The sequence below is a fragment of the Paenibacillus diazotrophicus genome (assembly GCF_042610465.1).
Genome location: NZ_JBGJZN010000003.1, coordinates 1 through 57671, shown reverse-complemented (window position 1 = coordinate 57671; position 57671 = coordinate 1). Strand labels below are relative to the sequence as shown.

Genomic DNA, 57671 nt, shown 5'->3' with positions numbered 1-57671 from the left:
TGTACAGCCGGATACGCATCTTGGAGAGAATCCGCAAAATTGTATCATGAGAGACCAGGCGCTCCACATAGTGAATCACCGCCCGGCTTGTTCCAAAGGTACGCACACCAACGATAGGCACATAGATCATCAGAATATTTTCCGGTGGGATGGATGCCTTGGAGATCAGAAACCCGGAAGTGTACATCAGGGAGGAGGCTGAGAAAATCGTCAGCGCACCTAGGACTATAATCAGCAGAAACCGCCAGAAATAGGTATTAAAATAGGGAGCAAACCATCCTTCACGTTTCAATGGATTCCCTCCAATTGACTTTGAATAAGCTCATAATAGGCACCCCTGCGGGCGACAAGCTCTTGATGTGTGCCAACCTCGGCCACCTGTCCCTGCTTCATGACAACAATGATATCCATATCGATCATCCAGTGCAGCCGGTGGGTGGCCAGAAAGACCAGCTTTCCTTCAAAAAGCGGCAGCATCGTTTCCTTCAGCTCATACTCCGTCTCAATATCCAGATGAGCAGTCGGCTCATCCAGCAGCATAACCGGACGACTGCTTAGGAGTGCGCGGGCCAATGCTACACGCTGCTCCTGTCCACCGCTAAGCGAACGCCCTCCGCCGCCAATCATCTCATCCAGTCCGCCCGGAAGTGACGCAACCAGCTTCGCTAATCCAGCGGCGGCGACCACTCCCGCAACCGCCTCATTTGTAGCCTCAGGATAATAGAACCGGACGTTATCCGCTAGTGTGCCGCTAAAAATATAAGGCCGCTGCGGAATATAGACGGTCTGCTGGCGCCATCCCTCATCCGTTAGTGCACTCACCTGGTTACCATTCACTTTAATCGTACCGGACGTAGGATGCAGGAATCCTCCCAGAATATCTACCAGCGTAGATTTCCCAGCACCACTTTCACCAATAATGCCGATTTTGGCATTCCCTCTGAACTCCAGATCCACACCGGAGAGCGAAGCGATCCCGTCAGCTTCATATTTCACGCCTACTCGATGTAGTTCAAGAACGCTGTCCTTCTGCCAGGCGAAGACATCCCTGAATGGTGCAGTTCTGCCGGAAGCCGGAGTCCCTTTACCATCACCTGTTACCGTTCCAGCTGTGCCTCCAGTTCCAGCTACTATTATGTCACCAGCCGGATTCAACAGCTTAGCTTCTACTGTCTCCCGATCAATAATACTCTTCATGGCTTCTCCGGCTTCTTTGCCGTCAAGAGTAGCATGGAAGTCCGCTCCGACCAGCCGGACCGGCAGGAAATATTCTGGTGCCAGAATCAGAATAGTGAGTCCGGTGACCAGCGTCATCTGTTCATTCACCAGGCGGAGGCCGAGACTTACCGCCACAGAAGCCACAGACAGCATCGTGAAGAAATCCATGGCGAACGAAGACAGAAAAGCTACGCGAAGCGTGCGCATGGTCGCAGAACGGTAGCGGTCACTTACTGCCGCAATACTCGCACTGTGGCTGCGGCTGCGCCCGAGAAATTTTAATGTTTCGAGTCCGCGCAGTGAATCCACAAAGTGATTGGACAGGGTGCGGTATGACTTCAATTGACGGTCCATCTGCTTACGGGCCGTCATCCCGATTAGAATCATAAAGACAATAATGATCGGCATCGTCAACGTAAGAATAACACCACTGGAGGTATCCAAGGTGTAGACGTACACCAGCAGCATGGCCGGCGTGACCGCCATCCCTACCATTCGCGGAATAATCAGTTCCAGATAAGTCCGGAACTTCGTGACTCCTTCAAGTACTAGCGTAACCAGATCTCCGGTCCCCCGGTCGCCCGCCAGCCTCGGTCCCAGCTGGAACAGCTTCTCCATCATTTGTCTCCGCATACTGCTGCCCGTCGCTTCCGCGAAGCGGTAAGACACACGGCTCATCAGCAGGGCACTCGCATGACGCACCAGAAACGCAAGAAGGAACAAGAGCGATTTCGCCCCTTGTTCCTTCAGCGGTTCTCCCGCAAATAGCGCAGAGACAACTTCCGCCAGCGATTTCGCCAGCAAAAGTATGGATAGGCTTTGCACCAGGGTAAGGAAGCCCACGATCAGAAAGACCGGCTTAACTCCTTTGTACCCAAGCAAATTTTTATCCATTAGTATTCAAGATGCTCCTTCTCGTGAACCCGTTTATGAAAGACGAAATAGCTCCAGATCTGATAACCCAGCACGAACGGAAGCAGCGACAGCGCCACAATCGTCATTACTTTCAAGGAATAATGGCCGGAAGCAGCATTCGTGATCGTCAGATTAAAAGCTTGATCCAGTGAGCTGATCATAACCCGCGGGAACAATCCAACAAAGATAGAGATTACCGATAAGGCCATCACTGCACCTGTCATTCCGAAGGCTAGCCCATCTTTCTTCTTGCTCATGAAATAGCCGGACAGCACATAAGCAGCAACACCTAAGATTACAATTACAAACAGCAGTGCTCCGCGTTTCTCGAATATATCTGTCATGTAATAAGTCATGACCACAAAAGCGAGCAACAGCGCAGCCAGCGGGAACAGCAGCTTTTGTGCCATCTTACGGGCCCGTTCCTGCAGATCACCTACCGTGCGAAGCGTAGTGAACATCAGTCCGTGCACCAGGCACAGCAGCACTACAGTAATTCCAGCTACTACAGTATAACCATTTACAATATCGAAGAATCCGGCATACATCTGCATATCCCCGTCGATCGGCAGCCCCTTAATGAAGCTGGCGAACACTACGGCAAGCAGGAATGGTGGCAAGAAGCTTCCGAAGAAAATGCAGACATCCCATGTTCTTTTCCAAGCCAGCGAGTCCCGTTTACCTCTGAATTCAAAGGCGACACCACGGGCAATCAGCGCCAGCAGCGCGAACACGAACGGAATGTAGAATCCACTGAATAGTGTTGCATACCAGTGCGGGAAGGCGGCGAACATGGCGCCTGCGCCAGTAATCAGCCACACTTCATTCGCATCCCAGAACGGTCCGATTGAGTTAATCAGTACCCGGCGCTCCGTATCATTCTTCGCTAATATCTGGGTTTCCATCCCTACACCGAAGTCAAATCCCTCCAGGAAGAAAAAGCCGACAAACAGCACAGCAATCAGCACAAACCATAATTCATTAAGAGAAAGCATGGGATCCCTCCTTGTTATACGGATCATGGGATTCGCCGTGATCGTTATCCATGGCGTAAGGGCCTTTCTTGATCACCTTGATGAACAAGCCAACCAGTACCAAACCAAGAATGGCATAGATTGCTGTAAAAGAAATTACTGAGAACAACACCTGTCCGCTCGTAATATTAGGGGATACACTATCCTCTGTAGTCATTAACCCAAATACCGTCCATGGCTGACGACCCATCTCGGTCATAATCCAGCCCGAAGTATTAGCAATTGGCGGAAGCAGCAGCCCCCAGAGCATAAAACGCATGAACCAGGTGTTCGGGCGTTCCATCTTCTTGCGCCACATCAGGTAGACGGCGTATACTCCCAGCAGAATCATAAGCGAGCCTGCAGCAACCATGATCCGGAAGCTCCAGAAGGTTGTGCGAACCGGTGGAATATAATCCCCAGGACCATAGGCCTGTTCATATTCAGCCTGCAGTGTGTTCATCCCTTTGACAGATCCCGAAAACTTACTGTAAGAGAGAAAACTCAGCATATATGGGATTTTCACTTCATGAGAGCTTATTTTATTCTCTGGATCAATCGTTGCAAAAACCGTCCATGCAGCAGGGTCACCACTGTCATCCCATAGTCCCTCGGAAGCGGCCATCTTCATAGGTTGGGTATCTACCAGATACTGCGCCTGGGCATGTCCCGCAATGGCTACACCGAACGATGAAATAATGCCGACAATCGCAGCAATTTCAAAAGATTTGCGGAAAAAGGAAACATCCTGCTTCTTCAGCAATTTATATGCACTAATTCCCGTAACCAGGAAGGCGCCTGTCGCGTACGCGGCAAGAACCGTATGTGGGAACTCGACCAGCAATTGTCCATTGGTAATTAATGCCCAAATGTCATTCATCTCAGCCCGTCCATTATTGACAGCAAATCCTACCGGATGCTGCATGAATGAGTTAGCGAGCAGAATCCAGAAAGCCGAGAACATAGTTCCAAGCGCTACCAGCCAAATCGAGAGCAGGTGAACACGTTTGGATACTTTATCCCAGCCAAAAATCCAGATTCCAATAAACGTAGACTCCAGAAAGAAGGCTAGCAGCGCTTCAATCGCGAGTGGAGCTCCAAATACATCACCGACAAAACGCGAATAGTCCGACCAGTTCATTCCGAACTGAAATTCCTGCAGAATTCCTGTTACTACGCCCACAGCGAAGTTAATCAGGAAAAGCTTCCCCCAGAACTGGGCCATCCTTTTGTACTCATCATTTCCTTTTCTTACATACATCGTCTCCATGATTGCAATTAAAAGCGCGAGTCCAATTGACACTGGTACAAAGAAATAATGAAAAATTGTCGTCGACGCAAATTGTAATCGCGACAGCATCACTGTATCCATATTTCTCCCCTTCCTTCTCCCCATTCGATATGTCTATTTTGTCAAAAATCCAAAGGGTTAAGTGTGATAATAATCACATTATACACCCTGTTTGGGCTTAAAATTCAATAAATTTGTGACAAATATCACAATATTGCGTTTGGAAAGCAAAAAAAATAAGACGGTTTCACCGTCTTGAATGTGTTCATTATTCTATAGAAGCTTGACTCATAAAGGCATTGGTTAGGTAATGGAAATACCCTTCTTCAGCGATTTCAAATCGCCATTGGAATTGAGCAGCTGCGGCAGCATCTTCATACTGCGCTCCATAGGGGAGTGACAGAGACGGCAAGAAGGCGCATGTTCAAATGCGAAATTATCCCTCATCCATCCATTACATCCATCATTGGTACAGGCCCAAATTGCGGTATTTTCTTCCGGTACTTCCTCCAAAGGCTTCTTCCGGTAGTTCATTGCCGTTCCTCCCTTCCTTTATGTCACAAGTTGAGAATCCAGACAAGTAGAAACGACATTGCCGTCCTTGATGTTAAGGACGGCAACCGTTTCACGAGTAATATAAGGGACCGATATTGCATGAAGCATATAATTCCTTATATTTGAAAAAAAGACCGTCCCAACTTTCACAAGCGGGGACGGACCTTCTATTATTACAGTTTTACAACGTTTTCGGCTTGTGGTCCACGGTTGCCTTGAACAACGTTGAATTCAACGCGTTGGCCTTCGTCCAAAGTTTTGAAGCCGTCGCCAGTGATTGCGCTGAAGTGAACGAATACGTCGCTTCCGCCTTCAACTTCGATGAAACCGAATCCTTTTTCTGCGTTGAACCATTTAACTGTACCTGTTTGCATGTGTGTTACCTCCACAAATTTAAATTAATATGTTCTTTTTATCTTCAAACAAAGAAAAAATTCACACATTGAGAAAGGCTGTAATTCATGTGACAACCCTTTTCAATACGAAAATTAGGTATCATTTGTATGAATAATTTTATGTTACCACACCTTTATAACAAAGGCAAGCTATCACATCCGAATTTCTCCTTATTTTCACTAATTAGGCTAACTTTCCAATGTAAGGGCTACCAGTTAGGTTAAGTTATATATTTTATAACCCCTGCTCTATCCTTTACCCCATTTTCCAAGCTTAGAAACGGCTGCCACCCAAAAATTATTAATAATTTTCAGGGTGGCATCGCTTCTCATGTGACTGCCTCTATATTATATACTGCCCCTAAGATTTTTATTCCTCCGGCTTCTCAAGAAGTTTTACGGTAACTTGCTTCATAGCTCCATTGCGGTAAAAGGTGATTTTGAGGTCATCTCCGATCTTGGTATGATCGTACAGATACTTCCGTAGTGACAACGTGGATGTAATGGCTTGATCGTCGAACTTCGTAATCACATCATTGAACTGCAGGCCCGCATCTTTCGCAGGTCCAACCGCATCCAGAACAACAACCCCATCCGTCACGCTGGTGGGCAGGTTCAGCTGCTTACGCTGGTCTTCTGCCAGAGGCACATAAGGATTGTTGAGATCCACTGAATATACACCTAAGTACGAACGGGCAATTTTACCTTTGGATGCGAGTTCATCGGCTGTTTCCATCACATGGTTGGCCGGAATCGCGAAGCCGAGTCCCTCCACGCCTGTGTCAGAGATCTTCATCGTGTTGATACCGATCACCTTTCCATCCAGATCCACCAGCGCCCCGCCGCTGTTACCCTCGTTGATGGCGGCATCTGTCTGAATAACTTCCTGTTCCCAGTCATACACACCATCCTGGTTCAGGGATACCGGAATGGTCCGCTCTGTATAGCTGACGATCCCAGAGGTTAGTGTATCTCCAAGTCCCAGGGGATTGCCGATAGCAATAACGGTCTCTCCCAGCCGAAGCTTCGAGGAATCACCGATTTGGGCGATCGTATTAATACCTTTGCCATCTATGGAGAGTACGGCTATATCACTAACCTTGTCTGCGCCAACAAGTGTTGCTTTATGGGTCTTCCCGTCAACCGTAACAACCTCCAGCTTGCTTGCACCTTCAATAACATGATTGTTCGAAATAATAAATGCTTTGCCGTCGTCCTTCTTATAGATAACTCCCGATCCGAGTGCAGACTCATCGAGAATATTAAGTTCCTTGTTATCTTCCTTATGATTAATTATGCTCACTACCGCCGGGCGTACAAGAGCGGCAGCCTGAATAATCCGGTCATAGGGATCCCCACTGCTTACAGCAACCTTATCGATTACTGCTGGTGATTCGGCTTTCTCATGGGTCAGCTGTCCGGTCACCAGACTGAACAGAAGCACCGCTGTTACAGCGCTAACTACGGAGCAGATGATGGCTACCTGCCATGTAGTCAGGCTCCTCCGCGATCTGCGGGGCCACTTGTACCCGCCCGCTCCGCTTGAGGCATCACTCTTTCTGCTGCTGCGCCGTGACACTTTCGTTGAATAGAAATCATCGTCAAACAGTCCCACCGTTCATCCTCTCCCCTCTATTGCTACTGGTATTCAAGACCTGAACGCCAAGCAACCACGCCCGGATATACCTCATCTTCTCTTAGACTCCAGGAAGCACTAAAAGGTTTCATGATACTAATTCACCCTATAAGTACGGAGCAAAGCACATAGGACGTCTACAATTCTTGCAAGCTAGCGTTACTCTGTCACTTTTCAGGAATATTTTGCAGCTTAAAAGACTACAATAATAGAAGACTATTGAGTCAATCTCTGTCTTGCTCTTCCTGCTTAATTGTATCACACACAGATGTTACACCGTGTTTTTTCTGCTGTAAAAAACATGTAAATTATTACAGGAAAGGAGGGTATAAGTTGGAATCTTTTTCGGCTAATATGGATCTCGTGCACTTTATCGGTAAATTGGGTGACCTTAAGGATGAACACTATCATTTGGTTCTGGTTCAGAGCGCCCTGATCGAACTCATGATTGACAAGGGATTCTTCTCGCGCCAAGAGCTGGAACGCAAGATTACAGAAATGGACCAGCTTATGACTGGCTCACCTTATCCCATGGCGTAGGGCGGTCATAGTAGGTATCGCAGAGCCTGAATTCATTGTCTTTGTAAAAACAGCCCCGGTCTTCCATCGCACCGCGCACAGACATTTTAGCCAAGTCCATCATGTTGTGATCCCGGCTCAGATGTGCCAGATACGTGCGTTTGGTCCGCCCGGTCAGAATTTCACTCAGCGCCGCGCCTGCCGCCTCATTCGACAAATGGCCCAGGTCACCAAGGATCCGCCGCTTTGTGTTCCAAGGATAACGTCCCATTCTCAGCATTTCGATATCATGATTAGCTTCCAGTACAAGCACATCGGCATCAGAGATCGCAGCGCGCACTTTATCGCTGACATAACCCAGGTCTGTCGCCACACACAGCTTCTCTTTGCCATCATAAAAGTTATATCCCACCGGCTCAGCCGCATCATGCGAGATCGCAAATGACTCCACCCGCAGACTGCCGAAATCCCTATGCTGCCCCGTCTCCAGAATGACCCGATTCTGCTCGGCAATCGTGCCGATACCCTTCTCAATCGCTCCCCATGTGTTCGTGTTGGCATAGATCGGAAGATCATATTTGCGCGCCATCGCTCCAAGTCCCTTAATATGATCGGAATGCTCATGCGTCACTAGAATTCCATCGATATCCTGTCCAGTCAACTCGCGCATAGCGAGCAGTTCATCAATCCGTTTTGCGCTTAGTCCAGCGTCAATCATCAGTGTCGTTTCCCCGTTGCGTACCACCGTCACATTACCGGTAGAACCGCTGGACAGCACTGTAAATGATATTCCCATTCTCTCTCCTGCTCCTTCTACTCTGTTGTCTTGGGACTGATTATGTCCGCACTTATGGCATCCACATAATAGGCGTTGCCATTCTCCAGCATGAACCGCCACATGGGCGAGGCTACCTGGCTCTCGGAATTAAATAACTCTCCGTAATATCCCAGCTCAATCTCCTTAACCACCGAATTCGCCGGAAAATACTTCTCTATCAGGCTGCTGAGCGCCTGTGATGCCGGAAGCACCTTCTGATCCCTATCCCTTCCGGTGGTTACCATCTCAATCTTCGGCCACCGGAAGGCGACAATCTTCTGATCACTGTTGATCAGCTCCAGTCTAACCCTGAACAATGACCACTTCTTGTCTACCAGCGGATGAAGCACGAACTTGCCAACCTCGCTTTCCTGTGAATCAAAACGGTAGTTAGCAATATCCGGAATCTGCCCCTTCAGCGCAGTACTGAGCTCGGTAAACGAAGAATAGATCAGCTTGCTGTCTATCGGTTCCTTAAGCTCTACGGGAGGCTCATTCTGCTCCTCCCCCGAATAATGGTACGTAAGATCCGGCAACTGGGGCGTTGCAGCAGGAATTGGACACAGAATACGGATATTCTTCTCTTCCATGACAGCCTGCGTCTCCTGCGACAAGGAGGTGAAGTCCAGGTTGGCGCTGGCCTGATCACGCAGATCCATCCAGAGCTGATAGCATAGCAACAGATTCAATACCAGAAAGGCGTATATCAGCACATTTTTTGCTCTTCCCCAGTCCATACCTTCCCTCCTATAAATATAGCTTCTTCATCTAGCAGCAGAAACACTAATTCAGTGTAAGCACGGTGCCGTCAACGAGCGTAGCCCGCCATACCGGAATCAGCTGAAGCTTCTCCCCTTTGACAGAGGGTACATACACCGGAGTCAAGTCCTTCACCGCGGAGGACAGGCTAATCTGCGCTAATTGGCTCTCCAGCTTTTGGCCGAACGATAAATCCACAACCCTCTTGACCGCCTTGTCCTCCTCAACAAACATCAGAGAACGTTCATAGGAAGATACGGTTCCTTGCTGCAGCTCCAGATTAATTACTCCGTATTGCAGCTTCGGCTGGCTGATAATCGGATAGGAACCATAGGGAGAAGAACCATAGAACTGCTGAAAAGAAACCTTGCGCTCCTGTCTTCCCTCTTCTGTTGCCGCCAACCGGTAGGTTCCATTCCATCCCCCGTGCTCATTGACAAAATCAACAGCCTCCAGCGCATCCTTGGCCGGTGTACTCTCTCCTGCGGGTAGCGCAGCCGGATCACTATAGCTCATCCAGTTCTGTTCCTGATCCACCTGAAGACTGCGTTTGCTGTCTGTATAGATTTCGGACCCGTCTTTTTCCGGAATATATCGGGTACTGCCTGCATCGAAAAAGAGGTTGCTCTGCATCTGTTGAATCGTATACATGCCCGAGGGCATTTCGACTTCAACCATTGGTACTTTGGCAACCGGTACATAATAATCACCATTTACCGCCTTGTAATTGGTCAGATTGTTGCCGAAGTCAACATGCTGCTGCACATCCTGCACGGTAAGGTCAGCCTTGGCCGCTTCATAGACAATGTCGCCACGAGTACTGAAGAAAACAGCATGGGCTTTGGAATCATTCTTCATATTGTAAATCCAAATCCTGTCAATACTCTCCCCTTCAAACAGGGAATCAGGTGACAACTGCATGACCCTCTGAAGCAGGGTTACGGGGATGCCTGCTCCAAATGACAGCTCAATGCCCGGATTGTCATTCCGGATTTTATCCCAGTCGAAATCTTGCACGGACCGCCTTTGAAAGCTCTCAAAGTTCCGGCCTTTCAAACGGTTAAGGATGAGATTGTAAAAAGTGGTATTGGGGTAAAAGAGCGTATGCTTGCCCTCTCCCCTATGAATGATCATTTTATCTGGATAGAGCAAGTTTTCGACCTTCTCCTCCGGCCCCATATTGTCTGTCTTCACATATAAATTCTCCGACATGACTGCTGAATCGCTGCCAGGCAGCCGGTAGATCAGATAATAGCTCTCTACAAGACTCCCGAATACTAGGAGTGCGAGAATCCATGATTTCACTTTTTCCTTCATCACTCACTCCACCTATCCTGCTTCAATGGCAGTGTAAAGGTAACCAGGGAGCCCTCATTCAGCTCGGATTGAAGAGATATCGAGCCGCCGTGCGCCTTGACAATTTCCCGGGCAATGGACAGTCCCAGACCTGTTCCACCCATATTGCGGGAACGTGCCTTGTCCACTCTATAGAAACGCTCAAAGATGCGTTCAATGTCCTTCTTGGGTATGCCGATCCCGGAATCCCGGACCGATACGGCCAGCATTCCCTCTTCATTCTTCAGGGCTTCCAGTTGAATCGTCCCGCCCTCCGGCGTATATTTCAGCGCATTGGAGACCAGATTGCCCAGCACCTGATCAATTTGATCACGGTCCAGCCAGGCGCTCTCGACCTCTTTGCGGACTCTGGTGCTAATGTGAATCCGTTTTTGACGGATTTGAAAAGAGAAGCGGTCCGCTACATCCTCCAGCATCTCAGAAATATCGGTCTGCTGAATGCGCAGGCTGGATTCCTTCGAATCCAGACGTGAGAGATGCAGCAGATCCGTAACCAGGCGGATCATGCGTTCTGTCTCATTGCGGATGACCCCGACGAACCGCACAGCAAGCTGCGGATCTTCAAGCGCACCGTCATCCAAAGCCTCGACATAGCTTTTGATAGTCGTTAGCGGCGTCCGCAGCTCGTGCGACACATTCGCTACGAATTCACGGCGCGACTCTTCCAGGTTCTCCTGCTCGGTGACATCCTGCAGGACTGCTATCGTACCCACGATGCCTCTGCCTTCCCGCCGGTGTATCGGTGTGAAGGTCACCCGCACAATATTGGGATCTCCTCCTCCCATTGGGAAGAGATGAAGCATGGCGGATTGTGCATTTCCCTGAGCAAGTGAACCTGACTGCTCATGATCCAGGCCGAGCAGCTCATCCAAAGGTGCGCCCTCTGGGAGCGGACCTTCCGAACCCAGCATATGTGCGGCCCGGGTATTCATCAGAATGACCCCGCCGCTCTCATCGGTGGCGACCACACCGTCACTCATATTCGCGAGAATAGAGGCCAGCTTCTCCTTCTCTTCTTCATTCTGAGACAGAGCTTCTCGTAACCGGCCTGTCATATAATTAAAGGCCTGGCTTAGCTGGCCAATCTCATCATTGCCGAATACCGGCATTTTACGGTTGAAGCGGCCTTCAGCCACTGCCGTCGCATGCCGAGTCATTTCCTTGATCGGATGCGTGATCGTATGCGCCAGAATAACACCCAGAACGGCTGTAAGCGCCAGAGCCAGGAGCAGTCCTGAGAGGAATACACTGTTAATCCGGCTCATAGTGGCATACAGATCTTTCATATCAGCAGCAATATAGATTGCCCCTACCACCTTGTCCCCGGAAAGTACAGGCTTAGCGACTACCTTCTTGCGCACATTATCATCCGCAATAATATACTCCTCATTGTCGCTAATCCCCTGGAGAGCGCGGCTGACCACGGTCTGGGTATTGCGCTGCCCGACATAGTCATTTTGCGAAGGGACGGAAGTGGTGATAATCTTTCCGCTTGCATCCAGCACCTGAATCTCGGCTCCATTGATATAGAGATTGTTGACCATCCCCCGCAGACTTTCTACGGCGGTCTCTTCATCTGCTGTTCCAGCCTCACTGCCGAATTTATCGGCGGTCAGAATCGATAGCATCTCTGCCCGCGCCTTCAGATCCTTAGTAAAATTATCAGTCAGTGAATTCTTCATCGAGCTGACAAAGTACACACCAATGAGCTGCATGGCGATCAGAATCAGCAGCACATAAATAATAATCAGTCTGGCCTGTATCGTCCGGAAAAAGGACAGTCCCTTCATCACAACCCTCCGCTTTTGGGGCTATGCATCAAATAACCAAGTCCGCGCCGGGTGAAAATGTATTCCGGCTTACTGGGATTCTCCTCAATTTTCTCTCTCAGACGGCGGATCGTTACATCAACGGTCCGCACATCCCCGAAATATTCGAAGCCCCATACGGCCTGCAGCAAATGCTCCCGGGTCATCACCTTACCCGCGTGCCGAATCATATAATAGAGTAGTTCATATTCACGATGCGTCAGATCAAGCGGTTCGCCTTCCTTATAAACCATGTACATGTCCGTATCTACAAACAGGCCAAAATGCTGTACTCCCTGCTTGCTTTCCAGGGGTTCACTCAAAGCTTCCGAAGGCGCTGGTTTATGCTGGCGGCGCATCTGTGCTTTAACTCTCGCCAGCAGCTCCCGTGTACTAAATGGCTTGGTTACATAATCGTCTGCTCCAAGCTCCAGACCCAGCACCTTATCAATTTCCCCATCTTTGGCGGTAAGCATAATAATCGGGATATCCAGATGAGCTGAGCGCACCTCACGGCAGACATCCATGCCATCCTTGCCGGGAAGCATAAGATCGAGCAGCATCAGGTCAGGCCGTTTAGACAAGGCAAGCTCTACTGCACTGTTTCCGTCAAAAGCACAGATTACCTCATAGCCCTCTTTTTCCAAATTGAATTTCAATATATCAGCAATAGGCTGTTCATCGTCTACTACCAGAATCGTCCCCATCTGCATATGCTCCGCTTCACCTTTCTAACCTTACTTATCATTGATTCTCTTATTTTAGCATACCTGTCCTGGTGTCACATCCTACGATGCGCATTCTTGGAATTAAAAAGCCGCCCGAAATCAAATCGGACGGCTGGTTAAGATATGAATTATTGCAGATACTTCATAGGGTTGATCGCTACCCCGTTCTTGCGGATTTCAAAATGCAGATGAGTGCCGGTTGAACGTCCAGTATTGCCCATGACTCCGATTGGTGCACCTTGTTCTAGCCTTTGCCCTAGAGAGACTGTAATTCTGCTCAAATGCCCGTAATACGTAACGTATCCGTTATGATGATCCACGATAACCACATTGCCATATCCATTCTGTACACCTGCGAAGCTGACTGTTCCGGCATCGGCTGCTCTGATCGTACGGTTGCCGGATACCAGGTCAACCCCTTTATGTACGCGGCCCCAACGTTCGCCGTAGCTGCTGGAAATTGACGCGCCCACCACTGGCCAGGCGAACATTCCTGTTCCTTCTCCGGAAGACTTGGTTTCCTTGTACGTTCTTGCCCCGACCACCTTGGTCCCCCGATACACCACTTCCGGCAACGATGCTTTGACTACCGTCTGTCCCAGCCATTCTTCCTTGACGACCAGACCATTTTCTTTGGTTAGCCGGTACTGCATCGTTTTGAGACCAGTCTGTCCTGGACGGACTACCTTGCTCTTACCTGCTGCGAGCTGATCACTGGTACGCACTATCACATCCGGCTCCGTAACAACCTCTTCGTTAACCTGTTCTACAGTAACTACCGTAAGCGCAGGCTGGGGCACTGTCAATTGCAGGGTGTCTCCAATCTGCAGCGTCAATTCTTTGACCGTAGGATTGTTCTTGAAAATCTCAGCCTGTGTGGTCTCGTACAGTTTGGCGATCCCCGAAATCGTGTCGCCTTCCTGCACCGTGTACGTCAACGGTTCCTCTTTGCCTTCAGTAAGCGCATTGACGGCTTGCTCCACACTTAAGACTTTGTTCGGATCAGCTTTGACTGGTACAATCGACACCTGCTCGCGTATATCAGCCGATTCCACACTATCTTTAGCGGTGGTTGACCCTTTGGCTGAACTGGAAGCGGCCGTTTTCTTGAACTTAGCCCCTGTAGTAGCCTCGGCCTGCGGCATGTAATGCTCCTTGACACCTTTCAACACGGCAGCTGCTGTCTCCTGATCCTTGACAATGCCGAGCACCTCGCCGTCCACCGTCAATTGCACCCCTACCGCATAAGCTTTTAGCATGTCATCCAACTTGTCCAATGTCGCCCCGCTGTCGATCTCAGGCTTAAAGGCCTTCTCGGCTTCGGTAGAAATACCATCTGTTTGCAGCACCATCACAGAATCAGGATACTTTTCTTGATACTCCTGACGTTTCTGTTTGAACAGCTGTTCCAGCTCGGATTTTTGGCTAAGCTTACCGATTTCTTCGCCCTTCACCAGAACCTTATAGTAAGTTACCGTATTGGCAGCCACATACCTTTTCTCGGCTCCGACCAAAAACGCACCAAGCAGCAACAGACCAGCCGAAGCCGCGATCCAGGAACGCCGCCGTAATCTCCGGGGTTTGTTCTCCGGATGAAAGACATTCTCACTGGCAGCGTCGCTGCCCTCTTGACTTGCTGCACCGGACTCTGCGGAATGTCCGTCATCGTTCCGCAGCTTCCCCGTCCGGCGCATGAACTTAAATCCCTTCATGAAACTCTCCCTTTCAGTCCGCCCATTCATACCGCATAGAGCGGCCAAGCTTGTTGTACGTCCCCTTATTTATATGCTGCAGCATCTATTTATCTATTTGCATTACTACGTATAGTCATGTTGTCAGGTACCCAGAAAAGGTTACAAAAAATTAACCCCTTTTAGTCCTTTTTTACTGTACCACAGCCGGTAGAAAAATTTCAACTTTCTATACACAACAAAACCCGCGAAATTCGCGGGTTTTTTCCAAAAATATGACGTAAAAACAGCTTTACCGTGTCCGAAAAGTGACGATTTTTAATTCTGCGGGCTGTCCTTTCCGATTGGTGTAAGCATTTTCATTAAGGTCTCATATTCCTCTGGATCTACATATTTTCCTATAACCTGCTGCAGTTCCTGGACTTCACTCTCTGTTAACCCATCCTCCATGGCCTTGGATATTTTTTGCATTTCCTCTTGGGGCAACTTAGCCATCAAAATATTGAAAATATTGGTCTTGTCATCAGCAGGCAGATTCTCCTTCAAATTCAGCATGGCTTCTGGTGTCATGACCAATTCCTGTTCACTGGAAGCCTCCCCCATTACAGGCAGAGCATCCTTAGGGGCATCTTCCTCCACCGTTTTCTCTCCACTTTTACTGTCATCTTTATCCGTTTTATTGCTGTTTGGCGCTGAAGTTCCTTCATCCTCTGCTGTATCTGATTCCGCAGGCTTGGCGTTCATACCGGTCAGACTCTTCATGAATCCGCCGATCCCCGGCTCCGGTCCATCCAGCTTAATGTCGAAGCTTGCCAGCACTGATTGAATATACGTATTCACAACATACGCTGTAGTCAGAATAGACAGTGCGCTCGCCAGCACCACAATTAGACAGACAGCCAGTGTGCGCTTTACCATTTTCATCTTCATCTCTCCCTTGCATCTGTTCATTTGCAATCTCAGGAATATCAGGCCTCGGGTCCTTCTATCCTTTCAGTATTGACTAGAACGCTGCCAGAGAAACGTATACGCAAAAACAGTGGTGCCTCGATTATCGCCATAAAATATAAAAAGGAGCCTCCATTGAGGCCCCTTAGAGGGTAAATCCATATAATTGGGCTTAGATATAGATTGGCAGTACTTGATTGGTCTGCTCACGGTTACGACCCACGGAGAAAATCGAGATCGGAATGCCTGTAAGCTCCGACACCCGTTCAACATACTTCCGTGTGTTCGCAGGCAGATCATCCAGTGTCTTCGCCGAAGTGATATCCTCACTCCAGCCTGGCAGCTCTTCATAGACTGCTTCGCATTCCGCCAGCATCTTCAGAGAGGCCGGATAATGAGTGATGACTTCTCCACGGTATTTATAGCCTGTGCAGATTTTCACGGTTTCCAGGCCACTGAGTACGTCAAGCGAGTTCAGGGACAGACCGGTAATTCCGCTGACACGCCGGGCATGACGCACCACTACACTGTCAAACCATCCTACGCGGCGTGCACGTCCCGTTACAGTACCATATTCATGGCCAGTCTCACGGATATAGTCACCGATGGAATCGTTCAACTCGGTTGGGAACGGTCCGTCACCAACACGAGTAGTATAAGACTTGGCTACACCAATAACCTGCTTAATCTTCGACGGTCCTACACCGGAACCGATGCAGACGCCGCCTGCCGACGGATTGGACGAAGTAACAAATGGATACGTGCCTTGATCAATATCAAGCATTACACCCTGTGCACCTTCGAACAGTACACGGGAATCAGCATCAATGGCTTCGTTCAGTACCACAGAAGTATCGGTAACATAACCGCGGAGCACTTCTGCATATTCCAGGTATTTAGTCAGGATTTCTTCTACGTCCAGCGCCTCTGCTCCATAGACCTGAGTGATTACCTGGTTCTTTTCTTCCATTAAGTGGCGCAGTCTCTGCTCGAACTCCTCTGCATCCATCAGATCAGCAATGCGGATACCGTTGCGGGCAGCCTTATCCATATAAGCCGGGCCAATCCCTTTGCGGGTAGTGCCGATTTTGTTAGGGCCTTTACGGTCCTCTTCCAGGGCATCCAGCAGCATATGATATGGCATAATGACATGGGCACGGTCACTGATGACCAGATTTTTGGTGTCAAAGCCGTTCTCATGAATATAATTAATTTCTTGAATCAGCGCTTCAGGGTTGATGACCATTCCGTTGCCGATGACACAAGTTTTTTCTTTGTAAAATACACCTGATGGAATCAAGCTCAGCTTGAACTTCTTCCCGTCAATCAGAATCGTGTGACCGGCATTGTTACCCCCTTGATACCGGGCGACCACATCTGCGCTCTCTGCCAGAAAATCCGTGATCTTGCCTTTGCCTTCGTCTCCCCATTGTGTTCCCACGACGACTACCGTTGACATGTTCATTCCTCCGTAGGTGCTCGCTTAGCACCATTATTTTTCAAAATAGAAGAATCTATATGATTAAGCTATAAATTATCCTTCTATTTCCCGCTGAAACCCGCCGTCCCTTTAGGACAGCGAAGCCGTTTCCACTTGTAATATGGGCTCTGTACGCGCTTCTTATGTACGCAGCCCTCCGGACGCCCTGCGGTTTAACCCGCTAAAGCACAATAACCAGTGTAACAGCGGTACTTTTCAAAGTCAAATAAAAACGAACGATCTCACAAGAAAATGTGTGATCGTTCGGATATTGTGCGTAAACTGCCTAACCTGCAAATGGTTCGTTATGAGCACGCTCGTAGTTGACGAACTTGTTGAAATTTTTCAGGAACACTAGCTCTACGGTACCAACGGGGCCATTACGCTGTTTGGCAATAATAATTTCAATGATATTTTTCTTTTCAGTATCCTGATTATAATAATCATCACGATAGAGGAAGGCTACGATATCGGCATCCTGCTCAATTGAACCGGATTCACGAAGGTCACTCATCATCGGACGTTTATCCTGACGCTGCTCAACACCACGGCTGAGCTGAGACAGTGCAATCACCGGGACATCCAGCTCACGGGCAATCTGCTTCAAGGTACGGGAGATCTCAGAGACCTCCTGTTGGCGGTTCTCGCCGCCCTTGCCGCGTCCCTGAATGAGCTGCAAATAGTCAATGACAATCATGCCCAGACCCTTTTCCTTCTTCAGCCTTCTGCATTTGGCACGGATATCGGTAACCGTAATACCAGGAGTGTCATCTATATAGATTTCTGCCTCTGACAAGGATTGAATGCCCATCGTCAGCTTTGACCAGTCATCATCACTTTTGAAGTCACCGGTACGCATAATATTGGCATCCAGGTTCGCCTCAGCACAGATCATACGTTGAACCAGCTGGGGCGCCGACATTTCCAGACTGAAAATAGCGACGGTCTCTTTGGCCCTAACTGCTACATTCTGGGCAATATTCAGGGCGAACGCTGTTTTCCCTACGGAAGGCCGGGCAGCCACAATGATCAGGTCGTTACGCTGAAAGCCATTAGTCATATGGTCGAGGTCCACGAAGCCGGTAGGAATCCCAGAAGTCCCCCCCTTGTTCTGATGAAGCAGCTCTACCCGGTCAAACACCTGCATGAGAACATCACGGATGGCAATAAATCCGCTGCCGCTGCGCCGGTTGGAGATTTCCAGAATCCGCCGCTCGGCATCGCTCAGCATACCGCCTACATCTTCTCCGCCAGTGTAGCCTTCACTGACAATCTGCGTCGCGGTACGGATCAGGCGGCGCAGCATCGCCTTCTCTTCAATGATTTGGGCATAGTATTCGACGTTGGCTGCAGTCGGCACCGCATGCGCCAGCTTCGCCAGATAGCTGACACCGCCGATATCCTCAAGCTGTCCCTTGTCCTGTAGTCTGGACGTCAGTGTAACGAGATCAATCGGCTGGCTCTCTTCTCCGAGCTGCACCATCGCTTCAAATATCATCTGATGCGGTTTATCGTAGAAGTCTTCGGTATTCACCCGCTCCATCGCAGTAATCAGCGCTTCATCCTGCAGGAGTACTGCACCGATTACAGCCTGCTCTGCCTCCAGGTTCTGCGGGGGAATCCGATCGAAAAAGAGATCTCCACCCATCTTACTCCTCCGTTACCTGAACCGTGAGGTTAGCCTTTACTTCAGTATGCAGCTTCACCGTCACCTGAAATGTACCCACATGGCGGATCGGATCATTCAGTTCAATCTTGCGCTTATCGATCGAGATGCCCTGCGTAGCGGCCAGAACTTCACCAATTTGCTTGCTTGTAATGGCACCGAACAGACGGCCGCCTTCGCCAGCTTTGGCTTTCAGAGTCAGCGTCAGCTCGTCCAGCTTCTTGCCCAGCTGAACGGCTTCCTCTTTCTCCTGATCCTTGCGCCGCTGTTCGGCAGCTGCCTGATTCTCCAAAGTCTTTACATTACCATCTGTAGCCGGGCGAACCAATCCTCGCGGCAGCAGGAAGTTGGCTGCATAACCCTCTGATACCTCTTTGACTTGCCCCTTCTTGCCCTGACCCTTAACATCTTTTATGAAAATGACCTTCATTCGAACAGCCCCTCTTTCGCTTCAATTTCAGCCAGTACTGCAAGCAGTCTGGCTTCTGCTTCTTTACTTGTTCCTTCAAGCTGTACGGCAGCATTGGACAAATGTCCGCCGCCCCCCAGCTTCTCCATAACAACTTGCACGTTCATCCGCCCGAGTGACCGGGCGCTGATGCCGATGAGGCCATCTGGCCGCTCGCTGATGACGAATGATGCCACCACGTTCGTCATCCCCAGCAGCGTATCTGCCGTCTGGGCAATCAGAAGCTGTGGGATCTTCATCCCCGGTGCCGTTACAACCAGTGCTATATGATCATACACCATCCGGGCATGTTTGATAATTTCCGCTTTTGAAATGTACTCCTGCAGATCCTCCTTCAGCATACGCTGAATCAGAATCGTATCTGCGCCAACCCGCCGTAGAAATCCTGCTGCTTCAAATGTACGAGATCCGGTGTGCAGCGCAAAATGCTTGGTGTCCACCGTAATACCTGCCAGCAGCATCGTGGCTTCCAGCGGGCTGAGCTTGATCTTGTCATGAATATACTGCAGCAGCTCTGTAACCAGCTCGCATGTAGATGAAGCATACGGCTCCAGATAGACCAGTACAGCATCATTGATGAATTCCTCACCTCTGCGGTGATGGTCCACGACCACAATCCGGCTGGCATACTGCACCAGGCGCGGCTCCATAGTCATCGATGCCTTATGGGTATCTACCACGATCAGGAGGGTATGTTCCGTCATGACTTGCAGTGCTTGTTCTGTAGAAATAAAAGATTTGTTCAATTCCTCATCCCTGCGGATTTGCTCCATCATCCGGGTAATCGAAGGGTTCGGAGTCTCCATCACAATGTTTGCTTCCACATTGTACATCTGAGCTGCTTTGAGCAGGCCAATCGCAGCACCTACAGCATCAATGTCCGGCGTCCGGTGGCCCATAATCAGCACCCGGTCACTTTCCTGCATCAGATCACGTAGGGCGTGGGCAATAACGCGGGCCCGCACTCTCGTGCGCTTCTCGGCAGCATTACTCTTACCGCCATAGAAAGACAGACGCTGACCGGCCTTCACGGCTGCCTGATCCCCGCCCCGGCCAAGTGCCATATCAAGACTGGACTGCGCTAGTGCTCCCAGCTCACTGGCTGATTCAGAGCCATAGGCCAGCCCGATACTAAGCGTCATCGGCACCTTGAGGTCAGCGGTCATTTCCCGCACCTCGTCCAGAATCACGAATCGGCTCTCTTCGAGCGCCTGCAGACTGCGGTGATTAAGCAGCATCAGATACCTCTCCGAAGATAACCGGCGCAGATATACTTCAAATTGCTTGCTCCACTCGGTAATCTCGCTGGCCACCTTGGCGATCAGCGAGGTGCGCTGCTGATCGTCCATCCCTTGGGCGGCTTCATCGAGATTATCCATCATCACAATGCCGATCGCGAGCTTCTCTTCTTCGTAACGTTCGCGCAGCACCACAAGCTCAGTAATATCATACAAATACAGCATCCGCTCACTAGGGATTACCACTACCTGATAATACCGTTCGTCAACGGCGATTTCTTGACGAATGTCCTTCAGACTGCTATCTTTGGAGGCTTCCTTCTTAAGCGGAACATGGCTGGCAAGGGAAGGCATGACCTCCGGCAGCAATTCCTCCATTTCATCCCCAACCAAAGACTTGCGGGAGAAAATATCACCGGCGCTGCGGTTGTTCCATTCCACCTTACGGTCCTCGCTGTACAGAATAATACCGAGCGGAAGCATACCAACCGCTTCCCCTTCCACCCGTTTGATGCGAAAAGATAGCCCGTTAATATATTCCACCAAATTCCGGCGGAACGAAAGTTCTGCCTGCAGCATGGAAAAGCAGAGGGTCCCGGCTAAAAACAGACTGGCGACACCAATAACCCAATTATAGACACTGACTGCTATAATCAGCAGCAGCAACAGCATAAACGCCCATACGGTATGATAGCCGTGCCAGCGTTTTTGCAGAAATTTTGGCATGAGCCCTCACCCTATCGTTTCGATTTCGTCACAAGCTCTCGCAGCGGAAACGCCAGGTCGACTATACCAATGATCCATAACCCCGGCATGAGAATAACAGGAATCGACAGCAGGAGCGCTACTACCTTGCTCCATTTTCGCTCATAGACCAGGAAAAACAAGAAACCGATGGTCTGAATGATAAAACCTATCCGCAGCAGCGGCAGCAGATTGTCCGAAATCATCGGCATGAATCCGCTGTCTGATCCCCCAAACACAATGCTAAGCACAACACCCAGAAGATAATACCAGATGAACGATCTGGGAAGTCTCCATTCACGGGCAGGCTTCATTCGAGGCACCGCATATTCCATGCTGTTCAGAATGGGACGGACAATGGAATGCGTGATCGCAGCTATCATGAAAGAGCTAATGATTAGCGTCATTGGAATAATCTGAACGGTCATATGACTAATCGTACTTACATCCTCCGAGGAGAGCTTTAATTCCGAAACCAGAGGATTACTGGCCCCCAGCTCCGACAGCGGTGAATTGACCATCTGCAACACATCATTCACATAGGTGGTAAGATCGAAATTGAATAAGGCGGTTCCTACCAGCAACAGCAACAGAAATTCACCCAGAATGGTAATCATTCCGGCGAGCAGAGTGGACATCGCTGAGGAACGTTTCTTGTACCAGCGTCCCATCACTAGTGCGGGTATCAAGAAATAGGCCGCTATCAAGACATAGACGGGTGTGATCAGACCGACAATCAGCAGCACAGGCAGAATATGTAGAATAAACTGCTTCGTGTTCAGTGTCGTGAACAGTACAACTGCCGGGATAATCATAAATAATGTAGTGATAATGAGCAGTGGGGTTGATAGTGAGAGCAGCAGCAGCAGATACGCTATGCTCCATGCCACCGATGTCCAGCGAAATTTCAACAGTATTCACCTCTTACGCATATGTTCTTCTAACGCAGATATATCCTGGTACCATTCTTCCAATTGATGCCCTTCCTGCCTGTGCTTTCTAAGCTTTTCAATCAACAGGTCATCGAGTTCGCGATAAGGGATTCCAAGTCTGCGCCCTAGAATATAGGAGCTCATAATCAGGCTTGCCAGACTGTCTCCTACACGTGCGGTGCTGCCTTCCCAGAGTGCTTTGAACAACCGTGAGACTTGATCAATAACTTCGGTCTTCAACCATTCAATTACCTTGGCGCGTTTGGCTACATCCAAATCCTTCGGCACATTGGGCACAGTCTCTCTACCTCCGGCAAAAAGCATTATTCTCCATTATAGCATAAATAATTCCCAGCTACACGGGACGTCCGGCGTCCCGGAGATACTCGCTGCATTTTCAAAAAAAGGCCCGCATTCCGTGCTCGCCGGAAATACAGGCCTTGATCCCTACCTCAGATTGCAAAAAAGAAGGCTTACACCGATTCCTGTGACTGGCGTGAAACAACCTTCTCACAATACTCAATAATTTGACTACGGCGGACGATACCAATGAATCGGTTCATGTCATCCACAACGGGCACAAAGTTCTGCACCTTGGCCAGATTGATTAAATCCTCCATATCCGCTTCAATGGATACCGGCAGATTGTTCATCCTGAGCGGAACATCCTTCAGCAGAAATTTGGAAGCATTTTCGAATGTCACCGCTCCACCCGAATCCTTCATATACCAGAGCAGGTCACCTTCCGTTACTGTTCCTGCATACTCCCCATTCCGGTTCAGAATCGGTACAGCTGTATAGCGGTGAAACTCCATCCGTTCCAGAGTCTGGCGGAGCGTTGAATCTAGGGTCACGCACGCCACTTCCTGTTTCGGAAGTAAAAAAAACGCAATATTCATCTCTTGATCCTCCTCAAAGAGTTCCGAAGGAATTATTATGCCTTACCCTTAACGTGAAGCAAGGGCCATCCGTAATAATACGTCTTTAGCCAATCATCCGTTCCATTTTATTATAACATGAGAACAGTAAGCAGCAGCCATTAAGATTGCATATGGCTGCTGCTGTCATTACTTATTCGTTTTTGGAGGGATTACTGTGCTGCGGCTGTAGCCGCAGGCTCCAGTGCATTTTGCGCTTTACCCGGTTCAATTAATTGATCCACCGGTGTACTGGCATTCATCCAGTTGTCGATCATCGCTTTGGCTTCCGTCAGGTCTTCTTCATCAACGATATCATAATACACTCCGCCGATGCGTTCACCCTCACCCATTACGGTAAAGCTGGAAATATCCATATCTTTTCCGCCCATGAACTTCTTGGCCAGGCTAATAATTGTGGAAGGTGCAATATCCGTCTTGAAGTTATCGCCCATGATATCCAGCAGCTCGGGGATGTTGCCGATTTGACTAATGGACAGCATCTTGTTTGCAACTACATCAATGAATACTTGCTGCCGTTTCGTGCGGTTGAAGTCACTATCTTCACGGTAGCGGGTATAGTTAAGGGCCTCTTCACCATTATAGTTGGACTTTCCGCCTTCAATAGTGAACTTCTCATGATCCCTGCCTTTGTTCACAATATCTTTTTTGATCGGCAGCGGGACACCACCAATAGCGTCCACAGCATCCTTTAAGCCTTGGAAATTAATAGTGGCGTAATATTGAATGTCATGCCCCAGCAGGTTCTCCAGTGTATCCTTGGCCATCTGCTGGCCTCCAAATGCATAGGCATGCGTAATTTTATCCTTTTTATTGTCATCGTGTCCGATGATCTCCGTGTAGGTGTCACGCGGAATAGAGATCAGCAGAATTTTGTAATCCTCCGGGCGAATAACTGCATAGATCATCGTATCGGAACGGGCCGTTTCATTTTCACGCTGGTCCGTACCCAGCAGCATCAGAGAAAACGGGTCGCTTTTATACACGACAGGTTCAGGTTTTACTGCAGTGTTGCCATCATTCACCAGAGGCTGGTACGATTCCTGAGACAGCTTGTTCTCGACCCGGTCCGACAGGAAAAGATCAAAGGCCAGTACCGCCAGCGGCTTTTGGAAAAGTACACCTCCACCGATAATCACTACAAGTGCAGCAATGATCACGATATATCTCGTCTTCACTTTTTTGAATTTTTTCATGATTTTGATTCCTTCTTTATGGTGGAATAGTTATATAATTGCTTACAATCTATTTACAATGCTTGCCTGGAGCGCACCAAGCAGTCATGGTTGTGCTTTTCTTAGCTGTTAGGGATTCGCCCGATTCGGTGTTATTATGTTCCCCCCTATCTGGAATTCGGATCATTCTAATTGTAGAATAAACATGGAAAACGGCTTTGACGCATGAACAATATTTCTATTGTAATCACTTGCCGATAAAAAAGAAACAACAAATAACGACAATTTCAGTGCTCGCATTAATTACCATCCATGATGTATATGACGAAAGAAACTTCATTTTGATTCAAAAATAATACAAAAAAAAGCAAAACTGCAGAGTCAGCCTTCCCGGGCAACGGCTCCAACAGCTTTGCTTCCATTACTCTTTTTCCTTAATCCACCATGTTTGCGGTTCGATAATTATACTCATGGAGTTAACCCGAACGTTCTGCAGACGTTTGTTCACGGCTGTAATATTTGTGCGCTCGGCAAAAAAGATCATCGGTACTTCTTCATTGATTAATTTTTGCCATTCATAGTAGACCTGCTTGCGGTGCTCTTTATCATAGGATTTGATTCCTACGCCTTCTCGGATCAAATCTTCACTGCGCTTTGAACTGTACCGTGTATAATTCCACAGATCTGTCGCCCTCCATAGACCGGAGGGATCAGGATCGCTGGCCAAACCCCATACTCCATTAAATAGCTCAACGGAGGGATCGTCATTTTCTACGGCTTCATAGAACTCATTAAGCTCCTTTAGCCGGCCCCCATTAAGCCGGACATCCAGTCCAACCTCCCGCCAATTCTGAAGGATAGCCTGCGTTCTTGCTTCAGCGGTTGTAGTACCCGTCATTGCATCATAGTTTATTACAAAAGTATTCCCTTTGGGATCCTCACGCATTCCATCCCCGTCTCTATCTACATAACCGGCTTCATCGAGGAGTGCCTTTGCTGTATCCGGATTATAGGCATAAGTATTGATATCAGCATCGGGGATCTTCGCCCAGCTTGTGCTTGGAACAGGAGTTTCAATAAGGTTTCCAAGACCATAGGAGTATTGGTCAATAATTCCTTTGCGGTCAAGTGCATAATACATTGCCTGCCGTAGACGCTTATCAGCGAACTTGGGATTATTCATAACAATATGTTGGTTTTCCTGATCCCAATACCCGAGTTTGAATCCTATGTATTCGTAAGACAGCTCTGGAGACTCCAACACCTCCACCTGATCGAGACCCTTCAGCGAGGCATATGCATCACGCGGGACTGAAGCCATGTCCACCTGATTCTCATAGAGAAGATTCAGGATTTCCTTATCATCAAACACTTTATACTGCACACCATCCAGGAGCGCTTTTCCTTGATAATAATCATCAAATCGCTTCATCTCCACAAGCTCCCCGGGCTTTATATTCGTTACCTCAAAGGGGCCAATTCCAACCGGATGTTTCCTCACCGGATCACTGTCCGGCATATCCTTAACAGCGATACCGCTAAAAACCTTTTTATTCATAGGGTAAGACCACAGGTTGTCCAGAGCATTCACACGAACACCATTCATGGTTATTCTCAGTGTATATGGATCAATTACTTTAATCCCGCTGATTGCTTTGGCTTCCCCCTTGTGATAGGCTTCTACGCCTTTAATCATTTCTACACTATAGTATCGTGACCCCGAATACTCCGGGCTTGCAATTGTCTCCAGCGCAAATTTCCAATCTTCTACAGTTAGTTCATCCCCATTATGCCAATGGATCCCCGCCTTTATTTTGAATGTGAACACAGTGTGATCTTCTGATTCCTGCCAGGAGGCAATACCTGGAACTGTGGTCAGATCATCATTCAGCTTAAACATGGGTTCAGTAATGAACTCCAGTACCTGGGAATCATCCTCACCTTCATAAAAAGCAGGATCAAACAACCCTTGGAATGGAGAGGAGTAGCCGTAAGTGATGGTTCCTCCTGCTACAGGAACTTCTGCTGTATTCTTCGAAAGAATTCCATAGGAAAGACGCTCGGAGCTAATACCACTGCAAGCGGACAGCATCATAGCCATCCCCAGCACCAGCGCGCCATATCTGCGTTTAATCATATCATTCTTCCCTTCCTGACAATGTAAGCGCTATCCAAATGAAATTTTATTCAATATTTATATCTTTTTTCTTTGTACCTTTAATAACCTACAATATTGAGGATATACAATATTCAGCCTAAAGTGAAGCAATTAATTCAACTTCGTACCTTTTTGGGCCATTATAAAGACTATTTTCCTTTGAAAAAAGCCTGCCCTTTTGGGCAGACTTCAGCATTTCCTGCAACGGTTAATGGTCCTTCTCCTCATGAACAATTGTAAGACCTTCAACATGTCTTTTCCACATCAGTTTGCGTTTTTTTCGGGTTTCCTTGCTTTCAAAAATAATATCAAAATCATAATCATCAGGGTACAGCTCCTCTTTGCTCAGGTATGGTTTTAAGCGTTTATGATTAAATTTCATTTTTTGCTTTTGAATCATTACACCAACCATTCCCATTTCATCCCTTGTCTCATAGACGATCCCCGTCCTACCCATCGAGTTCACATACACTGCATCTCCAATTTCAAAACCCTTCTTTTGTTTCTGGCCATGACCTGTCTGAGCATACTTTTCTCCTTCCGACGGCTCTTCTAGCTGTTCGGATCCATGTGTGGCTGATTTACCCTTTCCTGAACCGTCATAATTGTTCCGATACCTCTTATCTCCGTCCACTTCAAGTTGCTGCTCCACAAGCTGCTGTGAGCGCTGGATAACGGACTGGGGGATACCTAGTTTTTCTGCAATCTGCAGGGCATAACTTTCCCCAGCTTCACCAATAGTAAGCCGGTATAGCGGCTGCAGGGTATCCTTGTCAAACTCCATTCGCGCATTTTGGAAGCCGCTTGTGGAAGCTGCAAAGACCTTCAGTTCATTAAAATGGGTAGTAACCATCAGGTTAGCACCTTTACGGTTCAGTTCCTCGAGAATTGCAATCGATAGTGCGAAGCCTTCTCCGGGGTCCGTGCCTGCAGCCAGCTCATCAATCAGCAGCAGCACTCCTTTGCCTGCATCTCTCAGCATCCCTTCAATACTCTTCATCTGTGCTGAAAAGGTGCTTAGGGACTGGGTCAGACTCTGTCCGTCGCCAATCACGCAGATCACATCTGAGAACACAGTGAAGTCGCTGCCAGGCTCTACAGGAATTAGCAGCCCTGATTGGACCATTAAAGTTAGCAGCCCCAGCGTTTTGAGCACTACGGTTTTACCGCCAGTATTGGGTCCGGTGACGATAAGGGACTTATATCCATTGCCGAATTCCAGGCTGACTGGAATCATTCCTTCCAGCTTGGGGTGTCTGCCCCCATTCATTCTCAAGTAACCTCGGTCATTCAGGGCAACAGTTCTTGCATCCATTGTCCTCGCATATTTAGCCTTGGCGAAAATAAAATCGTAATTGCCTGTAATTTCAATATTCAAGCGTAGTGTTCCCTGCTCCTGTTCCAAAAGGCCAGTCAACATACTTAGAATCTGCATCTCTTCCCTTGCCTCTTCAGCCCCCAGCAATTCAAGTTCCCCTTGCAACGAGGCAATCTCATAGGGCTCAACAAACACTGTCTGCCCACTGGTCGACTGATCCAGGACCGCCCCCTTCACCTGTTTATGATACTCACGCTTTACAGGGATCACATACCGCCCACCGCGCATACTAACGAGGTTCTCCTGCAGAATCCCCTGATGCCTCGCCATGACAGCTTCAATCTTTCTCTGGAGGCGATCCTTAGCCACTGCTAACTTTTTCCTGACCCGCTCCAGTCCCTTGCTGGCGTGATCATCAATCGTACCTAGACGTATACAGCGTTCAATCTCCTCCCTTACCTCGCTAAGCTCCACTAGGGATGCCGCATAAGAAGCAATCCGGGGGGCACTCTGTTCTTTGGCCTTCATGTATTTGCGAAGCTGGCTGCAGCTCTGCAGAAACACCGATACTGCCATAAAATCCTTCTCATTATACAGATAACCTGTTCCTAAAAGTGACATTAGCCACTCCATTCCCTCCAGCGAAGGAATCGGTACACTTGCCCCTTTTTCCAAAAGCTCCTTCGCCTCTGCAGTTTCATCTAGCGCCCTGTGAATGGCTGGCAGATAGGTCATTGGCGCAAGCCCACTTACTGCCTTTTTCCCTTCATAAGATACAGCATGTCGTCCCAGCTCTTCTTTTATTTCCTCATACTGCAAGGTAATCTGACTTTGTGTATTCATTTTCTTAATTCTCCTCCTCTAGTCCTGCCTGAACTTTCAGATAGGCTTCTGATCTGCCCGTAACGCAAAAAGAGGGCAAAGACTGCCACTACGGCTGTCCTTGCCCTCATTCGCTGCTGCTATCCTCTTGTGCTTCAGCCCATTTCCCCCTGTGGAAAATCCCGCCTGAAGACAGAAAAAACCGTGCTGCAAGAGCACGGTTTAATCACAAAGAGAACATTAGCCGTAAAGAGGCCATATGACGCTTCGCATGTGTCCTTAACTAATTCATTCATCCCTCCAGAAGCACAAGCATATCCCTGCTGGACATACTTAAACACAGTCCGCTTTAAGCTATTCAGCGGCCTTGTGCGGCTTATTGGTCAGATGATATGAAGTTGCTTAGTTAAGAACGCTCACCAACATCAAAATTTCCCCTTTAGTTATAGGATACCTGTAATTTACTACATTCCCTTGTCTTCGTCAATCGCCTGCTGAGGAAACAGGGTATTCCTGACATAACAAAAAGCAGCCGGTTACCCGGCTGCTTCATAAAACGTCCTATTCCGTTGTGTAAGGCAGCAGCGCGATTTGACGCGAGCGTTTTACAGCAATGGTCAGAGCGCGTTGGTATTTTGCACTTGTACCAGTTACACGACGCGGCAAGATCTTTCCGCGTTCACTGATGAACTTCTTCAGAAGCTCAGTGTCTTTATAGTCAATGTGAGTAATCTTGTTCACAGTGAAGTAGCACACTTTTTTGCGCTTGTTGCGTCCACCACGACGAGCCGGTCTTTTGTCGTTGTCTCCGCCTTCTCTTTGTTTAAAAGCCATGTCAGTTCAGTCCTTCCTTATTAAAATGGCAAATCATCGTCCGATATATCGATCGGTTTTCCATCGCCCGAAAAAGGATCTTGATTATTGTTGTTACGCGAGGAATTATTGTTATTCCCACGTGTACTGTTACCGCCGCCACCATAGGATGGTTCTTCTGGTACATTTCCGCCACTTGGCGCATTGCCACCTTCACGATTCTGCGAGGATTCCAGGAAACGGACATTATCGGCAATAACTTCAGTAACGTATACACGTTTACCTTCGTTATTCTCGTAATTCCGTACTTGGATGCGGCCTTCTACGGCTGCCAGACGCCCTTTGCGCAAATAATTGGCACAGGTCTCAGCCAGCTGTCTCCAGGTTACTACCGGGATGAAGTCCGCTTCGCGTTCACCGTTCTGGCCTGTAAAGTTGCGGTCTACGGCAAGCGTAAACTGCGTTACGGCAACACCAGCGGGAGTATAACGAAGTTCCGGGTCACGGGTCAACCGACCGATCAGAATGATACGGTTCAACAATTCATTCCCCTCCTTTTAAGCGATTCGTTACAAAGCTTGTCAAGATCTTAGGCAACGTCGTTCGTAATGAGATAACGAATGACTTCGTCGGAAATCTTCATGAGACGTTCCAATTCGGTAACAACTGCAGGTTCTGCAGTAAAGTTAACCAAAACATAAACGCCATCACGGAATTTCTTGATCTCATACGCAAGACGGCGTTTACCTTGCACATCGTGCTTTGTAATTTCTCCGCCGTTGGAGATGACGCCTTGGAATTTTTCGACTGCTGCTTGAACGGCTTCTTGTTCAATGTCAGGACGAATAATGTACATGACTTCATATTTGCGCATAATTTTCACCTCCTTATGGTCTGAGGCCCCTAATCACGTCAGGAGCAAGGAACGAGCACAAACATAGACTCGCACCAAATTAATATACCAAATTGATCTAAAGAGTGCAAGTAATATTTATCAAGAATGATGATTGGATACTTTTTGGTTACATGAAGAGACATCGATACGAGCACAATAACACTGCAATTACTCACTCTATACAAGGAGGAATGGTCCAATGGGCGAGCAAACCGAATACGAAAAGGGCGATAAGGCCCCAAATCCGGGCATCTACACAGAGGTTGGTGAAGCAAGAAGCTTCCATACCCAAATTCAGAATCCAAAACGAATAGAAATGAAGAGGGGCGACACCTTCCCGGAAACCTCTAATAAAGACCGCAAGTGGAAAAAGGTTGAAAAAGCTCGGGTTCATTAATTTGAAGACCGAAAGTATAAAAAAAATATCATGAGACATACTATTCTCAGGCAGTACAAAAGAGAGGTGTGGTTCCGTTGGACGTCGTAGACGAACACAATCACAAGGATTCTGAATCAGCATCTATGGTAAGTCGGGGAGAGTAAAGGCTTCCCCTTAAAAAAGGGATAAGCCTGGCAACACCTGCATCACTTTAGCGGCTATAGACAGATAAAATCCGAACGTCATCAATGTACTGCCTCTTGAGAGGGACCTATTCAGGTCCCTCTTTTGTGTTGCCTTTAAGGTTAAAATAACCGCAAAAAAACCTCCGTTATCTTAACGAAGGATTCATAAATGACCGAATGTAGAATTGAAGTGGCGGAGAGGGTGGGATTCGAACCCACGCACGCTGTGACACGCCTAACTGATTTCGAGTCAGCCCCCTTGGGCCTCTTGGGTACCTCTCCGCAGCAAGAATTATTGTAGCATGCCAGCATTACATTTGCAAGGCTAATTATTCACTGCCTTCTGCTGCAGCTGAATGCAATACCTTTTTCATATTTTTCTCGAATTTTGCACGGGGAATGAGCACACTGTGATGACAGCCGGTACATTTAATCCGGATATCCATTCCCATACGAATGATCTCCATTTCATTGGTGCCGCAAGGATGCGGCTTTTTCATGAGAACAATATCGCCAAGCCCAAAAATCTTCCGTTCCATTACTGCTCCCCCTCTTCTCCCTCATCTGTAGCGGCGACCTGTCTTCTTAGTCTCGCATCTGAGGAATTACGTCCTCTCTGTGCTGTCTCCAAGGCCTCCGTTTCCCTTTCAGCCCTTGTAACCTGTTCATCATGCTCACGAGCTTCCTGCTCGGCCTTAGCAGCCTCCAAGGCGCTTTGTTTCTCCAATGCCTGCTTAATGTCGCTTTGGATTTGGCGTTCTGCAGCATCTCTGGCATTGGGAAGACAATTTGCCGCCACGCGGATCACATATTCCGAGGTACTCATGGACTGAATCCCCAAGACATTCGGATAGGCAATTACATTAGGATTCCGCTCTTCTATCCCTTTTAGGGCTTCGCCGATCAATGCAAGTGTACCTTCCAGCCCGCGTTCGATCTTCACTGGAACATCCACAACCGCCATAGCATTGGCCAGTGAATAGTTCGTAACGTTGATAATTGTTCCATTTGGGATAATATGCACTTCCCCTGTACTGCTCAGTAGTCTTGTCGTTCTTAGGCCAATCATCTCTACTGTCCCTTTATAAGTCCCTGTCTGGATTACATCCCCAACTGCGAACTGATCCTCAAAAATAATAAAAAAACCTGTAATTACATCCTTGACCAAACTTTGTGCCCCAAACCCTATGGCAAGTCCAACTACACCAGCCCCTGCCAATAGTGGACCTAAATTAAAATGAAACTCAGAAAGCACCAGCATAATCATTACAAAATTACAGATAAACGTAACCACATTCTTCAGTAACCCTCCAACGGTTGAGAACCTGCGGCTATCGCCTAATAGTTTCCCGCGTGTCTCCCTTTCCATCGACCGGTCAATCACCCTGGAGACAACTTTAATAATAACCCGGGTCAAAATGAAGATTAAAAGAATACGCAATCCTGCAAATAATACATTTGCCCACATTTCGGCATCGGTTACCAGATTCCATAAATTATCTTTAAACCGCACCGCGCTTTCTACAGCTTTGCCTGCAGTAATAGTTTCCAAAATCAGCCTATTCATCTAACCCCTCCTTTTCCCCGATTAATTCGTAGCCTTCATTCCCATTCGCTCTAAAAATTCCACGCACTTCAACATTCTGTTCCCTTACAATCTTGCGCACCTCTCCCAGAGCTCCCCTGAAGAATTGGATCGACATTGCACACCCAGCAGTAATCTCTTTCGGAGTCGGAAAAATATCAATTTCGATTTCTGCATATTCAAGCAGCATTTCTGCACGCAGTGCCTGTTGGGTAGAGTCAAAGGCAATCAGCAGCTCCTCATTCATGTACATTCCTCCCTCTGGGATTATCGTCCTATCTCTATCGAGTGAAGTATAAAAAACAAATATCATCCATATACTAGGAACATTAGCGGGCTCTCCTAATGAAAAACCTCACGGCTTACCTGCTGGAATTTTTGCATACGCTCCCTTTCAGAAAGGAAGATCATATGAATTCTTCTAAAGCTGTTTCACTGCCTGAACCGTCTTGTTTAAAAATATCACATGCCGATCCCAATATCTATTCCGCCATTACACACCGTCTTCTGTTCTATTTCTCCCGCACCCGCTCGGACACACCAATCATCATTGTCTGTGTAGGCACAGACCGTTCTACAGGCGATTCACTTGGTCCGCTTGTTGGCACGGCATTAGCCCGCTTTCACAGCCCCTTGTTTCATTTGTATGGAACCTTAGACGAGCCTGTGCATGCTGTAAATTTAGAAGAAACCCTTACTCTTATTCACGAAAAACACAAGCATCCATTTATCATTGGCATCGATGCCTGTTTGGGCCATTCTACCAGTGTCGGATGCATTCAGGTGGTTGAAGGCCCACTGAGACCCGGAGCAGGAGTCAACAAGCAGCTCCCTCCTGTTGGAGATATCCACCTCACCGGAATTGTGAATGTGGGAGGTTTTATGGAGTATTTCGTCCTGCAGAACACTAGATTAAGTCTAGTGATGCGGTTATCGGACATCATTGCTTCCAGTCTCTATTCCGCCTTAAAACAATGGAATCTTCACGCTAGATCTGCTGCAACGCTAGAGTAATAGCTTCTTTTTCTTCTGGTGAAAGCGGATATTGCGATTTTCCACTCTCCAAAGGTTTCGAGTAAATATATGAATTTTCACGATTATGCAGACTGGTTAAGACAACTCCATTTTGATTATCATCAATAATAGCAAGCGAGAAGCTCAGGTCATTCCCCCGCTCTCCAAAAGCATTGTAGCGTTTCACTGCAACCTTTGACTTCATGCCCTTGAGTTTGACCTGTGCAGCTTCAATCATTGTCTTGTGTTCACGCTGAGTTTCTTCCAGCAGATCACCCTGGTTTCTGAGGTCGATCAGCAGACTTTCCAGATCTTCAACACCGCTTCCGCTCATCATTGCATCATATTTCCGCCGCATTTTACGAATTTTCGCTCCCTGAACAATCAAACTTACTGCCAGCACCACGATAATCAAAGCAAACCCCATGATGAACATCGACAGTTGCTCAGCAATCAATTCATTTAACTCCGACATGTACAGACCATCCTTCTGTATAAATATATGTGTATATCTGTGAGGCACTCCTCAAATGATCTTACTACCTCTTTTTGCAACAGGTCCATGGTTATCTATGGGCGGTAAAAGTGGCAACGTGACTCTGGTTTGTAATTTCAACTTTTCCGTCCGTACATTTCTTTCATTGCAAACAGTATTCTGTTAATATCATCATCAGTTGAATAGACACCCACACTGGCTCTTACAGCCCCGCTGTCTAATGTAGACGCAACTTTGTGGGCTAGCGGAGTACAATGCATACCTGCTCGTACCGCAATATTATAATTACGATCAAGGCGATGAGCGATATCTGCAGAATCTTGTCCCTCAATAACAAAGGATACTATCCCGCTTCGATCCGCCCCCATTGCCGGTCCAAGCAGCCTTATTCCATGAATAGCAGACAGACCCTCCATTAGCTTCTGAGTCAACTCCCATTCCTGATGATGGATATTCTCCAGTCCCAGCGATTTAACCTTCGTCACACCTGCCAGCAGTCCAGCTATCCCTACCCCGTTTTGTGTGCCTGCCTCATAACGATCCGGACGAACATTAGGCTGTTCGATATTTTCCGACTGGCTTCCAGTGCCTCCATGTATCAAGGGAATCAAATCCAGATCAGGTGCTATATACAGACCACCCGTACCCTGTGGACCCAGTAATCCTTTATGCCCTGGAAAAGCGAGCAAATCTATATTCATTTTATTGACATCGATTGTTATAGAGCCCGCACTTTGAGCAGCATCCACCAGAAAGACAGCACCCTTTGATTTGGCCATATCACCAATTTCTCCGATAGGCAGGATACTCCCTAATAGATTTGAACTATGATTACATATCATCATTTTAGTATTCGGTTTAAAGGTTTTTTTCAATTCAAGCAGATCCACTTGACCTTCTCGATCAACCTTCACATAATCAATGGAAATACCCAGAGTTTGACGCAAATATTCCAATGGCCTACGCACAGAATTATGTTCCGTCATCGTGGTGACAACGTGATCCCCTGGTTGAAGTGTGCCCTTAATGGCCATATTTAGCCCCATTGTAGTATTGTGTGTAAAGGCAATATTCTGCGCATTGGAGACCGAAAAGAGCTCAGCAAGTGTACTTCGTGCCCTTACAAGCATACGTCCAGCACCCATGGCCAGAGAATGATTCCCGCGCCCTGCATTCGCACCGGAATTTCGCAAGGCATCCATCATTGCTGAGCTGACCTCAGGCGGTTTTGGCCACGAGGTTGCCGCATGATCCAAATAGACCAGTTCCACCATCTACTCACCCTTTCATTAAAAAACATACCCCTCCATACCCGTTTTAAGGGATATCTCAGGATATGTTTTTAGCGCAGATATCCATATCAGTTACCCAATAGTTCCAACAATCTTTCCAGGTCCTGGGCACTGTAATAGTTCAATTCAATTTTTCCCTTTTCCTTGCCCTGTTTTATCTTTACCGTGGTTTTGAATCTCTCGCGCAACAATTCTTCAACATTATCAATATATGGATCACGCTTTACAACTTTAGCCTTAATTGCTCCAGTCGGTTTTCGATCCAAATTCTTAACTACCTCTTCCAACTCTCTAACGCTCCATTGCTGTTCCACACATTGTTCTGCTAATTGCTTCACCGTTTCAGGATCTTTTAGCGCCACAATAGCTCTGGCATGCCCCATGGAAATTGTTCCACGTGAAACATATTCCTTTACTTCTTCAGGCAAGGAAAGCAGACGCAGGAAATTGGCGATATGCGGTCTTGACTTCCCAACTTTTAAGGAAAGTTCCTCCTGGGTAAGTGAGAACTGATCCATTAGCCCCTGGTAGGCTACTGCTATTTCCATCGCATTCAAGTTTTCACGCTGCAAATTCTCAATCAGCGCAATTTCCATAACCTGTTGGTCGCTAAGACTGCGGATAACAGCAGGAATCGTTGCCTTCCCACAATATTGAGATGCTCTGAATCTACGCTCACCGGCAATGATTTCATAGCCTTTCAGAACGCTCCGGACGATAATCGGCTGTATGACTCCATGCTGTCTTATCGATTCAGCCAATTCTTGAATGGCCTCTTCATTAAAATCTTTACGCGGTTGATATGGGTTTGCCCGCAATTGTGCTAAAGGAATCTCTACAACCTTATCATCTTCATTGATAGACAAGGAAGGTATAAGTGCATCGAGACCTTTCCCTAAACGCTTACTCATAAGAAATCACTTCCTTTGCCAACTCCAGGTACACTTCCGCACCTTTGGAGCGATTATCATAAGTAATTATAGATTGTCCGTGTGAAGGAGCCTCACTTAGTCTAACATTACGAGGAATAATTGTTCTGTAGACTTTTTCCTGGAAGTACTTTTTCACTTCCTCAATAACCTGAATCCCCAGATTCGTCCGGGCATCAAGCATTGTCAAAAGTACTCCCTCTATTTTAAGATGAGGATTTAGGTTTTTTTGAACTAGACGAACAGTGTTCAGCAGTTGGCTTAAACCTTCAAGAGCATAATATTCACATTGAATTGGGATTATAACAGAATCAGCCGCTGTGAGTGAGTTAATGGTAAGTATGCCCAGTGATGGAGGACAGTCAATGATAATATAATCATAATTCGCTTTCACTGCATTCAAAGCCTTTTTTAGTTTTAGCTCTCTAGAAATAGTGGATACTAGTTCAATCTCAGCTCCAGCCAATTGAATAGTTGCCGGGATAATATGGAGACCTTCAATTTGTGTCTCTAGAATGGTATCCTGGGGATTCGCTTCATTAATAAGAATATCATAAATGCAATTTGCTACATCCGCTTTGTTGATGCCAACGCCGCTAGTAGTGTTGCCTTGGGGATCAATATCAACGAGGAGCACTCTTTTCCCTAGAGTAGCCATTCCGGCACCCAGGTTGACAGAGGTTGTCGTTTTACCAACGCCACCTTTTTGATTTGCTATAGCAATAATCTTGGACACTAATTTCACCTCGAATTGTTAGGAAGAATCATCATGTAGGTCTTGAGTTGTAACGGTGTAAACCGTGCTGAGCTATGGCATCAATTTCATGAGAAATATAAGCAACTCTACAAATAGCTCTTATATTATATAATTTGATAACACTCCGGTTCAGGTCACAGAAAAGGCGGCCACAATCACCTCAGGGCCGCCTTCAGCTTGATGAAATCATTTATCGTTTTGGAATTTGAATTACAATCTCGTAATGGTCACCGCGGTCGTTTTCAGAAGTTTTAATTTCCATTCCCGACCCCGAAACCATATCTATAGATTGACGAATTGTATTAAGAGCGAGACGAACATCCTTGGTGTAGGAAACCCGTTTTGATTTTTTGGTTTGATTTACTGCATTATAGAAAGCAATTCTTGCCTCTGTCTGTTTCACATTTAACCCCTTGGAAATTATCTCACCCAGAACTTTTAACTGCATTTCGACCGTTTCTAGAGATAGAAGTGATCTTGCATGTCGTTCGGTAATTTGTCTTTCCATTAAGGCTGTTTTCACTTGTTCAGGAAGGTGCAGCAAGCGGATTTTGTTGGCAATGGTGGACTGGCTCTTACCAAGCCGCTGTGCCAGGCTCTCTTGAGTTAATTGGTGAAGGTCAATTAATTTCTGGTACGCAATAGCCTCTTCAATGGAGGTTAAGTTCTCACGCTGCAAATTTTCTATCAATGCAATAGAAGCAGCCTGTGAATCATTGAACTCACGAACAATAGCCGGGATCGTTTCCATACCCAGCTTTTTCACTGCTCGCCAGCGTCGTTCTCCTGCAATAATCTCATATTGGGATTCACGTATACGAACGACTATCGGCTGGATAACCCCATGAGTTTTGATAGTTTGGCATAACTCGTCTATCTTGTCATCATCAAAAATAGTCCGTGGTTGATAAGGACTACTTATGACCTCATGAACCGGGATCTGTTTGACCTCTTCTCCGCTGCTCCGCTCGGTAAATCCAAAAAGCTTGGTGAATTGTTCTTTCATTCCGTTCATAACCACCTAATTTCGTTATAGTACGATCTTCTTGACCTTGCCTAGCGAAAAGCTTATCGTACAGCAAGCAGAAGCGGCTACGCCGTCCTCAAAAGAAGCGTATGCTTCCGGAGCAGCGATATTACGCATTGTATTCAGGAATGTTTATTAAACAACCTGAAAAACAATTCAGTTCTACTCTTCATACATTGGAGATTCACAGGTACTGAATCAGCATCGTATGAAAAGTCTTACTATATTATTCTATCACTTTTTAACCTATAATCCTATTCTCCAATGAGACCTATTTTTCCTGCATTTTATAATTTATTCTCCCACACAAAAAAACGAACCTTCATCAATGAAAAGGTTCGATTCATATTTCCTGTCGTATCCAGAAAATGTTTCACGTGAAACAATCAAATCAATGGAGCTTTGGCAGGCATACCTGCTTTTCTTGGGTATTTCGTCGGCGTGGCACCGGTCTTTCGAATAAATACAATATGTCTTGATGACTCTTCAACAGGCAGACTGAATGATTCCACTTTACTCAGTTCAGCACGCAACTCCTTGAAGCTTCGCTTAGCCTCGGCCAACTCCTCGGTAGGATCATTTCCCTTCATTGCAGCGAACAAGCCGTCTTTTCGGGTAAAAGGAAGGCAAAATTCATTCAACAGCGATAAACGTGCAACTGCCCGAGCGGTTACCAAATCATAAGCATCCCGGTGAATAAACTGACGCGCTATATCTTCCGCCCTACCATGAATCAACTGCACATTCTGTAACTCCAATGTGTCACTGATATGCTGAAGGAATGAAATGCGTTTGCTCAGTGAATCTACGATTGTAAGTCTCAAGTGCGGGAAGCAAATTTTCAGAGGTATTCCAGGAAACCCTGCACCTGATCCAATATCCGCAAGTTTATGCACATCCTCCATATTCATGAAAAACGAAAGGGATAGTGAATCATAAAAATGTTTCATGTACACTTGGTCACGCTCGGTTATGCCGGTAAGGTTCATTTTTTCATTCCATGAAACAAGTTCTTTGAAATAAAGTTCAAATTGCTCAAGCTGCTTTGGCGTTAGTGTGATCCCTTGCTCTTGCAGTAAAGCGGTAAACTGCACTGCAGTGTTATCCATAAATTATCCTTTCGCTGCCGTTACACGGTTATAGTGCTCCAAGTGTACAAGAAGTATTGAAATGTCAGCTGGAGTTACCCCGGAAATTCGGGATGCCTGACCAATAGAGATAGGAGCAATCTTCGTTAGCTTTTGCCGGGCTTCCATAGCCAATCCGTGAATTTCATTGTAATTGATATCGTCTGGGATCTTCTTTTTCTCCATTTTCTGCAGCTTTTCCACATGCTGAAGTTGTTTTTCAATATATCCGGCATATTTGATTTGTATTTCCACCTGTTCCTTCATTTCTTCATCTAAATCTTCAGCAGAAGGTGACACTTGGTCTACAAAGCTATAAGTAAGTTCTGGGCGCCGCATCAATGTAAGAAGGTTGCTTCCATCTACAATTGGAGCAGATTCGAATTCAGCAAGTGTAGAATTGACATCAATAGGTTTCACCTTAGTTTCCCGAAGACGAATGATTTCATGCTCTACCCGTTCCTTTTTCTCCAGAAAGGCTTCATAACGCTGTTTTGGAATTAGACCAATATCATAACCTATTGGCGTTAAGCGAAGGTCCGCATTATCATGACGAAGCAATAGACGATATTCTGCGCGTGAGGTTAACAGCCGGTAAGGCTCATTGGTTCCTTTGGTGACCAGATCGTCAATCAGAACCCCAATATATCCTTGTGAACGATCCAATACAACCGGATCTTTCTCCTGCACCTTACGCGCTGCATTAATACCGGCAATGACGCCTTGTCCTGCTGCTTCCTCATAACCCGAGGTTCCATTAATCTGTCCAGCTGTGAAAAGTCCCGGCAGACGCTTAGTTTCAAGTGAAGGCCAAAGCTGGGTAGGAACCATTGCATCATATTCAATCGCATAACCATTACGCATCATTTCAACCTTTTCCATCCCAGGAATAGAACGTAACACGGCCAACTGAACATCTTCGGGAAGGCTGGTCGATAATCCTTGGACGTAGTATTCAGCTGTATTTTTCCCTTCTGGTTCTAGGAAAATTTGATGCTGTGATTTATCGCTAAACCGCACAACCTTGTCTTCAATGGAAGGACAATATCTTGGACCCGTTCCTTCAATAATACCTGTGAACATCGGAGCGCGGTGTAGATTATCGTTAATGATCTGATGAGTAACCTCAGAAGTGTAGGTCAGCCAGCAGGGCAACTGTTCATTATCAGATGATTTGGTTTCGAAGGAAAAGAACTTAGGCTTCTCATCTCCTGGCTGAATTTCGGTCTTGGAAAAATCAATGGTATCCTTATGCACCCGCGGAGGTGTCCCCGTCTTAAAGCGCACAAGATCAAACCCAAGTTCACGCAAATTCTCGGAAAGTCTAACGGACGGCTGCTGATTGTTCGGACCGCTCTCGTAAGTTAACTCTCCCATAATCACTTTGCCACGCAGATAGGTTCCTGTAGTCAAAATGACTGTTTTACTATGATATACCGTTCCTGTCTTTGTGATGACACCGGCAACTTTTCCATCTTCAACAATAAGTTCCTCCACCATTCCCTGACGAAGCGTCAGATTTGGTGTCTTCTCCATTGTTTCCTTCATCGCGTGCTGATAAAGGAATTTGTCTGCTTGCGCACGAAGAGCATGCACAGCAGGACCTTTACCGGTGTTAAGCATACGTAGCTGGATAAAGGTCTTATCAATATTGCGTCCCATTTCACCGCCAAGTGCATCGATCTCACGTACAACATGCCCTTTGGCAGGACCGCCAATGGACGGATTGCATGGCATGAAGGCTACCATGTCCAGATTGATTGTAATCATCAGCGTGCGACAGCCCATTCGTGCTGCGGCAAGTGCAGCTTCGCAGCCAGCATGGCCTGCGCCAATGACCACTACGTCATAGCTGCCTCCATCATAGTTCATTAGGTGTTACCTCCTAGATTGTATTTTTATAGTAGATACGCTCAACAAGCGTAATTATTTACCCAAGCAAAATTGTGAGAAGATTTGATCCAGGAGCGAATCAGCAGCAGTGTCTCCTATGATCTCTCCGAGCTGCTCCCAAGCAAGGCGGACATCAATCTGAATCATATCTATAGGAATATGCATATCGGCAGCCTCATAAGCATCCAGCAACGATTTGTAAGCCTTTTTGAGCAGCGCAATATGTCTCACATTGCTTACATAAGTTAGATCCCCTGATTCAAGCTTACCTTCAAAAAAGAGCCCGGATATGGCTTCCTCCAGCTTATCTAACCCTTCCTCCTCCAACACAGACATCGGAACAATGCTGGATTCGCTGAAATAGGAGAGCAATCTGTCTTTGTCTAAGCGCGAAGGTAAGTCCATTTTATTCATGATCACTAGTGCTTGTCTACCTTGGATTTGTTCCATTAATGCCAATTCATCCTCGTGCAGCTCATCCGCTGCATTCAGTACAAGTAGGATAAGATCCGCATCACTAAATGCCGCCTTGGAGCGTTCAACACCGATCTTCTCCACAATATCCATTGTTTCACGAATTCCGGCAGTATCCAGCAGCTTTAGCGGGATATTGTTAATGGTTACATACTCTTCAATAACATCACGCGTTGTTCCAGGAATATCGGTTACAATCGCTTTGTTGTCACGGGCCAGAGCGTTAAGTAAAGAAGACTTGCCAACATTAGGACGACCAACAATCGCAGTCGTAATACCTTCGCGCAGTATTTTCCCTTCGTTTGCTGTTTTCAGCAGTCTGTTGATGCCTTCCATAACCTCTGTGCTTTTATCTTTGATAAATTCAGCAGTCAAAGATTCTACATCATGTTCAGGATAATCAATATTCACTTCGATATGAGCCAGTGTTTCAATAAGGGTATGGCGGAGTGAGTGAATACGTTCGGACAAGGAGCCGCTGACCTGCTTCAGTGCAACCGAAAAAGCCCGGTCCGACTTTGAACGGATCAGATCAATTACCGCCTCCGCTTGGGATAGATCAATACGTCCGCCCAAGAATGCACGCTTGGTGAACTCCCCAGGCTCCGCAAGCCTAATATCCTGCTGCAGTAACAAATCCATTACTCTCCGAACCGAGATCACACCCCCATGGGCACTAATCTCAACTACATCCTCAGTAGTAAAAGAACGTGGTCCCTTCATTACAGTGACCAACACCTCTTCCATTCGCTCTCCATCTTCAGGGCTGATGATATGCCCGTAATGAACGGTATGCGATTCTACTTCTGTCAGCGGTGTCTTACTGCGAAACAATGGAGCCACCTGGGAAATCGCCTGAGGACCGCTAACACGAATAATTGCAATTCCTCCTTCGCCTAATGCTGTAGATACAGCAGCGATGGTGTCACTAAGCATACTCTATTCACCTCAATGTGTTCTGCACTTCAGCTCCCGCTGAATGAATAATTATAGTCTTGTATTCCAAAAAAACAATGACCCCTTTCATTGGTCAAGGAGTCATTGCGGCACTATAGTCTCTACTTTAATGTGATAACGACCCGGCGGTTCGGTTCTTCACCCTTACTGAGTGTATTAACCTGCCGATGATCCTGTAATCTGGAGTGAATAATCTTCCGTTCCTGAGGGGACATCGGCTCAAGCACAACCTCTTTGCGGGTACGAACAACTCGTCCTGCCAAGCGGTCAGCCAGTTCTTCCAGCGTCTTCTTCCGGCGTTCGCGGAAATTCTCCGCATCCAGTACAAGCCGGATAAAACTATCGGAATATCGGTTAGCAACAATATTAGCCAAATACTGCAAAGCGTCAAGAGTTTGTCCTCTTCTACCGATAAGCAGCCCTAGATCCGGACCGGATATTTGCAGAACAGTCGATTCCTTGGTATGAACGATTTCTACTTCCACCTCGAGCCCCATGCTCTTGGCGACATCCACAATGAACTGAACAGCTTCTTGGTAAGCATCCTCTACCGGATGTCCGGAATCTAGGCGTGGTACACCGCCGGCAGCCTCTGGTTTGCTCTCTCTTGTTGACTGCTGAGACAGTGACGGAGCACTCGCCGCTGTTGTCGGTGCGGCTTCGGCAATCAAAGTCAATTCGACCTTGGCACCCTTCGCACCGATCAATCCCAGGAATCCTTTTGATGGCTGTTCCAGTACGTTGACCGATACCCGGTCCTTCTGAACTCCAAGCTGATTAAGGCCACGTTCTACAGCTTCTTCAATGGTTTTCCCTGTCGCGACGACTTTGCTCATTTTGACTTTTTGGCCTCCTTATTCCCTTTGCTGCTGTTGCCTTTTGCAGCAGGAGTAACATCCTTACGAGCGGAGTTATTCTTACCCTTCACCAGATTGACTTCTTTGGCACTACCGGTGCCTGCACCAGCAGTAGCAACAGCCAATTTGGCTTTGTCATTGTTGCGGTATAAGAAATAGTTCTGAATAATGGTATACAAGTTACTGTAGAACCAATACAGCGGAAGTGCTGATGGGAAGTTGTAGGACATGATGAAAATTAGAACTGGATATACCATCATCATGAACTGCATAGGGCCCTGCTGTTGTACAGGATTCATCTTGGTCATCATCCGGGTTTGCAGGAACGTAGTCGCTGCTGCCAAGAGCGGAAGGATGAACAGATGATCTGGCTTCCCGAGCTGTAACCACAGGAACGAGTGCTCACGAAGAGACGGGTTATAATAAATCGAATTGTAAAGCGCGATAAAGATCGGCATTTGCACAATCAGCGGCAGACAGCCGGCCATTGGGTTAACCTTGTTCTCCTGGAATAGGCGCATCGTTTCTTGCTGTACCTTTTCAGGTGTATCTTTATATTTTTTCTTGATTTTCTCGAGTTCCGGTTGAATAGCCTGCATCGCACGCGAGCTTTTTACCTGTTTCATCGTAAGCGGCAGGATGATTGTACGGACAATGATAACCATTACAAGGACGGCCAAACCATATTGTCCATTAAACCATTTAGCAAAGGTATCCAAGGCTGTGGCAAAATAATAAACCACATTACTCTGCCAGAAACTTCCGTGCTTCAAATCCTCCGTAGTGTGAGTTACAGTTGTTGACGACGGAGAGCACCCCGACAGAACAGCAATCATCAATACCATTACACCGAGGAGAAGAAACCATTTTCCTCGTTTAGTCTTCAATAGAGACACTTCAAAACCCCTCTCTTAAACATTCCATTGCATCGTAAATCATACCATATTTATGAATACAAATAAACAAGCCCATTCAGCCCCTATTACGCTCGTGAAGCCTTGAGCAGCTTGGCTTTGCGAAGCACATGAAGAACGCTTTTCTCCAGTTCAGCATAATCCTTGGAGAGTGCTCCTTTTCTTACGATAAACACCATATCAATCCCTCCGGAAATTTCCGGTTCATGATGTCTGACAATCTCTTTGACGAGCCGTCGCATCCGATTGCGAACAACCGCGTTTCCGACCTTCTTACTGACCGACACTCCAAGCCGGAACCGCTCCACCTCTCTTCTGCTGAACCAATACACTACGAACTGATGATTGGCAAATGACTTCCCATGGCGGTATACGCGGCTGAAGTCGGCACGGTTTCGTAATCGTAAACTTTTGTGCACGGGAATCTCCTATTCATAGACCGGACTTACAGTCCTCCGGAATTTTATCTTCTAATTAGTATACTCATCGGCAAGCTGACATAAACAGCTCTGGTTCTGAACACTTCTATCCGCTACATCAATTATATTCTTACATTAAAAAAAGCCCGGCAAAGTATAGCAACGCTGTCTTAGGCGTATTCCTCTGCAGAGCTGAATAATTCCATACAATTAATAAGAAACGGTTACCCTTGTAGTTTATTAAAAGAGAACCGCATCTGACGGTATATAAGGAAGTAATTAATTTATGGGTGTAAATCATACGTCCCTAACATTTAAAAAAGGACCACAGCAGTGGTCCCTAAGTGGCCTAACTTACGCACTCAAAACTTTTCTGCCTTTCAGGCGGCGGGCTGCCAGCACTTTACGGCCGTTTTTCGTGCTCATTCTTTTGCGGAAACCATGCACCTTCTTGCGTTTGCTCACATTCGGTTTGAACGTCGGTCTCATGTATTGCACCTCCCTTACAGGATCATAATTACTGTCATATAAGCAGAAACGGACTAAGCCGTCCTTGAAGTAGGGACAGTATCTACAAGTATTATCATTTTAATTTGGAGACATATCCTCACAGAAAACACCTTTATATATTAAATCACACAATCCGCACAAAAGTCAACCTTGTCTACTTACCTTTACGCATCCTCATTTTCACTGCCTTTATCCACAATTCTCAGGATTAAAAATAATCCACAGCGTTTTACAGTTATCCACCTGTGATTAAAAAACAAACCGGATGCTCACAGCTTCGAATAACCTGTGTATAAAAATTTTGGGGTCGTGACGGAAACTGTCGAACGGTAAACAAATTATCAACAATATCTAGTGTTGTTCTTAATAATTATACACAAGTGATTGAATTTGTGGATAAAATGGCTGTGCACATTGAAAAACAAGGGTGGTTTTGCTATGATGGTATTACTTTTGAATGTGAATAGATTTGTTTGTTCCCTATATTATCAACAAGCTGTGGATAAAGTTGTGAACAATTCAAATTTATCCATATTTTTTTGTCTCTATATATTGCCTATTGGGGATAAGATTCAGCACCAACCCATTTTCTTCGACATTTCCACTTCATGGCTGATGCCACATTTGGAAGATTTAAAGGAGTGACAGTCTGTGGACAGCCATACTTCCGAATTATGGCAGCAAATTTTATCGATTATTCAAACCAAACTAAGCAAGCCGAGCTTTGATACCTGGTTTAAGGCCACGAAGGCGCTTACTTTCGGCCCTCAGGCTCTAATCATCTCGGCGCCTACAACCTTTGCCGTAGAATGGCTGGAAAGTCGTTATACAAAATTGGTAGGAGCTACGGTTTATGAAGTTACCGGAGAGCAAGTTGAGGTCAAATTTGTCATTGAGGAGAACAAACCGGCTGAGCCTGTAGTTCAACAAATGGCCCCTTCTCCAGCGGTATCGCGTGAAGAAGCGCAGACCCATCTGCTTAATCCCAAGTACACTTTTGATACGTTCGTCATTGGTTCAGGCAACCGTTTTGCACATGCTGCCTCACTTGCAGTAGCCGAAGCACCAGCCAAAGCTTACAATCCCCTGTTTTTGTACGGAGGCGTGGGATTAGGAAAAACCCATTTAATGCATGCAATCGGACACTATGTGCTTGAACATAACCCGAACAATAAGGTTATCTACATCTCGTCCGAGAAATTCACGAATGAATTCATCAATTCCATCCGTGATAACCGCGGTGAAAGCTTCCGTAACAAGTACCGCAATGTTGACATTTTGCTCATTGACGACATTCAATTCCTCGCCGGCAAAGAGTCAACGCAGGAGGAATTTTTCCATACGTTCAATGCTTTGCACGAAGAACGCAAACAAATTATCATCTCCAGCGACCGTCCACCAAAGGAAATTCCCACATTGGAAGAACGGCTGCGCTCCCGGTTTGAATGGGGACTCATCACCGACATTCAGCCGCCGGACCTGGAGACGCGTATTGCCATTCTGCGTAAGAAAGCCAAGGCAGAGAACCTCGATATTCCGAATGAAGCAATGATGTACATTGCCAATCAGATCGATACGAATATTAGGGAACTGGAAGGTGCACTTATTCGCGTAGTCGCCTATTCTTCCCTGACCAACCAGGATGTAACGACTCATCTGGCAGCCGAAGCACTTAAGGATATTATCCCTTCCAGCCGGCCGAAGATGATCACAATCAATGATATTCAGCAAAAAGTCGGCGAATATTACAATTTACGCATGGAAGACTTCAAAGCGCGTAAACGCACGAAGGCTGTAGCTTTTCCAAGACAGATCGCCATGTACCTTTCCCGGGAGTTAACGGATTATTCGCTGCCTAAGATCGGAGAAGCTTTCGGAGGGCGAGACCATACAACCGTTATTCACGCCCATGAGAAGATTACACAGTCATTAAAGGTAGACCAGGAGTTGTACAAAGTGGTAAATAATCTTGCGGAGAAAATTAAAAATCCTTCCTAAGAGGAACAAAGAGCCTATACACAATCTATACACATGTGGGTAGGCTTAATTTTATGCTGTTTTCGGGGTTATCCACATAAACGGAGCCCCTACTACTAATACTAATAAATAACTATAATAATTCATCTTCTAAAAGGCGAGTTTCAAAGAGTAAGACCATCACCGAATTCCCAATTTTTCAGCTAGGAGTGAAATCATGAAAATAAGCATTCTTAAAAATGAACTCAACGAATCGATAGGTCACGTATCCAAGGCAATCTCCAGCAGAACCACCATCCCGATTCTGACCGGCATCAAGTTTGAAGTCAGCCATCAGGGAGTTACCTTGACTGCCAGCGATACGGATATCTCCATCCAATCCTTCATTCCTGCAGAAGATGACAGCCATACGATTGTAAAAGTCGAGCAGCCCGGAAGTGTTGTGCTTCCAGCCAAGTTCTTCGTTGAGATTATCAAGAAGCTTCCCTCCAAAGAAATTCACATGGAAGTCAAGGAAGGCTTTCAAACCTATATCTCTTCCGGTTCCACCGAGATTCAAATCGTCGGCCTTGACCCAGAGGAATTCCCTGTGCTGCCTAGTATTGAGGAGAACGAGACCATCTCAATGCCTGGTGATTTGCTGAAGAATATGATCAAACAAACGGCTTTCTCCATCTCTACCCAGGAGACAACTCCTATTCTGACAGGGATTCTGTGGAACCTTAGCGATAATGAATTCAAGTTCACAGCCACCGACCGCCACCGTCTGGCGACAAGAGCTGCACATCTGGAAGGTACCGAAAGTGTCCAATTTGCTAATGTTGTTATTGCCGGTAAAACGTTGAATGAACTCAGTAAAATTATTCCGGACCAGAATATGCTGGTGGATATTGTAGTAGCCGACAACCAGGTGCTGTTCAAGATCGATAAGGTGCTGTTCTATTCACGGATCCTGGACGGAATTTATCCTGATACTTCTAGAATTATTCCGACTGCCTATAAAACAGAACTAACTTTGGATACAAAAAAACTCAGCGAATCCATTGACCGTGCTTATTTGTTGTCCCGCGAGGAGAAAACAAACATTGTTCGTATGCAAACGCTGGATAATGGCGATATTGAAATTTCATCCAGCTCATCGGAGCTGGGTAAGGTACGTGAAGAGCTGGAAGTCATTGATTTTAAAGGCGAACCGCTTAAGATTTCCTTCAACTCCAAATATATGCTGGATGTGCTCAAGGTAGTGGAAAGTGAGCAGCTCGTAATTGCTTTTACCGGAATGATGAGCCCGATTATCCTTAAACCACTGGATGAAAGCCAAAGTCTTTATGTAATTCTCCCATACCGGACTACGAATTAATGCCGCTCCATGCACATGTGGATAAGTGGCTGAAAGGACGAAAATCATGAAAAAAATACTTATCCACAGTGGATACATTAAGCTCGACCAGTTTTTAAAACTCTCTGATTGTGTATCCACAGGGGGAATGGCCAAAGCCCTGCTCCAGGAAGGACTCGTACGGGTTAACGGAGAAAAAGAAGATCGGCGTGGAAGAAAGCTGTACCCGGGTGATAAAATAGAGGTTCAGGATAACGGCGTTTTTGAGGTTGAAGGCGGCGGAATAAAAGAGTAATACTTCGGGGAGGCACAGCTTCGTGTTTGTCAAAAATATCGGTCTGCAGCATTACCGCAATTACGGGCTGCTGCGTCTGGAGAATCTGGGCGATGTAAATCTGATCCTTGGTCAGAACGCCCAAGGCAAAACCAACCTCATGGAGGCACTATTCGTGCTGGCAATGACCAAGAGTCACCGAACCTCCAAAGACAAGGAGCTAATTTCCTTTGACGCACCAGCAGGCTCCGCGCAGATTGTGGCCGAGGTAGAACGTAAATACGGGGATTTGAAGCTGGAGCTGACCCTGACTACTGGTGGGAAAAAAGCCAGAATTAATGGACTGGAGCAGCGCAGGCTGAGTGAGTTTATCGGCTCTTTGAACGTAGTCATGTTCGCTCCAGAGGATCTCGAAATTGTCAAAGGAACGCCAGGCATCCGGCGCCGGTTTCTCGATATGGAAATCGGCCAAGTTCAGCCGGGCTACCTGTTTCATCTGCAGCAATACCAGAAGGTCCTGCTCCAGAGAGGCAACCTGCTGAAACAGCTTTGGGGAAAAGAAGCTGCTGGCAAAGAGCTTCTAGAGATTTGGGATGCCCAACTTGTAGAACATGGTGTTAAAATCGTCAAAAAAAGGAAACAATTCATAAAGAAGCTGCAAATTTGGGCAGAAAGCATTCACCGGGGGATTACGAATGGTGGAGAAGAGCTGAAACTACTGTATGTTCCCTCTTTTGGTGAGCGTGAGATGGAAGATGAAGCTGTCTTATTAGACAATTTTATGTTAAAGTTATCACAAACGAGAGATCAGGAAATCAGACGCGGCATGACGCTGACGGGTCCCCATAGGGATGACCTGTCCTTTTTTATCAACGGAAGAGAAGCTCAGGTATACGGTTCCCAAGGGCAGCAACGCACGGCAGCTTTATCGCTCAAGCTGGCGGAAATTGAGCTGATCCATGAGGAGATCGGAGAGTATCCTGTGCTGCTTCTTGATGATGTTTTGTCTGAACTTGATCCCTATCGTCAGACCCAGCTTATCGAAACTTTTCAAAGCAAGGTGCAGACCTTTATCACCGCCACCGGGGTAGAAAGTCTGAGTGCCGATAAATTAAAGGGCGCAAGCCTATATCATGTGCATGACGGCAAAGTGGAGATTTAAGAGCGGAGGAAGACTATGTATATTCATTTGGGCGGAGAAAAGATTATTCGATCCTCAGAGTTAATTGCTATATTTGATATCTCGATTGAGAAATCCTCTAAGGTATCGAAGCAGTTCATTGTTCATTCCGAGCAGGACAAAAAACTGGAACGAATCGGTGAAGAGGAAGCGAAGTCCATTGTCGTAACCAAAAACACGGTATATTACTCCCCTATTTCTTCCTCCACTCTCAAAAAACGAGCCAAAATCTTGTTGGAAATATAATATTGTATGATGCACAAGAGATAATCTGAAAGAAGTAGGTGAAGGCATGTCAATGAATCAACCGACATATGATGAGAGCCAGATTCAGGTACTGGAAGGACTGGAGGCAGTTCGGAAACGTCCCGGCATGTACATCGGCTCTACCAGCGCCAAAGGTCTGCATCATTTGGTCTGGGAGGTAGTCGATAATAGTATCGATGAGGCGCTGGCAGGCTATTGCGACCGGATTCAAGTGATCATTCACGAGGATAATAGTGTTACTGTAATTGATAACGGCCGGGGTATCCCTGTTGGTGAGAATGTGAAGCTGAAGAAGTCAACGCTCGAAGTCGTTATGACTGTCCTGCACGCGGGTGGGAAATTCGGCGGTGGCGGATATAAAGTATCAGGCGGTCTGCACGGAGTAGGGATATCTGTCGTGAATGCCTTGTCCGAGAAGGTAGTTGTGAACGTCAAACGTGACGGTCATATCTACCAGCAGGAATATAGACGCGGTGCTCCGCAATATGACATCAGGGTTATCGGTGATACCGAGGAGACAGGTACAACTACAACGTTCCATCCGGATCCGGAGATTTTCACAGAAACGACTGTGTTTGAGTATTCCACACTACTTACCCGTGTTCGTGAATTAGCTTTTCTGAACAAAGGTATTGAGCTTTCGCTGCTGGATGAACGAACAGGCGCATCCAATGTGTTCAAATACGATGGCGGTATCGTTGAATATGTGAAATATCTCAATGAGAAAAAAGAAGCACTGCACGAGAACCCGATTTACGTTGAAGGCTCGCGTGATATGATTGCGGTAGAAGTCGCTCTACAGTACAACGACTCCTATACAGAGAACATTTACTCATTTGCAAATAATATTAATACACATGAGGGCGGGACTCATGAATCCGGCTTCAAGAGTGCATTAACAAGAATCATTAATGATTATGCCCGTAAAACCGGTGTAATCAAAGATAGCAGCTCCAACCTGACTGGTGATGATGTACGTGAAGGTTTAACGGCGATCATTTCCGTCAAAATTCCTGAGCCACAATTCGAAGGACAGACCAAAACCAAGCTTGGCAATAGTGAAGTGCGCGGTATCGTGGAATCCCTTTTCGGAGAAAAACTGCAGGAATTTTTGGAAGAGAACCCGGCAGTATCCCGGCGCGTACTGGAGAAATCAATGCAGGCTTCCCGTGCCCGCGAAGCAGCCCGCAAAGCCCGTGAGCTGACCCGCCGCAAGAGTGCACTTGAAGTTAGTGCTCTGCCGGGCAAGCTGGCTGACTGTTCTTCCAAGGATGCCTCTATCAGCGAATTGTATATCGTCGAAGGGGACTCCGCTGGCGGCTCCGCCAAGCAGGGCCGTGACCGTCATTTCCAGGCGATTCTGCCGCTTCGGGGGAAAATCCTGAACGTGGAGAAGGCACGCCTCGACCGTATATTGTCCAATGCTGAAATTCGGGCGATTATTACAGCTCTGGGAACTGGCATCAGTGATGACTTTGATTTGTCAAAAGCCCGTTACCATAAGGTTGTCATTATGACCGATGCGGATGTCGACGGAGCACATATCAGAACTTTGCTGCTGACGTTCTTCTATCGCTACATGCGAAAGATAATCGAAGCAGGTTATATTTATATCGCTCAGCCGCCACTGTTCAAGATTGAGCGTAACAAGGTCATCCGCTATGCTCAAACTGAGAAGGAACGGGATGAGATTATTGCGACCTTTGGTGAGAATGTTAAAGTCAACGTTCAGCGCTACAAAGGTCTTGGAGAAATGAATGCGACACAGCTTTGGGATACGACTATGGATCCTGAGACCCGCATGATGTTGCAGGTCACCATTGAGGATGCCATTTTGGCTGATGGAATTTTCGATACGCTGATGGGCGACAACGTTGAGCCACGTCGGGAGTTCATTCAGGAGCATGCGCAGTCCGTACGAAACCTGGATATCTAATATTTGTTGGTGGTTATAGTGAACCTCCGTTTTCTCTGTTTGTAATGAATAGGAGAGAGCGGAGGTTCTCTTTTTTATGGTCTTTTATTCTATTTGTGCCGGTGAACCAAGGTGCGGCTTCTCTTCAGTCTGCCGTATGCTGCGGCATAAAGGCGGATTTTGCGGTAAATCGCTTTATTCTGAAATCTGCTGAACACAATAATGGATGGGAGTGTATTGACCTCGAGTAGCCAGAGATCGTGATGCGGATCCAAAGCCACATCAAGTCCAATCTCTTTAAGATCCGGATAAGCGGTTTCTAACTGAGCGGCTATTTTTACTCCTAAGGATTTCAACTGCTGAATGGTCGCTTTCAGTTCCAAAGGACCCATATGCTCTTTAAGCAGATTGTGGACAGTAAGAATGCTGCCTCCACTATGATAGTTGGTGACGACTTTTTGTGGAGCTGCTACTCTCCCCAGTATTCCCGTGGTTTCCCATGCCCCTGACAAGTTTTTTTGTGTAAGTACCCTTAGATCAAAAGGCAGTTCCTGATGACAGAGTAGATCAATACCCTGCTGGATCAAATAGATACGGCCCTTAATCCGTGGCAATAAAGCTGCATGTAGCTCTTGCAGTGACGAAAAGGCTTCTGCATCTTTTGCATAGCGAAGGATATAGATTACCTTTGGTTCAACAATTTTTTCGGTACTTACGATTTCAGGGTTTGGAGAGCAATCAGTACCTGGCTGTTGGTCAGCTGGGCTTAAATGAACCGTGCGTTGTTCTGCCCTCATTACACCATTGCCGTAAGTGCCGCGATCTGGCTTAATATATACCGTTCCATAGATCCCAAGTAGTTCTATTAACGCCTCTTGACTATATTTGCGCGTGTCGGGGATGAATACAGCCAACTGGCGGTTTTTCAGAATGACTTTCGTCTTGGCCCATTTGCTGGATACCCGCTGAATGCTCATGATCTACCTCCTTCAAAATATTACAAGCAACTGATCCATTACTCATCTGCTAGTCATAAAAACTGGTCTCATGTACATTGGGTTTGGCACTATGCATACGGAAATGTCAGGACAAGCCACACAAACAGTGGTATAATATAAGGATATGGGGCTATGTCTTTTGAGACAAAAAAAGGGATATAAGCACATTCATCTTGTCTGTACAGTCTATGTGCTGAAGAGAATTGCGGAGAGGGCGTATACCCGTATTCCGCTAAAAGAAATCATTTTAGAAGATAAAAGGCTATCATGTTTAATTGTGCTACTTTTGTGAAAGTAATATAATAAAGGGTAGCGGTTTTTAACTGAAGGAGGTCCAGCAACTCATGGCTGAACAAAATAACCCGCAAGTCAAAGATCGGGACATTGGTGTGGAAATGCGCGAATCCTTTATGGATTACGCGATGAGCATCATTGTGAGCCGGGCTTTGCCGGATGTGCGGGACGGACTTAAGCCTGTCCACCGACGCATTTTGTTTGCGATGTCGGAACTTGGAATGTTTGCCGATAAACCTCATAAGAAGTCAGCGAGAATCGTCGGTGAGGTAATTGGTAAGTATCATCCTCACGGGGACTCTGCTGTTTATGAAACGATGGTACGTATGGCGCAGGATTTCTCAATGCGGTATATGCTCGTGGATGGTCACGGAAACTTTGGTTCCATTGATGGGGATATGGCTGCTGCAATGCGGTATACCGAAGCTAGGCTCTCCAAAATTGCCGGAGAAATGCTTCGCGATCTGAATAAAGAAACAGTGGATTTCGCACCCAACTATGATGGTGAAGAGAATGAGCCGGTAGTATTGCCAGCCCGTTATCCAAACCTACTTGTAAATGGGGTATCGGGTATCGCTGTTGGTATGGCTACCAATATTCCTCCTCATAATATGGGAGAGGTTATTGATGGTGTACAGGCCATGATTAAGAATCCTGATATTACACCCATGGAGCTCATGGAATATATTCAAGGCCCGGATTTCCCGACCGCCGGTTATATTTTAGGACGTGAAGGTATCCGGCAAGCCTATCGAACTGGCCGCGGATCGGTTACGATGCGGGCCAAAGCAAATATCGAAGAGAATAACGGAAAAGCACGGATTATTGTTAGTGAGCTGCCTTACCAGGTCAACAAAGCCAGATTGGTAGAAAAAATTGCTGAATTAGTTCGTGAAAAACGGATTGAAGGCATTACAGATCTGCGTGATGAATCCGACCGCAATGGTATGCGTGTAGTTGTTGAGATGAGACGTGATGTGAATCCGAGCGTTGTGCTGAACAATCTGTACAAACACACCTCGATGCAGTCTACATTTGGAATTAACATGCTGGCTATCGTTAATAACGAACCGAAGATTCTTAATCTCCGTGATGTGCTTTATCACTACTTGCAGCACCAGATCGAAGTTATCCGTCGCCGGACTATTTTTGATCTCAAGAAGGCTGAAGCTCGGGCACATATCCTGGAAGGCCTTCGGATCGCCTTGGATCATTTGGATGAGGTTATTGCCCTAATCCGTGCTTCCCGTACTACGGATATTGCACGCGATGGCTTAATGAGCACCTTCAGCCTAAGCATAGAACAGGCGCAGGCCATTCTCGACATGCGGATGCAGCGCCTGACCGGGTTGGAACGGGAAAAGATTGAGAATGAGTATAATGAGCTTTTGGCCAAGATCGCTGAGTATCGCGAAATTCTGGCTAATGAGCATTTGGTTCTGGAGATTATCAGCAATGAGCTTCAGGAGATTCGGGATAAGTATTCTGATGACCGCCGTACGGAAATCACGGTTGGGGAAGAAAGTATCCTCGATGAGGATCTGATTCCGCGTGAAGAGGTTGTTATTACCATTACACATACCGGTTATATCAAGCGTCTACCAGTTAGCACTTACCGCAGCCAGAAGCGCGGAGGCCGTGGTGTTATTGGGATGGATACCAAAGATCAAGACTTTGTGGAGCATCTCTTTGTGAGCAATTCCCACAATTATCTGATGTTCTTTACCGATAAAGGTAAGGTCTACCGGATCAAAGCCTATGAAATTCCGGAGCTGGGACGCACTGCACGGGGGACGCCAATCATCAACCTGATTCAGATTGAACAGGGTGAGAAGATTAGTGCTGTAATCCAAGTCGAAGATGCGGACAGCGATAAATATCTGTTCTTTGCTACCCGGGAAGGGATCGTGAAGAAGACACCTCTTGAGGATTACAACAATATCCGCAAAGGTGGATTGATTGCGATCAATCTCCGTGAAGAGGATTCACTGATCGAGGTGAAGCTGACAGATGGTGAGCAGAATCTGATTATCGGTACAGCACGTGGGATGTCGATTACGTTCTCTGAGAATGATGTTCGTTCTATGGGACGCAGCGCAACCGGGGTTAAAGGTATTTCACTGGATAACAATGATCAGGTCATAGGGATGGATTGTGTAGATAAGGAGCTTGAGGTACTGATTGTAACCACCAAGGGTTATGGCAAACGTACCCCTGCCATCGACTATCGCTCTCAAACCCGTGGTGGCAAGGGAATCAAGACCATTAATCTTACTGACAAGAACGGTCCGGTAGTTGGACTGAAGGTTGTCAAAAAAGATGAGGATCTCATGATCATTACGACGAGCGGTACTCTGATCCGTACCAGCATGGATGGCATTTCTACCATGGGCCGTTATGCACAAGGGGTTAAGCTGATTAATATCCGTGAAGATGATGCAGTGGCTACGCTCTGCAGAGCTGACAAGAATGAAGAGGATGAGTTCTCCGAACAAGAGACTGGTGACGACAACTTGGATACAGCAGCAGAAGAAACTGTTGAAGAAGGACAGTCCGAACCTATCTCCGATGGTGACGAAGATAACCTCGAATAAAATTATTATGAAGAGTGTGGGTTTCTGCTTGCAGAGACTCATGCTCTTTTTACATACATGGGGTTGAAGTGAACTAATAATAGGAATTAATTTTCAGGAAACGCCTTGTCCATCTAGTCGCTTGAGGTTATCCATACTATAATTAGGGAAATAAAATCACTGAACACAAGTGTCACTGAAACAGAGGGGCTGAATGTATGCCAAGCATATCCGTAGGGGAAATTAAGGCAGGTACAAAAATTATTAAAGATGTGGTCACACCCTTGGGTGGGGTCCTCTTCACCAAAGGTAAAATTATACTACCGAGGGACATTGAAATTTTGCAGGCCTTCTTGATTCAACAAGTAGAGATTGAAGGTTCTCAGGGGGAAAATAATCCTCTTGAAACAGCCAAAGCCACGAAGCAGACAGTTTCCACTAAATCCGGTGCTGTAATCAATGAGTCTCAACTGGCCAAAAGCAATTCTCCGCTTCACGATGAGTATGAGAAGATGGTGGCACTTGTTAAGAAAAGCTATGCTTCAGCTGCTGCCGCCCCACTACCTATATTGGAATTACGAAGTCAGTTAGAGTCACTAATCAGCTACTTGAAGGACTATCATGTATTGAAATTTGCACCACGCGTTCTTTTGGAACAGGAATATAATTATCACAATGCGGTACTCTCTGCCTTAACCTCCTATAAGATTGCCCAATGGTGTGGATATCCCCAAAAGGATTGGATGCAGTGTGCTTTTGCAGGCTTGCTTCATGATATAGGTAACGTAAAGGTAGATGCTGACCTGCTCCAGAAACCAACGCCCTTGAGTGCTTCTGAGATAGAGGAAGTTCGCAGGCATACCACTTATGGATACCAGCTACTGCGTAATGTAACAGCTATCAATGAAGGCGTTCGACTGGCTGCGTTGCAGCATCATGAGAAGATTGATGGCTCGGGTTATCCGCTTCATATGGAAGGCAGTCAGATCCACTTCTATGCCAAGATTGTGGCGGTAGCAGATATATTCCATGCCATGACACTCGTGAAGGCCTATAGAAAGGCGCAGTCCCCTTATCTCGTATTGGAGCAGCTGCTTACAGAGAGCTTTGGCAAACTGGATCCAGTCATTGTCCAGACGTTCATTCAGAAAACAACCAACTTATATAACGGTACAAGAATACGTCTTAGTGATGGTCGCCATGGTGAGATTATTTTTACGGACCGCAGTAATCCCACACGCCCTATGGTACAAGTGGAAGGTGCGATTGTTAACTTAATGCTGGAGCGAGAGTTGTATATACAAGAAATTATTGCTTGAGGCAATCAGATTTGTTTGTGCTATGAGACTGTTTCTCTTCTTGCTGCGCAACATTGGGTGGTTAAGAAAGGAGCAGTCATTTTTATTAGGTATATTAATAATAAAATAAAGCTTGCAATCAAAATCTGTACATGGTATATTCTTATTCCGGCCAAGAATTAGTAACGCCGAGCTCGAAATGAAGTTAAAAAAAGAGCTTGCATTCATCGGTCGGACATGATATATTATAAGAGTTGCTGGTGACGAGATAAACGGCGCCGACAACGAGCTTGATCTTTGAAAACTGAACAACGAGTGAGTGGGATTTCACGCAAGTGAGATCCAAAAATAGAGAATGAAAATTCTCGTCAGATGTTTCAAAATGAGCAATCGCTCTTTCTAAATACCAATTTGGAGAGTTTGATCCTGGCTCAGGACGAACGC

Annotated in this window: 55 protein-coding genes and 1 tRNA gene (1 of these 56 running past the window's edge); 11 read left to right on the top strand and 45 right to left on the bottom strand. The window is 46.7% G+C overall.

Annotated elements, in window-relative coordinates; genetic code table 11:
* The 7 genes from cydC to ACAN54_RS14430 all read right to left on the bottom strand — a co-directional run.
* On the bottom strand, positions 1-292 hold the start of the coding sequence (gene cydC, locus ACAN54_RS14460; protein WP_379156061.1) for a thiol reductant ABC exporter subunit CydC. Its footprint begins 1505 nt before the window's first position; 292 of the gene's 1797 nt are visible here — the first part of the coding sequence; its start codon is at positions 290-292; the stop codon falls past the left edge of the window.
* Entirely contained in the window at positions 289-2112 is a 1824-nt protein-coding gene (gene cydD, locus ACAN54_RS14455) for a thiol reductant ABC exporter subunit CydD (RefSeq protein ID WP_379156059.1), read from the bottom strand. Before cydD ends, cydC begins: the two co-directional genes overlap by 4 nt.
* Positions 2112-3128 carry a cytochrome d ubiquinol oxidase subunit II gene (cydB, locus tag ACAN54_RS14450; protein ID WP_379156056.1) on the bottom strand — a complete coding sequence of 339 codons (1017 nt, stop codon included), beginning with the start codon at positions 3126-3128 and terminating at the stop codon, positions 2112-2114. Before cydB ends, cydD begins: the two co-directional genes overlap by 1 nt.
* A complete protein-coding gene (locus tag ACAN54_RS14445; protein ID WP_379156053.1) occupies positions 3115-4518 on the bottom strand; it encodes a cytochrome ubiquinol oxidase subunit I in 1404 nt (467 codons plus the stop codon). The genes cydB and ACAN54_RS14445 overlap by 14 nt, the downstream gene beginning before the upstream one ends.
* Before the next feature lie 222 nt (positions 4519-4740).
* A complete protein-coding gene (locus tag ACAN54_RS14440) occupies positions 4741-4971 on the bottom strand; it encodes a cold-shock protein (RefSeq protein ID WP_020425962.1) in 231 nt (76 codons plus the stop codon).
* A 194-nt stretch (positions 4972-5165) separates the two neighbouring features.
* A complete protein-coding gene (locus ACAN54_RS14435; protein ID WP_019914582.1) occupies positions 5166-5366 on the bottom strand; it encodes a cold-shock protein in 201 nt (66 codons plus the stop codon).
* A 391-nt stretch (positions 5367-5757) separates the two neighbouring features.
* Complete coding sequence (locus ACAN54_RS14430; protein WP_379156048.1) at positions 5758-7002, bottom strand: S1C family serine protease; 1245 nt, start codon at positions 7000-7002, stop codon at positions 5758-5760.
* 354 nt (positions 7003-7356) lie between these two features.
* Here ACAN54_RS14430 and ACAN54_RS14425 point away from each other — a divergent pair, with 354 nt between their 5' ends.
* On the top strand, positions 7357-7563 hold the full coding sequence (locus ACAN54_RS14425) for a hypothetical protein (protein WP_379156045.1): 207 nt from the start codon (positions 7357-7359) through the stop codon (positions 7561-7563).
* On the opposite strand, the gene ACAN54_RS14420 is transcribed toward ACAN54_RS14425, so the two are convergent.
* From ACAN54_RS14420 to rpsF, 20 genes are all read right to left on the bottom strand, one after another.
* Entirely contained in the window at positions 7532-8338 is an 807-nt protein-coding gene (locus ACAN54_RS14420; RefSeq protein WP_379156042.1) for an MBL fold metallo-hydrolase, read from the bottom strand. The genes ACAN54_RS14425 and ACAN54_RS14420 overlap by 32 nt on opposite strands.
* 17 nt (positions 8339-8355) lie before the next feature.
* Complete coding sequence (gene yycI / locus ACAN54_RS14415) at positions 8356-9096, bottom strand: two-component system regulatory protein YycI (RefSeq protein WP_379156039.1); 741 nt, start codon at positions 9094-9096, stop codon at positions 8356-8358.
* Between the two features lie 46 nt (positions 9097-9142).
* On the bottom strand, positions 9143-10435 hold the full coding sequence (locus ACAN54_RS14410) for a YycH family regulatory protein (protein ID WP_379156036.1): 1293 nt from the start codon (positions 10433-10435) through the stop codon (positions 9143-9145).
* The gene (gene walK / locus ACAN54_RS14405; RefSeq protein WP_379156033.1) at positions 10435-12264 is read right to left on the bottom strand and encodes a cell wall metabolism sensor histidine kinase WalK; all 1830 of its coding nucleotides are present in this window, start codon (positions 12262-12264) and stop codon (positions 10435-10437) included. The genes ACAN54_RS14410 and walK overlap by 1 nt, the downstream gene beginning before the upstream one ends.
* A complete protein-coding gene (yycF, locus tag ACAN54_RS14400; protein WP_379156029.1) occupies positions 12264-12995 on the bottom strand; it encodes a response regulator YycF in 732 nt (243 codons plus the stop codon). The genes walK and yycF overlap by 1 nt, the downstream gene beginning before the upstream one ends.
* A gap of 143 nt (positions 12996-13138) precedes the next feature.
* Positions 13139-14722 (bottom strand): peptidoglycan DD-metalloendopeptidase family protein, encoded by a 1584-nt coding sequence (locus ACAN54_RS14395; RefSeq protein ID WP_379156026.1) that lies wholly within the window; start codon positions 14720-14722, stop codon positions 13139-13141.
* A gap of 297 nt (positions 14723-15019) precedes the next feature.
* Positions 15020-15625: a hypothetical protein gene (locus ACAN54_RS14390; RefSeq protein ID WP_379156023.1), complete on the bottom strand. Its 606-nt coding sequence runs from the start codon at positions 15623-15625 to the stop codon at positions 15020-15022.
* A 196-nt stretch (positions 15626-15821) separates the two neighbouring features.
* Positions 15822-17108: an adenylosuccinate synthase gene (locus ACAN54_RS14385; protein WP_379156020.1), complete on the bottom strand. Its 1287-nt coding sequence runs from the start codon at positions 17106-17108 to the stop codon at positions 15822-15824.
* 307 nt (positions 17109-17415) lie between these two features.
* A complete protein-coding gene (gene dnaB / locus ACAN54_RS14380; protein ID WP_074086464.1) occupies positions 17416-18777 on the bottom strand; it encodes a replicative DNA helicase in 1362 nt (453 codons plus the stop codon).
* Between the two features lies 1 nt (position 18778).
* Positions 18779-19225: a 50S ribosomal protein L9 gene (gene rplI, locus ACAN54_RS14375; RefSeq protein WP_379156016.1), complete on the bottom strand. Its 447-nt coding sequence runs from the start codon at positions 19223-19225 to the stop codon at positions 18779-18781.
* Entirely contained in the window at positions 19222-21228 is a 2007-nt protein-coding gene (locus ACAN54_RS14370; RefSeq protein WP_379156013.1) for a DHH family phosphoesterase, read from the bottom strand. The genes rplI and ACAN54_RS14370 overlap by 4 nt, the downstream gene beginning before the upstream one ends.
* Before the next feature lie 11 nt (positions 21229-21239).
* Complete coding sequence (locus ACAN54_RS14365) at positions 21240-22157, bottom strand: DUF2232 domain-containing protein (protein ID WP_379156010.1); 918 nt, start codon at positions 22155-22157, stop codon at positions 21240-21242.
* Between the two features lie 6 nt (positions 22158-22163).
* Positions 22164-22466, bottom strand: a complete 303-nt coding sequence (locus ACAN54_RS14360; RefSeq protein WP_025707985.1) for a MazG-like family protein — start codon at positions 22464-22466, stop codon at positions 22164-22166.
* Positions 22467-22651: 185 nt separating this feature from the next.
* Positions 22652-23077, bottom strand: coding sequence for a CBS domain-containing protein (locus ACAN54_RS14355; protein ID WP_379156007.1), 426 nt, complete (start codon positions 23075-23077; stop codon positions 22652-22654).
* A gap of 191 nt (positions 23078-23268) precedes the next feature.
* Positions 23269-24312: an LCP family protein gene (locus ACAN54_RS14350; protein WP_379156004.1), complete on the bottom strand. Its 1044-nt coding sequence runs from the start codon at positions 24310-24312 to the stop codon at positions 23269-23271.
* Positions 24313-24712: 400 nt separating this feature from the next.
* Positions 24713-26428: an oligopeptide ABC transporter substrate-binding protein gene (opp4A, locus tag ACAN54_RS14345; RefSeq protein ID WP_379156001.1), complete on the bottom strand. Its 1716-nt coding sequence runs from the start codon at positions 26426-26428 to the stop codon at positions 24713-24715.
* 229 nt (positions 26429-26657) lie between these two features.
* Complete coding sequence (locus tag ACAN54_RS14340; RefSeq protein ID WP_379155998.1) at positions 26658-28610, bottom strand: endonuclease MutS2; 1953 nt, start codon at positions 28608-28610, stop codon at positions 26658-26660.
* A 540-nt stretch (positions 28611-29150) separates the two neighbouring features.
* Entirely contained in the window at positions 29151-29423 is a 273-nt protein-coding gene (gene rpsR / locus ACAN54_RS14335) for a 30S ribosomal protein S18 (protein WP_019914552.1), read from the bottom strand.
* A gap of 20 nt (positions 29424-29443) precedes the next feature.
* Complete coding sequence (gene ssb, locus ACAN54_RS14330) at positions 29444-29944, bottom strand: single-stranded DNA-binding protein (RefSeq protein WP_379155994.1); 501 nt, start codon at positions 29942-29944, stop codon at positions 29444-29446.
* Between the two features lie 47 nt (positions 29945-29991).
* Entirely contained in the window at positions 29992-30276 is a 285-nt protein-coding gene (gene rpsF, locus ACAN54_RS14325; protein ID WP_054942636.1) for a 30S ribosomal protein S6, read from the bottom strand.
* 220 nt (positions 30277-30496) lie between these two features.
* On the opposite strand from rpsF, the gene ACAN54_RS14320 reads away from it, so the two are divergent.
* Complete coding sequence (locus ACAN54_RS14320; protein WP_074086472.1) at positions 30497-30694, top strand: YjzC family protein; 198 nt, start codon at positions 30497-30499, stop codon at positions 30692-30694.
* Between the two features lie 358 nt (positions 30695-31052).
* On the opposite strand, the gene ACAN54_RS14315 is transcribed toward ACAN54_RS14320, so the two are convergent.
* The 4 genes from ACAN54_RS14315 to ACAN54_RS14300 all read right to left on the bottom strand — a co-directional run bounded on the left by ACAN54_RS14315 (position 31053) and on the right by ACAN54_RS14300 (position 32693).
* Positions 31053-31143: transfer RNA gene (locus tag ACAN54_RS14315), tRNA-Ser, on the bottom strand.
* Between the two features lie 47 nt (positions 31144-31190).
* Positions 31191-31400: a DUF951 domain-containing protein gene (locus ACAN54_RS14310; RefSeq protein WP_379155989.1), complete on the bottom strand. Its 210-nt coding sequence runs from the start codon at positions 31398-31400 to the stop codon at positions 31191-31193.
* Positions 31400-32428, bottom strand: a complete 1029-nt coding sequence (locus tag ACAN54_RS14305; protein WP_379155986.1) for a mechanosensitive ion channel domain-containing protein — start codon at positions 32426-32428, stop codon at positions 31400-31402. The genes ACAN54_RS14310 and ACAN54_RS14305 overlap by 1 nt, the downstream gene beginning before the upstream one ends.
* Complete coding sequence (locus ACAN54_RS14300; protein ID WP_379155982.1) at positions 32421-32693, bottom strand: putative Se/S carrier protein; 273 nt, start codon at positions 32691-32693, stop codon at positions 32421-32423. Before ACAN54_RS14300 ends, ACAN54_RS14305 begins: the two co-directional genes overlap by 8 nt.
* 164 nt (positions 32694-32857) lie before the next feature.
* Between ACAN54_RS14300 and yyaC the strand changes: the two genes are divergently transcribed.
* Complete coding sequence (yyaC, locus tag ACAN54_RS14295) at positions 32858-33460, top strand: spore protease YyaC (protein WP_379157497.1); 603 nt, start codon at positions 32858-32860, stop codon at positions 33458-33460.
* Here the strand turns inward: yyaC and ACAN54_RS14290 are convergent.
* From ACAN54_RS14290 to rpmH, 12 genes are all read right to left on the bottom strand, one after another.
* Positions 33435-33935: a DUF4446 family protein gene (locus ACAN54_RS14290; RefSeq protein WP_379155979.1), complete on the bottom strand. Its 501-nt coding sequence runs from the start codon at positions 33933-33935 to the stop codon at positions 33435-33437. The two genes, yyaC and ACAN54_RS14290, sit on opposite strands and share 26 nt — an antisense overlap.
* A gap of 137 nt (positions 33936-34072) precedes the next feature.
* Complete coding sequence (locus ACAN54_RS14285; protein ID WP_379155976.1) at positions 34073-35230, bottom strand: aminotransferase class V-fold PLP-dependent enzyme; 1158 nt, start codon at positions 35228-35230, stop codon at positions 34073-34075.
* Between the two features lie 86 nt (positions 35231-35316).
* Positions 35317-36159, bottom strand: coding sequence for a ParB/RepB/Spo0J family partition protein (locus ACAN54_RS14280; RefSeq protein ID WP_379155973.1), 843 nt, complete (start codon positions 36157-36159; stop codon positions 35317-35319).
* Positions 36152-36913, bottom strand: coding sequence for a ParA family protein (locus ACAN54_RS14275; protein ID WP_379155970.1), 762 nt, complete (start codon positions 36911-36913; stop codon positions 36152-36154). Before ACAN54_RS14275 ends, ACAN54_RS14280 begins: the two co-directional genes overlap by 8 nt.
* A gap of 211 nt (positions 36914-37124) precedes the next feature.
* Positions 37125-37940 carry a nucleoid occlusion protein gene (gene noc, locus ACAN54_RS14270; RefSeq protein ID WP_379155967.1) on the bottom strand — a complete coding sequence of 272 codons (816 nt, stop codon included), beginning with the start codon at positions 37938-37940 and terminating at the stop codon, positions 37125-37127.
* Positions 37941-38347: 407 nt separating this feature from the next.
* A complete protein-coding gene (rsmG, locus tag ACAN54_RS14265) occupies positions 38348-39070 on the bottom strand; it encodes a 16S rRNA (guanine(527)-N(7))-methyltransferase RsmG (RefSeq protein WP_379155963.1) in 723 nt (240 codons plus the stop codon).
* Positions 39071-39073: 3 nt separating this feature from the next.
* Entirely contained in the window at positions 39074-40960 is a 1887-nt protein-coding gene (gene mnmG, locus ACAN54_RS14260; RefSeq protein WP_379155960.1) for a tRNA uridine-5-carboxymethylaminomethyl(34) synthesis enzyme MnmG, read from the bottom strand.
* 54 nt (positions 40961-41014) lie between these two features.
* Positions 41015-42391: a tRNA uridine-5-carboxymethylaminomethyl(34) synthesis GTPase MnmE gene (gene mnmE, locus ACAN54_RS14255; RefSeq protein ID WP_379155957.1), complete on the bottom strand. Its 1377-nt coding sequence runs from the start codon at positions 42389-42391 to the stop codon at positions 41015-41017.
* Between the two features lie 122 nt (positions 42392-42513).
* Positions 42514-43248 carry an RNA-binding cell elongation regulator Jag/EloR gene (gene jag / locus ACAN54_RS14250; RefSeq protein ID WP_379155954.1) on the bottom strand — a complete coding sequence of 245 codons (735 nt, stop codon included), beginning with the start codon at positions 43246-43248 and terminating at the stop codon, positions 42514-42516.
* The gene (locus ACAN54_RS14245) at positions 43245-44165 is read right to left on the bottom strand and encodes a YidC/Oxa1 family membrane protein insertase (protein WP_379155950.1); all 921 of its coding nucleotides are present in this window, start codon (positions 44163-44165) and stop codon (positions 43245-43247) included. Before ACAN54_RS14245 ends, jag begins: the two co-directional genes overlap by 4 nt.
* Positions 44166-44251: 86 nt before the next feature.
* On the bottom strand, positions 44252-44602 hold the full coding sequence (gene rnpA / locus ACAN54_RS14240) for a ribonuclease P protein component (RefSeq protein WP_074086485.1): 351 nt from the start codon (positions 44600-44602) through the stop codon (positions 44252-44254).
* A gap of 354 nt (positions 44603-44956) precedes the next feature.
* The gene (gene rpmH / locus ACAN54_RS14235) at positions 44957-45091 is read right to left on the bottom strand and encodes a 50S ribosomal protein L34 (RefSeq protein ID WP_019914530.1); all 135 of its coding nucleotides are present in this window, start codon (positions 45089-45091) and stop codon (positions 44957-44959) included.
* A 672-nt stretch (positions 45092-45763) separates the two neighbouring features.
* Between rpmH and dnaA the strand changes: the two genes are divergently transcribed.
* From dnaA to gyrB, 6 genes are all read left to right on the top strand, one after another.
* A complete protein-coding gene (gene dnaA / locus ACAN54_RS14230) occupies positions 45764-47110 on the top strand; it encodes a chromosomal replication initiator protein DnaA (RefSeq protein WP_379155946.1) in 1347 nt (448 codons plus the stop codon).
* 196 nt (positions 47111-47306) lie between these two features.
* Positions 47307-48449, top strand: a complete 1143-nt coding sequence (gene dnaN, locus ACAN54_RS14225) for a DNA polymerase III subunit beta (RefSeq protein ID WP_379155943.1) — start codon at positions 47307-47309, stop codon at positions 48447-48449.
* Positions 48450-48495: 46 nt separating this feature from the next.
* A complete protein-coding gene (gene yaaA / locus ACAN54_RS14220) occupies positions 48496-48723 on the top strand; it encodes a S4 domain-containing protein YaaA (protein WP_379155940.1) in 228 nt (75 codons plus the stop codon).
* A gap of 22 nt (positions 48724-48745) precedes the next feature.
* Positions 48746-49864, top strand: a complete 1119-nt coding sequence (gene recF / locus ACAN54_RS14215) for a DNA replication/repair protein RecF (protein WP_379155937.1) — start codon at positions 48746-48748, stop codon at positions 49862-49864.
* Between the two features lie 15 nt (positions 49865-49879).
* A complete protein-coding gene (remB, locus tag ACAN54_RS14210; protein ID WP_020425573.1) occupies positions 49880-50128 on the top strand; it encodes an extracellular matrix regulator RemB in 249 nt (82 codons plus the stop codon).
* 46 nt (positions 50129-50174) lie between these two features.
* Positions 50175-52085 (top strand): DNA topoisomerase (ATP-hydrolyzing) subunit B, encoded by a 1911-nt coding sequence (gene gyrB, locus ACAN54_RS14205; protein ID WP_379155933.1) that lies wholly within the window; start codon positions 50175-50177, stop codon positions 52083-52085.
* A gap of 89 nt (positions 52086-52174) precedes the next feature.
* Here the strand turns inward: gyrB and ACAN54_RS14200 are convergent, their stop codons facing one another.
* On the bottom strand, positions 52175-53041 hold the full coding sequence (locus tag ACAN54_RS14200; protein WP_379155930.1) for a YheC/YheD family protein: 867 nt from the start codon (positions 53039-53041) through the stop codon (positions 52175-52177).
* A 365-nt stretch (positions 53042-53406) separates the two neighbouring features.
* Between ACAN54_RS14200 and gyrA the strand changes: the two genes are divergently transcribed.
* Positions 53407-55950 carry a DNA gyrase subunit A gene (gene gyrA, locus ACAN54_RS14195; RefSeq protein WP_379155927.1) on the top strand — a complete coding sequence of 848 codons (2544 nt, stop codon included), beginning with the start codon at positions 53407-53409 and terminating at the stop codon, positions 55948-55950.
* Between the two features lie 197 nt (positions 55951-56147).
* Positions 56148-57248 carry an HD-GYP domain-containing protein gene (locus ACAN54_RS14190; protein WP_379155924.1) on the top strand — a complete coding sequence of 367 codons (1101 nt, stop codon included), beginning with the start codon at positions 56148-56150 and terminating at the stop codon, positions 57246-57248.
* A gap of 184 nt (positions 57249-57432) precedes the next feature.
* Here ACAN54_RS14190 and ACAN54_RS14185 read toward each other — a convergent pair.
* Positions 57433-57671: hypothetical protein (locus tag ACAN54_RS14185; protein WP_379155921.1), on the bottom strand; the 239-nt coding region annotated here is incomplete at its 5' end.

Coding starts and splice junctions, on each gene's coding strand:
- dnaB (WP_074086464.1), bottom strand. CDS start 18,777: ATGGGTGGAGATCTCTTTTTCGATCGGATTCCCCCGCAGAACCTGGAG.
- ACAN54_RS14190 (WP_379155924.1), top strand. CDS start 56,148: ATGCCAAGCATATCCGTAGGGGAAATTAAGGCAGGTACAAAAATTATT.
- cydD (WP_379156059.1), bottom strand. CDS start 2,112: ATGGATAAAAATTTGCTTGGGTACAAAGGAGTTAAGCCGGTCTTTCTG.
- ACAN54_RS14280 (WP_379155973.1), bottom strand. CDS start 36,159: ATGAGTAAGCGTTTAGGGAAAGGTCTCGATGCACTTATACCTTCCTTG.
- yycI (WP_379156039.1), bottom strand. CDS start 9,096: ATGGACTGGGGAAGAGCAAAAAATGTGCTGATATACGCCTTTCTGGTA.
- remB (WP_020425573.1), top strand. CDS start 49,880: ATGTATATTCATTTGGGCGGAGAAAAGATTATTCGATCCTCAGAGTTA.
- ACAN54_RS14350 (WP_379156004.1), bottom strand. CDS start 24,312: ATGAAAAAATTCAAAAAAGTGAAGACGAGATATATCGTGATCATTGCT.
- ACAN54_RS14435 (WP_019914582.1), bottom strand. CDS start 5,366: ATGCAAACAGGTACAGTTAAATGGTTCAACGCAGAAAAAGGATTCGGT.
- ACAN54_RS14395 (WP_379156026.1), bottom strand. CDS start 14,722: ATGAAGGGATTTAAGTTCATGCGCCGGACGGGGAAGCTGCGGAACGAT.
- ACAN54_RS14390 (WP_379156023.1), bottom strand. CDS start 15,625: ATGAAAATGGTAAAGCGCACACTGGCTGTCTGTCTAATTGTGGTGCTG.
- walK (WP_379156033.1), bottom strand. CDS start 12,264: ATGAAGGGACTGTCCTTTTTCCGGACGATACAGGCCAGACTGATTATT.
- cydB (WP_379156056.1), bottom strand. CDS start 3,128: ATGCTTTCTCTTAATGAATTATGGTTTGTGCTGATTGCTGTGCTGTTT.
- ACAN54_RS14355 (WP_379156007.1), bottom strand. CDS start 23,077: ATGAATATTGCGTTTTTTTTACTTCCGAAACAGGAAGTGGCGTGCGTG.
- yaaA (WP_379155940.1), top strand. CDS start 48,496: ATGAAAAAAATACTTATCCACAGTGGATACATTAAGCTCGACCAGTTT.
- ACAN54_RS14370 (WP_379156013.1), bottom strand. CDS start 21,228: ATGCCAAAATTTCTGCAAAAACGCTGGCACGGCTATCATACCGTATGG.
- jag (WP_379155954.1), bottom strand. CDS start 43,248: ATGAGCAAAGTCGTCGCGACAGGGAAAACCATTGAAGAAGCTGTAGAA.
- opp4A (WP_379156001.1), bottom strand. CDS start 26,428: ATGATTAAACGCAGATATGGCGCGCTGGTGCTGGGGATGGCTATGATG.
- ACAN54_RS14385 (WP_379156020.1), bottom strand. CDS start 17,108: ATGTCAACGGTAGTCGTCGTGGGAACACAATGGGGAGACGAAGGCAAA.
- ACAN54_RS14200 (WP_379155930.1), bottom strand. CDS start 53,041: ATGAGCATTCAGCGGGTATCCAGCAAATGGGCCAAGACGAAAGTCATT.
- ACAN54_RS14285 (WP_379155976.1), bottom strand. CDS start 35,230: ATGGTGGAACTGGTCTATTTGGATCATGCGGCAACCTCGTGGCCAAAA.
- mnmG (WP_379155960.1), bottom strand. CDS start 40,960: ATGAACTATGATGGAGGCAGCTATGACGTAGTGGTCATTGGCGCAGGC.
- ACAN54_RS14300 (WP_379155982.1), bottom strand. CDS start 32,693: ATGAATGAGGAGCTGCTGATTGCCTTTGACTCTACCCAACAGGCACTG.
- ACAN54_RS14305 (WP_379155986.1), bottom strand. CDS start 32,428: ATGAATAGGCTGATTTTGGAAACTATTACTGCAGGCAAAGCTGTAGAA.
- ACAN54_RS14440 (WP_020425962.1), bottom strand. CDS start 4,971: ATGAACTACCGGAAGAAGCCTTTGGAGGAAGTACCGGAAGAAAATACC.
- rsmG (WP_379155963.1), bottom strand. CDS start 39,070: ATGGATAACACTGCAGTGCAGTTTACCGCTTTACTGCAAGAGCAAGGG.
- rpsR (WP_019914552.1), bottom strand. CDS start 29,423: ATGGCTTTTAAACAAAGAGAAGGCGGAGACAACGACAAAAGACCGGCT.
- ACAN54_RS14340 (WP_379155998.1), bottom strand. CDS start 28,610: ATGAATACACAAAGTCAGATTACCTTGCAGTATGAGGAAATAAAAGAA.
- ACAN54_RS14290 (WP_379155979.1), bottom strand. CDS start 33,935: ATGTCGGAGTTAAATGAATTGATTGCTGAGCAACTGTCGATGTTCATC.
- ACAN54_RS14420 (WP_379156042.1), bottom strand. CDS start 8,338: ATGGGAATATCATTTACAGTGCTGTCCAGCGGTTCTACCGGTAATGTG.
- yycF (WP_379156029.1), bottom strand. CDS start 12,995: ATGCAGATGGGGACGATTCTGGTAGTAGACGATGAACAGCCTATTGCT.
- rpsF (WP_054942636.1), bottom strand. CDS start 30,276: ATGCGCAAATATGAAGTCATGTACATTATTCGTCCTGACATTGAACAA.
- ACAN54_RS14410 (WP_379156036.1), bottom strand. CDS start 10,435: ATGAAGGAAAAAGTGAAATCATGGATTCTCGCACTCCTAGTATTCGGG.
- gyrB (WP_379155933.1), top strand. CDS start 50,175: ATGTCAATGAATCAACCGACATATGATGAGAGCCAGATTCAGGTACTG.
- rplI (WP_379156016.1), bottom strand. CDS start 19,225: ATGAAGGTCATTTTCATAAAAGATGTTAAGGGTCAGGGCAAGAAGGGG.
- mnmE (WP_379155957.1), bottom strand. CDS start 42,391: ATGCTTAGTGACACCATCGCTGCTGTATCTACAGCATTAGGCGAAGGA.
- gyrA (WP_379155927.1), top strand. CDS start 53,407: ATGGCTGAACAAAATAACCCGCAAGTCAAAGATCGGGACATTGGTGTG.
- ACAN54_RS14310 (WP_379155989.1), bottom strand. CDS start 31,400: ATGGAACGGAAGATTTTTGGGCTTGGCGATATTGTTCTCATGAAAAAG.
- dnaN (WP_379155943.1), top strand. CDS start 47,307: ATGAAAATAAGCATTCTTAAAAATGAACTCAACGAATCGATAGGTCAC.
- ACAN54_RS14320 (WP_074086472.1), top strand. CDS start 30,497: ATGGGCGAGCAAACCGAATACGAAAAGGGCGATAAGGCCCCAAATCCG.
- yyaC (WP_379157497.1), top strand. CDS start 32,858: ATGAATTCTTCTAAAGCTGTTTCACTGCCTGAACCGTCTTGTTTAAAA.
- noc (WP_379155967.1), bottom strand. CDS start 37,940: ATGAAAGAACAATTCACCAAGCTTTTTGGATTTACCGAGCGGAGCAGC.
- ACAN54_RS14445 (WP_379156053.1), bottom strand. CDS start 4,518: ATGGATACAGTGATGCTGTCGCGATTACAATTTGCGTCGACGACAATT.
- rpmH (WP_019914530.1), bottom strand. CDS start 45,091: ATGAGACCGACGTTCAAACCGAATGTGAGCAAACGCAAGAAGGTGCAT.